The 54357-nt window shown below is 66.4% G+C and carries 57 protein-coding genes and 4 tRNA genes (2 of these 61 running past the window's edge); 41 read left to right on the top strand and 20 right to left on the bottom strand.

What is annotated here, in order from left to right; all coding sequences use genetic code 11:
• The 6 genes from AC5P65_RS17860 to AC5P65_RS17835 form a co-directional block, all read right to left on the bottom strand.
• Nucleotides 1-169, bottom strand: partial view of a CorC family transporter gene (locus AC5P65_RS17860; protein ID WP_019659043.1) — the beginning only. It extends 713 nt beyond the left edge of the window; the window shows 169 of its 882 coding nt (coding positions 1-169); it begins with the start codon at nucleotides 167-169; its stop codon lies beyond the left edge, outside the window.
• 64 nt (nucleotides 170-233) lie between these two features.
• Nucleotides 234-821, bottom strand: coding sequence for a hypothetical protein (locus AC5P65_RS17855; protein WP_021203565.1), 588 nt, complete (start codon nucleotides 819-821; stop codon nucleotides 234-236).
• The gene (locus tag AC5P65_RS17850) at nucleotides 821-1429 is read right to left on the bottom strand and encodes a hypothetical protein (protein ID WP_111102039.1); all 609 of its coding nucleotides are present in this window, start codon (nucleotides 1427-1429) and stop codon (nucleotides 821-823) included. Before AC5P65_RS17850 ends, AC5P65_RS17855 begins: the two co-directional genes overlap by 1 nt.
• Nucleotides 1430-1507: 78 nt before the next feature.
• Nucleotides 1508-1987, bottom strand: coding sequence for a hypothetical protein (locus AC5P65_RS17845; protein ID WP_495215782.1), 480 nt, complete (start codon nucleotides 1985-1987; stop codon nucleotides 1508-1510).
• 173 nt (nucleotides 1988-2160) lie between these two features.
• Nucleotides 2161-2646, bottom strand: a complete 486-nt coding sequence (ybeY, locus tag AC5P65_RS17840) for an rRNA maturation RNase YbeY (RefSeq protein WP_019659039.1) — start codon at nucleotides 2644-2646, stop codon at nucleotides 2161-2163.
• Nucleotides 2643-3629 carry a PhoH family protein gene (locus tag AC5P65_RS17835; RefSeq protein WP_019659038.1) on the bottom strand — a complete coding sequence of 329 codons (987 nt, stop codon included), beginning with the start codon at nucleotides 3627-3629 and terminating at the stop codon, nucleotides 2643-2645. Before AC5P65_RS17835 ends, ybeY begins: the two co-directional genes overlap by 4 nt.
• Nucleotides 3630-4070: 441 nt before the next feature.
• On the opposite strand from AC5P65_RS17835, the gene AC5P65_RS17830 reads away from it, so the two are divergent.
• From AC5P65_RS17830 to AC5P65_RS17820, 3 genes are read left to right on the top strand one after another with little or no spacing between them, the layout of a single operon-like run.
• Nucleotides 4071-5030, top strand: a complete 960-nt coding sequence (locus AC5P65_RS17830) for an HlyD family secretion protein (RefSeq protein WP_495215781.1) — start codon at nucleotides 4071-4073, stop codon at nucleotides 5028-5030.
• A gap of 20 nt (nucleotides 5031-5050) precedes the next feature.
• Nucleotides 5051-5974, top strand: a complete 924-nt coding sequence (locus AC5P65_RS17825) for an ABC transporter ATP-binding protein (protein ID WP_111097895.1) — start codon at nucleotides 5051-5053, stop codon at nucleotides 5972-5974.
• Nucleotides 5971-7083 (top strand): ABC transporter permease, encoded by a 1113-nt coding sequence (locus tag AC5P65_RS17820; protein ID WP_134734916.1) that lies wholly within the window; start codon nucleotides 5971-5973, stop codon nucleotides 7081-7083. Before AC5P65_RS17825 ends, AC5P65_RS17820 begins: the two co-directional genes overlap by 4 nt.
• Before the next feature lie 73 nt (nucleotides 7084-7156).
• On the opposite strand, the gene miaB is transcribed toward AC5P65_RS17820, so the two are convergent.
• Together miaB and AC5P65_RS17810 are read right to left on the bottom strand one after the other, a co-directional pair.
• Nucleotides 7157-8575, bottom strand: coding sequence for a tRNA (N6-isopentenyl adenosine(37)-C2)-methylthiotransferase MiaB (gene miaB, locus AC5P65_RS17815; protein WP_111097897.1), 1419 nt, complete (start codon nucleotides 8573-8575; stop codon nucleotides 7157-7159).
• Nucleotides 8576-8783: 208 nt separating this feature from the next.
• Nucleotides 8784-9404 (bottom strand): glutathione S-transferase family protein, encoded by a 621-nt coding sequence (locus tag AC5P65_RS17810; protein WP_457894519.1) that lies wholly within the window; start codon nucleotides 9402-9404, stop codon nucleotides 8784-8786.
• 80 nt (nucleotides 9405-9484) lie between these two features.
• Between AC5P65_RS17810 and AC5P65_RS17805 the strand changes: the two genes are divergently transcribed.
• The 7 genes from AC5P65_RS17805 (at nucleotide 9485) to AC5P65_RS17775 (ending at nucleotide 15531) form a co-directional block, all read left to right on the top strand.
• Nucleotides 9485-10453, top strand: a complete 969-nt coding sequence (locus AC5P65_RS17805) for a helix-turn-helix transcriptional regulator (RefSeq protein ID WP_111097899.1) — start codon at nucleotides 9485-9487, stop codon at nucleotides 10451-10453.
• 45 nt (nucleotides 10454-10498) lie between these two features.
• Nucleotides 10499-11419 carry a lytic transglycosylase domain-containing protein gene (locus AC5P65_RS17800; RefSeq protein ID WP_111102036.1) on the top strand — a complete coding sequence of 307 codons (921 nt, stop codon included), beginning with the start codon at nucleotides 10499-10501 and terminating at the stop codon, nucleotides 11417-11419.
• 184 nt (nucleotides 11420-11603) lie between these two features.
• Nucleotides 11604-12224 (top strand): ubiquinol-cytochrome c reductase iron-sulfur subunit, encoded by a 621-nt coding sequence (gene petA / locus AC5P65_RS17795; RefSeq protein WP_021203575.1) that lies wholly within the window; start codon nucleotides 11604-11606, stop codon nucleotides 12222-12224.
• Nucleotides 12224-13483 (top strand): cytochrome b, encoded by a 1260-nt coding sequence (locus AC5P65_RS17790; RefSeq protein ID WP_019659030.1) that lies wholly within the window; start codon nucleotides 12224-12226, stop codon nucleotides 13481-13483. Before petA ends, AC5P65_RS17790 begins: the two co-directional genes overlap by 1 nt.
• On the top strand, nucleotides 13476-14225 hold the full coding sequence (locus AC5P65_RS17785) for a cytochrome c1 (protein WP_058979545.1): 750 nt from the start codon (nucleotides 13476-13478) through the stop codon (nucleotides 14223-14225). Before AC5P65_RS17790 ends, AC5P65_RS17785 begins: the two co-directional genes overlap by 8 nt.
• A 134-nt stretch (nucleotides 14226-14359) precedes the next feature.
• Nucleotides 14360-14995: a glutathione S-transferase N-terminal domain-containing protein gene (locus AC5P65_RS17780; RefSeq protein WP_021203577.1), complete on the top strand. Its 636-nt coding sequence runs from the start codon at nucleotides 14360-14362 to the stop codon at nucleotides 14993-14995.
• A gap of 83 nt (nucleotides 14996-15078) precedes the next feature.
• Nucleotides 15079-15531: a ClpXP protease specificity-enhancing factor gene (locus AC5P65_RS17775; protein WP_019659028.1), complete on the top strand. Its 453-nt coding sequence runs from the start codon at nucleotides 15079-15081 to the stop codon at nucleotides 15529-15531.
• A gap of 46 nt (nucleotides 15532-15577) precedes the next feature.
• Here the strand turns inward: AC5P65_RS17775 and AC5P65_RS17770 are convergent, their stop codons facing one another.
• The 4 genes from AC5P65_RS17770 to AC5P65_RS17755 form a co-directional block, all read right to left on the bottom strand.
• The gene (locus AC5P65_RS17770) at nucleotides 15578-15919 is read right to left on the bottom strand and encodes a DUF3301 domain-containing protein (protein WP_031270284.1); all 342 of its coding nucleotides are present in this window, start codon (nucleotides 15917-15919) and stop codon (nucleotides 15578-15580) included.
• A 67-nt stretch (nucleotides 15920-15986) separates the two neighbouring features.
• On the bottom strand, nucleotides 15987-16988 hold the full coding sequence (locus AC5P65_RS17765; RefSeq protein WP_188250425.1) for a DUF2272 domain-containing protein: 1002 nt from the start codon (nucleotides 16986-16988) through the stop codon (nucleotides 15987-15989).
• A 175-nt stretch (nucleotides 16989-17163) separates the two neighbouring features.
• Entirely contained in the window at nucleotides 17164-18015 is an 852-nt protein-coding gene (gene nadC / locus AC5P65_RS17760) for a carboxylating nicotinate-nucleotide diphosphorylase (RefSeq protein WP_021203580.1), read from the bottom strand.
• The gene (locus tag AC5P65_RS17755; protein WP_019659024.1) at nucleotides 18012-18281 is read right to left on the bottom strand and encodes a Trm112 family protein; all 270 of its coding nucleotides are present in this window, start codon (nucleotides 18279-18281) and stop codon (nucleotides 18012-18014) included. The genes nadC and AC5P65_RS17755 overlap by 4 nt, the downstream gene beginning before the upstream one ends.
• 58 nt (nucleotides 18282-18339) lie before the next feature.
• On the opposite strand from AC5P65_RS17755, the gene purE reads away from it, so the two are divergent.
• From purE to AC5P65_RS17740, 3 genes are all read left to right on the top strand, one after another.
• Nucleotides 18340-18843, top strand: coding sequence for a 5-(carboxyamino)imidazole ribonucleotide mutase (gene purE / locus AC5P65_RS17750; protein WP_005412808.1), 504 nt, complete (start codon nucleotides 18340-18342; stop codon nucleotides 18841-18843).
• Complete coding sequence (locus tag AC5P65_RS17745; RefSeq protein WP_021203581.1) at nucleotides 18840-19988, top strand: 5-(carboxyamino)imidazole ribonucleotide synthase; 1149 nt, start codon at nucleotides 18840-18842, stop codon at nucleotides 19986-19988. Before purE ends, AC5P65_RS17745 begins: the two co-directional genes overlap by 4 nt.
• Nucleotides 19989-20113: 125 nt before the next feature.
• Nucleotides 20114-20455 (top strand): carboxymuconolactone decarboxylase family protein, encoded by a 342-nt coding sequence (locus tag AC5P65_RS17740; protein WP_019659022.1) that lies wholly within the window; start codon nucleotides 20114-20116, stop codon nucleotides 20453-20455.
• 74 nt (nucleotides 20456-20529) lie between these two features.
• Here the strand turns inward: AC5P65_RS17740 and AC5P65_RS17735 are convergent, their stop codons facing one another.
• Nucleotides 20530-21108: a superoxide dismutase gene (locus AC5P65_RS17735; protein WP_058979595.1), complete on the bottom strand. Its 579-nt coding sequence runs from the start codon at nucleotides 21106-21108 to the stop codon at nucleotides 20530-20532.
• Between the two features lie 121 nt (nucleotides 21109-21229).
• Between AC5P65_RS17735 and grxD the strand changes: the two genes are divergently transcribed.
• The 11 genes from grxD to AC5P65_RS17680 all read left to right on the top strand — a co-directional run bounded on the left by grxD (nucleotide 21230) and on the right by AC5P65_RS17680 (nucleotide 34626).
• Nucleotides 21230-21550, top strand: coding sequence for a Grx4 family monothiol glutaredoxin (grxD, locus tag AC5P65_RS17730; protein WP_005408852.1), 321 nt, complete (start codon nucleotides 21230-21232; stop codon nucleotides 21548-21550).
• Nucleotides 21547-22323, top strand: coding sequence for an SDR family NAD(P)-dependent oxidoreductase (locus AC5P65_RS17725; protein ID WP_111097902.1), 777 nt, complete (start codon nucleotides 21547-21549; stop codon nucleotides 22321-22323). The genes grxD and AC5P65_RS17725 overlap by 4 nt, the downstream gene beginning before the upstream one ends.
• 232 nt (nucleotides 22324-22555) lie before the next feature.
• The gene (locus tag AC5P65_RS17720) at nucleotides 22556-25777 is read left to right on the top strand and encodes a TonB-dependent receptor (RefSeq protein ID WP_021203584.1); all 3222 of its coding nucleotides are present in this window, start codon (nucleotides 22556-22558) and stop codon (nucleotides 25775-25777) included.
• A 252-nt stretch (nucleotides 25778-26029) separates the two neighbouring features.
• Nucleotides 26030-27418 (top strand): nucleotide 5'-monophosphate nucleosidase PpnN, encoded by a 1389-nt coding sequence (ppnN, locus tag AC5P65_RS17715; RefSeq protein ID WP_019659018.1) that lies wholly within the window; start codon nucleotides 26030-26032, stop codon nucleotides 27416-27418.
• A 161-nt stretch (nucleotides 27419-27579) separates the two neighbouring features.
• Nucleotides 27580-28095: a GspH/FimT family pseudopilin gene (locus AC5P65_RS17710; protein WP_021203585.1), complete on the top strand. Its 516-nt coding sequence runs from the start codon at nucleotides 27580-27582 to the stop codon at nucleotides 28093-28095.
• Nucleotides 28092-28565, top strand: coding sequence for a type IV pilus modification protein PilV (gene pilV, locus AC5P65_RS17705; protein ID WP_021203586.1), 474 nt, complete (start codon nucleotides 28092-28094; stop codon nucleotides 28563-28565). The genes AC5P65_RS17710 and pilV overlap by 4 nt, the downstream gene beginning before the upstream one ends.
• 2 nt (nucleotides 28566-28567) lie before the next feature.
• Nucleotides 28568-29728, top strand: a complete 1161-nt coding sequence (locus AC5P65_RS17700; RefSeq protein WP_233653026.1) for a PilW family protein — start codon at nucleotides 28568-28570, stop codon at nucleotides 29726-29728.
• 2 nt (nucleotides 29729-29730) lie between these two features.
• Entirely contained in the window at nucleotides 29731-30249 is a 519-nt protein-coding gene (locus tag AC5P65_RS17695; protein ID WP_021203588.1) for a PilX N-terminal domain-containing pilus assembly protein, read from the top strand.
• An 11-nt stretch (nucleotides 30250-30260) separates the two neighbouring features.
• Nucleotides 30261-34010 (top strand): pilus assembly protein, encoded by a 3750-nt coding sequence (locus AC5P65_RS17690; RefSeq protein WP_495215780.1) that lies wholly within the window; start codon nucleotides 30261-30263, stop codon nucleotides 34008-34010.
• A gap of 38 nt (nucleotides 34011-34048) precedes the next feature.
• Complete coding sequence (locus tag AC5P65_RS17685; RefSeq protein ID WP_019659012.1) at nucleotides 34049-34471, top strand: type IV pilin protein; 423 nt, start codon at nucleotides 34049-34051, stop codon at nucleotides 34469-34471.
• Between the two features lie 78 nt (nucleotides 34472-34549).
• Nucleotides 34550-34626: transfer RNA gene (locus AC5P65_RS17680), tRNA-Asn, on the top strand.
• Between the two features lie 48 nt (nucleotides 34627-34674).
• Here the strand turns inward: AC5P65_RS17680 and AC5P65_RS17675 are convergent.
• Nucleotides 34675-35211 (bottom strand): GspH/FimT family protein, encoded by a 537-nt coding sequence (locus AC5P65_RS17675; protein ID WP_111097906.1) that lies wholly within the window; start codon nucleotides 35209-35211, stop codon nucleotides 34675-34677.
• 129 nt (nucleotides 35212-35340) lie between these two features.
• Between AC5P65_RS17675 and uvrB the strand changes: the two genes are divergently transcribed.
• The 3 genes from uvrB (at nucleotide 35341) to AC5P65_RS17660 (ending at nucleotide 37720) form a co-directional block, all read left to right on the top strand.
• Nucleotides 35341-37365 carry an excinuclease ABC subunit UvrB gene (gene uvrB / locus AC5P65_RS17670; protein ID WP_021203591.1) on the top strand — a complete coding sequence of 675 codons (2025 nt, stop codon included), beginning with the start codon at nucleotides 35341-35343 and terminating at the stop codon, nucleotides 37363-37365.
• A gap of 107 nt (nucleotides 37366-37472) precedes the next feature.
• Nucleotides 37473-37547: transfer RNA gene (locus AC5P65_RS17665), tRNA-Val, on the top strand.
• 98 nt (nucleotides 37548-37645) lie between these two features.
• Nucleotides 37646-37720, top strand: a tRNA-Val gene (locus AC5P65_RS17660).
• Between the two features lie 96 nt (nucleotides 37721-37816).
• Here the strand turns inward: AC5P65_RS17660 and AC5P65_RS17655 are convergent.
• From AC5P65_RS17655 to AC5P65_RS17640, 4 genes are all read right to left on the bottom strand, one after another.
• Nucleotides 37817-38149 (bottom strand): hypothetical protein, encoded by a 333-nt coding sequence (locus tag AC5P65_RS17655; protein WP_021203592.1) that lies wholly within the window; start codon nucleotides 38147-38149, stop codon nucleotides 37817-37819.
• A gap of 232 nt (nucleotides 38150-38381) precedes the next feature.
• Nucleotides 38382-38573, bottom strand: coding sequence for a hypothetical protein (locus AC5P65_RS17650; protein ID WP_019659008.1), 192 nt, complete (start codon nucleotides 38571-38573; stop codon nucleotides 38382-38384).
• Nucleotides 38574-38636: 63 nt separating this feature from the next.
• Nucleotides 38637-38828, bottom strand: a complete 192-nt coding sequence (locus AC5P65_RS17645) for a hypothetical protein (RefSeq protein WP_019659007.1) — start codon at nucleotides 38826-38828, stop codon at nucleotides 38637-38639.
• A gap of 110 nt (nucleotides 38829-38938) precedes the next feature.
• The gene (locus AC5P65_RS17640) at nucleotides 38939-39508 is read right to left on the bottom strand and encodes a peroxiredoxin family protein (protein WP_019659006.1); all 570 of its coding nucleotides are present in this window, start codon (nucleotides 39506-39508) and stop codon (nucleotides 38939-38941) included.
• A 121-nt stretch (nucleotides 39509-39629) separates the two neighbouring features.
• On the opposite strand from AC5P65_RS17640, the gene AC5P65_RS17635 reads away from it, so the two are divergent.
• Nucleotides 39630-39770: a hypothetical protein gene (locus AC5P65_RS17635; RefSeq protein WP_021203593.1), complete on the top strand. Its 141-nt coding sequence runs from the start codon at nucleotides 39630-39632 to the stop codon at nucleotides 39768-39770.
• 18 nt (nucleotides 39771-39788) lie between these two features.
• Here the strand turns inward: AC5P65_RS17635 and AC5P65_RS17630 are convergent, their stop codons facing one another.
• Nucleotides 39789-40073: a hypothetical protein gene (locus AC5P65_RS17630; RefSeq protein ID WP_019659004.1), complete on the bottom strand. Its 285-nt coding sequence runs from the start codon at nucleotides 40071-40073 to the stop codon at nucleotides 39789-39791.
• 342 nt (nucleotides 40074-40415) lie between these two features.
• Here AC5P65_RS17630 and AC5P65_RS17625 point away from each other — a divergent pair, with 342 nt between their 5' ends.
• The 13 genes from AC5P65_RS17625 (at nucleotide 40416) to AC5P65_RS17565 (ending at nucleotide 54165) form a co-directional block, all read left to right on the top strand.
• Complete coding sequence (locus AC5P65_RS17625; RefSeq protein WP_019659002.1) at nucleotides 40416-41087, top strand: response regulator transcription factor; 672 nt, start codon at nucleotides 40416-40418, stop codon at nucleotides 41085-41087.
• Between the two features lies 1 nt (nucleotide 41088).
• On the top strand, nucleotides 41089-42432 hold the full coding sequence (locus tag AC5P65_RS17620; RefSeq protein ID WP_021203594.1) for a sensor histidine kinase: 1344 nt from the start codon (nucleotides 41089-41091) through the stop codon (nucleotides 42430-42432).
• 59 nt (nucleotides 42433-42491) lie between these two features.
• Nucleotides 42492-44891: a DNA internalization-related competence protein ComEC/Rec2 gene (locus AC5P65_RS17615; protein WP_021203595.1), complete on the top strand. Its 2400-nt coding sequence runs from the start codon at nucleotides 42492-42494 to the stop codon at nucleotides 44889-44891.
• Nucleotides 44892-44894: 3 nt separating this feature from the next.
• Nucleotides 44895-45557 (top strand): MotA/TolQ/ExbB proton channel family protein, encoded by a 663-nt coding sequence (locus AC5P65_RS17610; protein WP_021203596.1) that lies wholly within the window; start codon nucleotides 44895-44897, stop codon nucleotides 45555-45557.
• Between the two features lie 3 nt (nucleotides 45558-45560).
• A complete protein-coding gene (locus tag AC5P65_RS17605) occupies nucleotides 45561-45983 on the top strand; it encodes an ExbD/TolR family protein (protein ID WP_495215779.1) in 423 nt (140 codons plus the stop codon).
• Entirely contained in the window at nucleotides 45980-47728 is a 1749-nt protein-coding gene (gene msbA, locus AC5P65_RS17600; RefSeq protein WP_019658997.1) for a lipid A export permease/ATP-binding protein MsbA, read from the top strand. The genes AC5P65_RS17605 and msbA overlap by 4 nt, the downstream gene beginning before the upstream one ends.
• Nucleotides 47728-48747, top strand: coding sequence for a tetraacyldisaccharide 4'-kinase (gene lpxK / locus AC5P65_RS17595; RefSeq protein WP_021203597.1), 1020 nt, complete (start codon nucleotides 47728-47730; stop codon nucleotides 48745-48747). The genes msbA and lpxK overlap by 1 nt, the downstream gene beginning before the upstream one ends.
• A 74-nt stretch (nucleotides 48748-48821) precedes the next feature.
• Nucleotides 48822-49595 carry a 3-deoxy-manno-octulosonate cytidylyltransferase gene (kdsB, locus tag AC5P65_RS17590; RefSeq protein WP_021203598.1) on the top strand — a complete coding sequence of 258 codons (774 nt, stop codon included), beginning with the start codon at nucleotides 48822-48824 and terminating at the stop codon, nucleotides 49593-49595.
• Nucleotides 49592-50080, top strand: coding sequence for a low molecular weight protein-tyrosine-phosphatase (locus tag AC5P65_RS17585; RefSeq protein ID WP_021203599.1), 489 nt, complete (start codon nucleotides 49592-49594; stop codon nucleotides 50078-50080). The genes kdsB and AC5P65_RS17585 overlap by 4 nt, the downstream gene beginning before the upstream one ends.
• Nucleotides 50077-51489: a hypothetical protein gene (locus tag AC5P65_RS17580; RefSeq protein WP_019658993.1), complete on the top strand. Its 1413-nt coding sequence runs from the start codon at nucleotides 50077-50079 to the stop codon at nucleotides 51487-51489. Before AC5P65_RS17585 ends, AC5P65_RS17580 begins: the two co-directional genes overlap by 4 nt.
• Nucleotides 51486-53330 carry an excinuclease ABC subunit UvrC gene (gene uvrC / locus AC5P65_RS17575; RefSeq protein ID WP_021203600.1) on the top strand — a complete coding sequence of 615 codons (1845 nt, stop codon included), beginning with the start codon at nucleotides 51486-51488 and terminating at the stop codon, nucleotides 53328-53330. Before AC5P65_RS17580 ends, uvrC begins: the two co-directional genes overlap by 4 nt.
• Before the next feature lie 18 nt (nucleotides 53331-53348).
• The gene (gene pgsA, locus AC5P65_RS17570; RefSeq protein ID WP_021203601.1) at nucleotides 53349-53975 is read left to right on the top strand and encodes a CDP-diacylglycerol--glycerol-3-phosphate 3-phosphatidyltransferase; all 627 of its coding nucleotides are present in this window, start codon (nucleotides 53349-53351) and stop codon (nucleotides 53973-53975) included.
• Nucleotides 53976-54089: 114 nt separating this feature from the next.
• Nucleotides 54090-54165 (top strand) — tRNA-Gly (locus tag AC5P65_RS17565).
• Nucleotides 54166-54228: 63 nt separating this feature from the next.
• On the opposite strand, the gene AC5P65_RS17560 is transcribed toward AC5P65_RS17565, so the two are convergent.
• A protein-coding gene (locus AC5P65_RS17560) for a hypothetical protein (RefSeq protein WP_180832792.1) crosses the window boundary here: on the bottom strand, nucleotides 54229-54357 show its 3' portion. 72 nt of this gene lie beyond the right edge of the window; only the last 129 of its 201 coding nucleotides appear in the window; the start codon falls outside the window, past its right edge; the stop codon is at nucleotides 54229-54231.

Raw genomic sequence — 54357 nt, 5'->3', positions numbered from 1 at the left:
TCAGGGTATCGGCGGCGATCAGGCCTTCTTCCTGCGCGGTGTGCAGGACAGCGACCAGCTCGTCGCGGGTATGGGGTTCGCCGGAGAAGGCGGAGGTCAGGCGTTCAAGCCAGCCGCGCTTCTTTTCACTGTGCTCCGCAGGGGAGCTACTACTGTCGTCTTCTGACATCTCTGGAAAAAAGGCACCCGGCAGGCCGGGCGTTGACCCAAGTCTAGCAGGATGTGACGGCCTGTCAGTGACTGCCGGTGGCCGGGGCTGGGGCGGCCGCGGCCGGCTCCTCCTCGGGCAGGTCCAGGCTATAGGTGCAGCCGGCCAGGGTCTTGCCCGGGTGGGAGGCCACGGTGGAGACGCTGAGGATGATCGACTCGATCTGGGCCTCGCCGGTCTTCGGGTCGGTCACGTCGCGGCTGACCAGCTCGCGGCCGGCCATGAACTTGCCGTCCTGGTCGTAGCCGGTCTCCAATTCCAGCCGTTTGGCCAGCGGGCGTGGGTCGGCCTGGTCGAGGACGGCCATGACGCTGGCGCCGGCCACCGCCACCCGATCGGTCTGTTGGCCGAAGACGGTGATCGGGCTGGCCAGCCGGAACTCGCTCATGAACTGGTTGCCCTGCGGCAGCGGCTGCAGGCCCTGGGCCACGGCCTTCAGCGGATCGGCCAGCAGCGGCGCCAGCGCGGCCTGCTCGGCCACGCCCTGGCGGCATTCGATCAGGGCCGGCAGGTCGACGCTGGAAGCGAAGGCGGATGGGACCGCAAGGGCACACAGCAGGGGCAGGCAGCAGCGCAGTGACACGGGCGGTTTCCGCAGGCGAAGGGCACCCATCATAGCTCCGGTGAGCGCCTGAACAGCCCGATGAGAAGGCGCAGGAAACCGGTCATCGCCCGCCGCACGACCATCAGTGAGAGGGTAAACACGACCGCGAGCATGGTGATCTGCATCGATTGCCCCGCGATGCGCACCACCGCCGGCCACAGGCCCGGGCTGGTCAGCCAGGGCAACATTTCCGATGCGGCTGTCCTGGCCACTTTCACGTAGATCACGGCCAGCACGAACAGCACCAGCAACGAGGTGCGGCTGGCATGGAAGAACGGAAGCGCGTTGACCGGCCTGCCAAGCCGCTGCTGCAGCAGCGTTCGCCACAGCACCGGCAGGGTCAAGGCACCGACCAGTACCAGCACCATCGACGTTTCCCACAGCCCGGGCAGGTGGACGGGTTCTGCTCTACCCGTGAGGTGTGGGCCGATCATGCCGGTCGCCAGCCCGGCCAGCAGGCACAAGGGCGAGAGCAGGGCCAGGCTGCGCAGCAGCCACTGCCTGCCGCTGGGGTCGCGGGCGCTGATGCGGCGCACGGTGTACGCGCCCAGCACCAGCAGGCCTGCGAACAGGCCCGCACTCATTGCAATCGCCGTGAAGCTGTTTCCCGAGGTCATCCTTGGTTTCCTTGTGCCGCCATGCCAGGCGGCAAACAATTGCGCAGCGCGCGGACCGGCACCTGCAGCCCGGCTGGGTCAGGGCGATCGGCGCTGCGATGCCGCTGGGTACCAGCGCAGCCTGACCGGGTAGCCCAGCAGCGCCTGCAGGTGGTCGCGCACGGTCGCCGCCGTTGCGCGCGCGCCAGCGGTATCCCGGAGTTCCAGCTCCAGTTCACCGGTCATGACGTCCAGGCCATAGCCGGTCAGACCGGGCAGCTGCGGGATGAACCAGCCCTGCTGCGCCTGAAGACGGCGCTGCATCTCCGCTTCGGTCATTGAAGCGCCGATGATATAGCGCACGCGTTGCGGGCCGTCCGCCCCTGGATGGGTCTCATCCGCCTCGGAGGCTGGGCCAGTCAATCGCACGACGACGGTCCAACCCGTCGCATTGTCCACCCACATGCCGGCCAGGCGTGCCGCGTGGCGCGCCCTCAAGCGTTCCATCAATGCGTGCTGCTGCGCCTCGGCGACCGCCTGGCGGGCCGTCTGTTGGCTGACGTCAAAGAAGGCCTGCACCTCGGCGACTTTGGCGGCAATGTCGGCCGCGCTGTCGCTGGCCGGGAACGGCGACGGTCGTTCCCGGTCGGGGTCGATGCCCGGGGCAGTGGTTACCTGCAGAAGAGCGGCGATGAGTGCGGGTAACAGCGCGATGGGGTTGTCCTCCGTGATGAACCCGGTGTGTGTGGTCGTCAGCGCTCGCCGGCGTAGGGATCGGCGATGCCGAGCTCGGCCAGGATGTCGCGCTCCAGCTGTTCCATCGCCTCGGCTTCCTTGTCGTCCTCGTGGTCCCAGCCAAGCAGGTGCAGCACGCCGTGCACGGTCAGGTGCGCGTAATGGGCGTTGAGCGCCTTGCCCTGTTCGTCGGCTTCGCGGGCCACCACCGGTGCGCAGATCACCAGGTCGCCGAGCAGTGGAAACTTGACGCCCTTGGGCAGGCCTTCGGGCACTTCGGCCGGGAAGCTGAGCACGTTGGTGGCGTAGTCCTTGCCACGGTAATGGCGGTTCAGCGACTGGCCTTCCTTGGCATCGACCACGCGGATGGCCAGATCGGCCTCGCGGATGCGGCCCTTCAACGCAGCCGCCACCCACTTGCGAAAGCTCACGGCCGCCGGCAGGCCGGCACGCGGCAGGGCATAACTGACGGCGACGTCCAGTCGCACGGGACCACGGGTCATGGCGTCGCTCCAGGCTGGATCTGATGCAGGTCGCGGCGGTCGTAGGCGCTGACGATGCGCGCGACCAGCGGGTGGCGGACCACGTCGCGGGATTCGAAGAAGGTGAAGCTGACGCCCTCGACTTCACGCAGCACATCGATGGCGTCGCGCAGACCGGATTTCACGTGCTTGGGCAGGTCGGTCTGGGTCAGGTCACCGGTGACCACCGCGGTGGAGCCGTAGCCCAGGCGGGTCAGGAACATCTTCATCTGTTCGATGGTGGTGTTCTGTGCTTCGTCCAGGATCACGAATGCATCGTTGAGCGTGCGGCCGCGCATGTAGGCCAGCGGCGCGATCTCGATGACGTTCTTCTCCAGCAGCTTGACCACCTTCTCCACGCCCATCATCTCGTACAGGGCGTCGTACAACGGTCGCAGGTAGGGATCGACCTTCTGGCTCAGGTCGCCTGGAAGGAAGCCCAGCTTCTCGCCGGCTTCCACCGCGGGGCGCACCAGGATCAGGCGCTGCACCCGCGATTCGTTCAGTGCTTCGACCGCGCTGGCCACGGCCAGGAAGGTCTTGCCGGTACCGGCCGGGCCGATGCCGAAGTTGATGTCGTGGGTGGCGATCTGGTGCAGGTAGCGGGACTGATTGGCGCCACGGCCACGTACCGTACCGCGCTTGACCTTGATCGCGACCTCCTGCGCTTCGTAGGAGCGTTCGGCGATCTGCTCGACATTGGCCTGCGCCAGGCGCAGATGGATGGCGTGGTTGTCAAAGACGGTCTCGCCGGCTTCGGCGTACAGCGCTTCAACCAGCTTCTGCGCCTCCACGATGGCTTCATTGGGCCCGCTGATGCGGAACACGAAGCCACGGTTTGCGATCTCCACGCCGAGCTTCAGCTCGATCTGGCGCAGGTGCCCGTCGAAGGGGCCGCACAGGTTGGCCAATCGCTCGTTGTCTTCCGGCGACAGGGTGAAGTCTCGATGATCGATGCTTTTCATTGCTTGGGGTGGGGCGGGTTCGCCGTCCACCGCGATGGACTTGGGATGACAAGGTTACGCGCGTACCGGGCATGCGGCCAGCAGCGGGCCGATACGCGGTTTTCCACACCCGGTGTGGACGGGGGGCGCGAAAACCTGTGGATAGGCCTTCGCAGTGCTTGTGCCACAAGGCGTATGAGGCGGTGGTGAAAAAACCGTCACAGCCGGCCGGCTCCTGTGACGGCAGCGCATCTTCCGCTGCCAGGCACCCAGTACGGCCGCCCCCGTTCGGTTCTCCACACCAGCTGTGGAATGATGCTGAATCAAGCTGTGGATAGGTGGAGAGGAGCCTTGCAGCAAAAGGCTCGCCCGTACGTGGCGAAAAAACCGTCAGGGCTGATCGGAATCATTGAGGGTGCACGGGGCAGCTGGCACCGTGTCGCCGTCGCAGGAGGGGATGGTATGGGCATCGGCAACGGGATGCGTGGACTCGGGCTGGCGGCCATCGGCCTGCTGGCAGGCTGTGGGCAGTCAACGCCAACGGCGCTGGGCACACTGGAGTGGGACCGGATCACGGTGCCCGCGCCGGCGGCCGAGGTGATCGCCACGTTGGAGGTGCGCGAGGGCCAGCGGGTCAAGGCCGGGGCCGTGCTGATGCAGCTCGACCCCGCCCGCGGCGACGCGCAGTTCGCGGTGGCGCAGGCCGACACGGCGCGCGCGCAGGCCCAGCTGGAAGAGCTGAAGCTCGGCCCGCGGCAGGAACAGATCGCACAGGCCCAGGCACAACTGGCCGCGTTGCGCGCGCAGTCTGCTGAAGCCACTGCCTACTATCGGCGCGTGCAACCATTGGCACGCCAGCGCCTGATCGCCGCCGCCGAGCTGGACCGTGCACGGGCAGCCGCCGGCAATGCCGCGGCCAGCGTGCGTGCCGCCGAGCAGGCCTGGCTGGAACGGGTGCACGGCAGTCGCGCGCAGGACATCGCTCAGGGCCAGGCGGCCGCCGACGCCGCACAGGCGCAGCAGGTGGTGCAGGGCGTCAACCTGCAGAAGCTGCAGCTGCGCGCACCGCGCGATGGCGTGATCGATGCCTTGCCCTACCGGCAGGGTGACCAGGCACCGATCGGGGCGCCGCTGGCGGTGATGCTGGTCGGCGAGCGCCCCTATGCGCGCGTCTACCTGCCGCAGCCGCTGCGCCTGCAGGTCAAGGTCGGTCAGCCGGCACAGATACAGCTGGAGGGAGGGGGCACCACCGTACTGAAGGGCCATGTGCGCGCGATTCGCAGCGAGCCTTCTTTCACCCCGTACTACGCACTGACCGGCGATGACGTCGAGCGCCTGAGCTACCTCGCCGAGATCGAAGTGGATGCAGCCAGCGACATGCAGAAGCTTCCGGCCGGACTGCCGGTGCAGGTGCGCTTCTGAACACCGGTGCGGACATCGCAGTGCATGCGCAGGGCCTGACCCGCCGCTTCGGCGATCTGCTGGCCGTGGACAAGGTCGACCTGACCGTGCCCCGTGGCCAGGTCTATGGTTTCCTGGGCCCGAACGGGTCGGGCAAGTCGACCACCATCCGCATGCTGTGCGGCCTGCTGGAACCCAGTGCGGGGCAGATCGAGGTGCTGGGCCTGGCGGTTCCCGAGCAGGCCGAAGCACTGCGCCGGCGCATCGGCTACATGACCCAGCGCTTCTCGCTGTACGAAGACCTATCGGTACGCGAGAACCTGGAATTCCTCGCCGCCATCCAGGGCCTGCCGCGCAACCAGGCCCGGCAACGGGTCGATGCGCTGCTGCAGCAGTACCGGTTGCAGGACCGGCAGCCGCAGCTGGCCGGTACGCTCAGCGGCGGGCAGAAGCAGCGCCTGGCCCTGGCCGGCGCCGTGGTGCATTCGCCCGAACTGCTGTTCCTGGACGAGCCGACCAGCGCGGTCGACCCGGAGTCACGCCGCGACTTCTGGGAGGCCCTGTTTGAACTTGCCGACGCCGGTACCACCGTGCTGGTCTCGACCCACTACATGGACGAAGCCGAGCGCTGCCACCGGCTGGCTATTCTTGATCGTGGCGCGCTGGTCGCCGATGGCACGCCGGCCGAACTGTGTGCGCAGCTGGACGGCCGCACGCTGCAGGTCACGTCATCGCAGCCACGCCAGGCCAGCCGCGTGCTGGCCGAGCTGCCCGGCGTGCTGAGCGTGGCGCAGATCGGCACCCATCTGCGCGTGCTGTGCAATGAGGGCGTAGCGGATGTCGCAGTGCTGCGGCGCGCGCTGGCCAGCGCCGACCCGCAAGCGCATATCGAAACCGTAGCGCCGAACCTGGAAGACGTGTTCGTCGCCGCCACCCGCGGCCGTGGCCGGGAGCCGGCGGCATGAACCTGCGCCGGCTGTGGGCGATCGTGCTCAAGGAGCTGCGGCAGCTGCGCCGCGACCGCATCACGCTGGCGATGATCGTCGGCATTCCGGTGATGCAGCTGCTGCTGTTCGGGTATGCGATCAACCTCAACCTGCGCCACCTCGATGCGGGTATCGCCGACCAGGCCAACAGCGCCGCCTCTCGCGCGCTGGTGCAGGACATGGTCGCTACCGGGGTGATCACGCCGCGCAGCGAGGCCTACACGCCGGACCAGCTGATGCAGGCACTGCGCCGCGGCGAGATCAGCGTCGGCATCGTGGTGCCGGCCGACTTCGAGCGTCGCCGCTTCGATGGACGCGAAGCGGTACAGGTGCTGGTCGATGGCAGCGACACCGTGGTGCAGAGTGCGGCGATCCAGCTGGCGCAGGTGCCAATGGATACGCGCCCGACCAGCAATACGCGGCCGCTGCGCGAAGGCAGCATTGCCAGTGGCCAGGTCAGCGTGACCAGTTTCTACAACCCGCAACGGCGTTCGGCGGTGAACATCGTGCCCGGCCTTATCGGGGTGATCCTGACCATGACCCTGGTGATGTTCACGGCGGTGGCGGTGGTGCGCGAGCGCGAGCGCGGCAACATGGAACTGCTGATCGCCACGCCGGTATCGCGCAGCGAACTGATGGTCGGCAAGGTGCTGCCCTATGCAGCGATCGGCCTGCTGCAGACCACCCTGGTGCTGGCGCTGGGTACCTGGCTGTTCCAGGTGCCGATCCGCGGCAGCCTGCTGGACATCTACCTGGCCGCGGTGCTGCTGGTGCTGGCCAACCTGGCGCTGGGCCTGCTGATCTCCACGCGCGCGCGTTCGCAGTTCCAGGCGATGCAGATGACGCTGTTCCTGTTCCTGCCGTCGATCCTGCTGTCGGGTTTCATGTTCCCGTTCGCCGGCATGCCGCGGCCGGTGCAGTGGCTGGCCGAGGTGCTGCCGCTGACCCACTTCCTGCGCCTGGTGCGCGGCATCATGCTGCGCGGCGCCTCCCTATGGGAGCTGTGGCACGACGCGCTGGCGCTGCTGGCCTTCATCGTGGTGATGATGACGCTGGCGATCCTGCGTTTCCGCAAGCGCCTGGATTGAGGCCCGTCATTCGGTAGTGCCGGCCGCTGGCCGGCATCATTTCCGGTAGGTGCCGACCGTTGGTCGGCACACCTTATTCCGCCACCACGCGCCCACGCAGCGAGTTTGTAAGCGCTTCGGTGATCAGCACATCCACGAACTGGCCGATCAACCGCGCAGGCGCCGGGAAATTCACCGAACGCATGTTCTCGGTCTTGCCGGTCAGTTCGTTCGGATTCTTGCGCGACGGCCCTTCCACCAGCACGGTCTGCACGGTACCGACCATCTTCTCCGAGATGCTGGCGGCGTGCGCATTGATGCGCTCCTGCAGCCGCGACAGGCGAGCGTGCTTCTCGGCATCGCTGATCGTGTCCTCCAGATCGGCCGCTGGCGTGCCCGGGCGGCGCGAATAGATGAAGGAGAAGCTGTGGTCGAAGCCGATGTCCTCGATCAGCTTCATGGTCTTCTCGAAGTCGGCATCGGTCTCGCCGGGGAAGCCGACAATGAAGTCCGAGCTGATCGAGATGTCCGGGCGCACCGCGCGCAGCTTGCGGATCTTCGACTTGAATTCCAGTGCGGTGTAACCACGCTTCATCGCCGACAACACGCGGTCGCTGCCGGCCTGCACCGGCAGGTGCAGGAAGTTGGCCAGCTGCGGCACGTCGCGGAACGCATCGATCAGCGAATCGCTGAACTCCAGCGGATGCGAGGTGGTGAAGCGGATGCGGCCGACGCCGTCGATCTCGGCGATGGTACGGATCAGCAGGCCAAGGTCGGCGAATTCGCCGTCCCCATAAGGCCCTCGGTAGGCATTGACGTTCTGGCCGAGCAGGTTGATCTCGCGCACGCCCTGTGCGGCCAGCTGCGCCACTTCCACCACCACGTCCTCGAACGGGCGGCTGACTTCGGTGCCGCGGGTGTAGGGCACCACGCAGAACGAGCAGTATTTGGAACAGCCTTCCATGATCGACACGAATGCCGAGGGACCTTCGGCGCGCGGCTCGGGCAGGCGGTCGAACTTCTCGATCTCGGGGAAGCTGATGTCCACCTGCGGGCGCTTCTGCTCGCGGCGTGCGCGGATCAGTTCCGGCAGGCGGTGCAGGGTCTGCGGGCCGAACACCAGGTCAACGAACGGCGCGCGCTTGATGATCGCCTCGCCTTCCTGCGAGGCCACGCAGCCGCCCACGCCGATGATGACCTCGCGGCCCTTGTTCTTCAGGCCCTTCCACACGCCCAGCTGGCTGAACACCTTCTCCTGCGCCTTCTCGCGGATGGAGCAGGTGTTGACCAGGATGACGTCGGCGTCGTCCGGGCTGTCGGTCAGTTCCAGGCCATCGCTGGCGGCAAGTACGTCGGCCATCTTGGCCGAGTCGTACTCGTTCATCTGGCAACCGTGGGTCTTGATGTACAGCTTGCCCTTGACCTGGTCAGGCTTGCGCGGACCAGCGGGCAGGGCAACGAGCGGGGTACCGCCCGGCGTGACGGGCGGAAAGACGTCTGGCGTCCCGGTCATGGCGCTTAATCCATTCGGGTGGCGGGAAAGCGGGCAATTCTACCCGCATCCCGCGCCAGCCGCCGCGTTCATGCGGCCAAGCCCAAGCCCGGCGTGGTCATCACTGTAGAGCCGAGCCCACGCTCGGCTGCCTTGTGCAAGGCGGAGGAGCAGCCGAGCGTGGGCTCGGCTCTACAAGGAAAGCCGGCCGGCGCTGCTCCGGCGCTGCTTATGCCGCTGCCAGCTCCGCATCGATCTGCCGCGAACGGTCGAAGGCGGTCATCGCGCTCATCCGCGCAATGTAATCAGCCGTGGCCGGCGCAGGCTGCACCAGGCCGAAGGCCGTGGTCCAGGCCAGCGCATTGCCCCACAGCACATCGGCGGCACTCATCGTCCCGCCGAGCAGGTAGGGACCCTGTGCCAGCTGGGCCTCGACCACCTGCAGCACGGTGTCCGCATCGTTGTACGGTGACATCAGGCGCGGCGGTGGCTCGCGGCGCATCGCCTTGTCGATCATCGCTGGCTCGAAGCAGGCGCCGTAGAAGACCATCCAGCGAAGGTAGGGCCCGCGCAGGGCGTCGCCGATCGGCGGTGCCAGCCCGGCTTCCGGATACAGGTCGGCCAGGTACAGATAAATGGCGACCTGCTCGGTCACCAGTGCGCCGTTGTGGACGATGGCCGGCACCTTGCCCATCGGGTTGATGGCCAGATAGGCCGGAGCCAGGTTGGCGCCGGCTTTCAGGTCCAGCACCTGCATGCGGTAGTCGGCACCCAGCGCTTCGAGCAGAGCCACGGCGCCGCTCGAGCGGGATCGGGCGGCGTGGTACAGGGTGATCTGGCGTGAGGTCATGGCATTGCTCCTTGCGGTGGGTGGTGAACTGGAAGCCATCCTGGGGCACTATTGCGGACGACTTCTGTCCTCGATTCTTCATGCGCCATACCGCCCATCGACTGCTGCGCCTGATCGCCCTGCTGCAGGCCCGCCGCCAGTGGTCCGGGGCTGAGCTGGCAGAGCGCATGGGCGTGGACCGGCGCAGCATCCGCCGCGATATCGAGCGCCTGCGCGAGCTGGGCTACCCGGTCCACGCCTCGTCAGGGGTGGGCGGCGGCTACCAGCTCGGGGCGGGGGCGCCGGTATTGCCGATGCTGCTGGACGAGGAGGAGGCAACCACCCTGGCCATCGCCCTGCGTGCCGCGTCTGCGACCGTCGCCGGCATCGACGACACTGCGCGGGGCCTGTTGTCCAAGCTCGACCCGCTGGTGCCGACCCGCCGCCGCCGGCAGGCCGGGGAGGTGCATGCGGCGACGGCCACCCTGTCCGACCTTCCGTCCACCGACGCACGCCTGCTCGGACGGCTGGCCCAGCACTGTCGGCAGGCGTCGCGGCTGGCCTTCGAATACCGCAGTGCGCAGGACGCGGTCACCCAGCGCGAGGTCGAGGCCCAGCACCTGGTCAATTACGGGCGGCGCTGGTATCTGCTTGCCTGGGACCTGGGGCGGCAGGACTGGCGCACTCTGCGCGTGGACCGCATGGGGGCCGTACGTGAGTGCTCCGAGCCGGGCCTGCACCGGCGCACGCCAGCCCCTCCGGACGTGATGGTGCGGCAGGCGGTCAGCCAGGCGCCGTTCGCACTGCAGGCCATCGTCCGCCTGGCCGGCAGCCGCACCGAGCTGGAAGGTCGCATCCCACCGTGGTGTGGTGTGCTGGAGGCTGATGGTACCGGCCATTGCCTGTTGCGCATGGGCGCCGAGAGCCGCGGCATGATGCTGGCGCAGATCCTCAGCCTGGACCGGGTGCCGGTGGCGTTGTGGACCACACCGCCGGGCCTGCGCGATGAGCTGGCACAGCGTTTGGCCGGATTGGGCCAGGTGCTGGCTGTGCCGCCGGTCACAGGCTGAGCCACGTCGCTTGGCAAGCCCCGGCGAAGCTGGGACACTCGCGGCATGAAGGGGATACTGGGGACAACGGCGATCATCATCGCTGCGCTGACCGCTGCGCCGGCCAGCGCCGGCACCCTGTACAAGTGCCAGGGCGCCGACGGGGTCACCAGCTACGTGAGCAAGCGAGTGGCCGGCGCGCGCTGCAGCAGCATCAGTTACAGCCGCGATACCCGGCCGGCACCGCGCCCTGTGGTGGTCGCGCCGAAGCCTGCGCCGACCACGGTGGCCAGCATCGAACGCAATCCGGTCGCCGTGGCGGCCAGCGCCGCTGCGCCCACTGCGGTCGCGTCGACGCCTGCTGCCCCCGCGCCTGCTGCGGCACCGACGGCCTCGCGGGCCGGGCGGATTGTCAGCGGCCAGGTCTATTCCTTCATGAAGGATGGGGTGCGCCACTACACCAGTGCGCGGCCAACCCAGGTCGCCAACCTCGGCCCGGTGCGTACCATCCGCTACAGTTTCATGGAGCGCTGTTATGCCTGTGGCGTCAACCCACGCGTGGACTTCGGTTCGGTGCGCTTGAACACCACCGCGTTCCAGACCGAGATCACCTCGGCCGCACGCGAGTTCGGCGTCGAAGAAGCCGTGGTGCGCGCCATCATCCACGCCGAGTCGGCCTACAACCCGACCGCGCTCAGCCGCGCCGGCGCGCAGGGCCTGATGCAGCTGATGCCGCCGACCGCGGCCCGCTTCGGGGTCAGCGATTCCTATGATGCCGGGCAGAACATCCGCGGTGGCGTGCAGTATCTTGCGTGGTTGCTGAAGCGCTTCAATGGCGACCTGACCCTGGCTGCGGCCGGCTACAACGCCGGCGAGGGCGCGGTCGACCGCCACGGTGGCGTGCCGCCCTACAGCGAGACGCAGTACTACGTGCGCCGGGTCGGGCAGCTGGCCGAGCGTTACCGCACCGCCCTGAGTCACCAGTAGGTGCCGACCGTTGGTCGGCACTCCCTTGAACAGGTGGGTGCCGACTGTCAGTCGGCACTCCTTGCAAAGAGCGTTGTGTGGCGCGCGACGGTTCCGCTACACTCGACCGCGATTCAATGCGGCTCTGGCCCCCACCGGATCCGCTGGCAGCCTTAAAGCTACCTAATCAATATCGGAGTGCCGGATGGCCAACGATGGGGTACACGATCCAGTCAACACCGGACGTCGGCGTTTTCTTTCTGCCACCACAGCCGTGGTGGGCGCCGTCGGCGTCGGATTCACCGCCGTTCCTTTCATCAGATCCTGGAACCCCAGTGCCCGCGCCAAGCTTGCCGGCGCACCGGTGGTGGCCGATATCAGCGCCCTGCAGGAAGGCCAACGCCTGATCGTGGAATGGCGTGGCCAGCCGATCTGGATCGTCAAGCGGTCCAAGGCCATCCTCGATGCGCTGCATGGGCTGGACGGCCGTCTCAAGGACCCCGAGTCCGGCGAGAAGGACCAGCAGCCGGACTACGTGCTGAAGCAGAACCCCGAACTGCGCTCGATCAAGCCGGACATCTCCGTACTGGTCGGCCTGTGCACGCACCTGGGCTGCTCGCCGGAAATGGTCGCCGAAATCCGGCCTGAGCCCTACGACCCGCAGTGGAAGGGCGGCTACTTCTGCCCCTGCCACAAGTCGCGCTTCGACATGTCCGGACGCGTCTTCAAGGACGTGCCGGCGCCGATCAACCTGAAGGTGCCCGCGCACCATTACCAGGACGACAACACCATCATCATCGGTGTCGATCCGCAGGGGGCTGCCTGATGGCCAATATCCTCAGCCGTACCGCCAGCGGCGTGGCCGACTGGGTCAATGCCCGCGCGCCGGGCCTGATGCCGGTCTATCGCAAGCATGTGAGCGAGTACTACGCGCCGAAGAACTTCAACATCTGGTACTACTTCGGTTCGCTGGCGCTGCTGGTGCTGGTCAACCAGATCGTCACCGGCATCTTCCTGACGATGCACTACAAGACCAGCGCCGCCGAGGCGTTCGGCTCCATCGAGTACATCATGCGGGACGTGGAGTGGGGCTGGCTGATCCGCTACATGCACTCCACGGGTGCCTCGCTGTTCTTCATCGTGGTCTACCTGCACATGTTCCGTGGCCTGCTCTACGGCAGTTACCAGAAGCCACGAGAGCTGGTGTGGATCCTCGGCATGCTGATCTACCTGGTGTTGATGGCCGAAGCCTTCATGGGCTACGTGCTGCCGTGGGGCCAGATGTCGTTCTGGGGCGCCAAGGTGATCATCTCGCTGTTCGGTGCCATTCCGGTGATCGGCAACGGCCTGACCGAGTGGATCATGGGCGATTACCTGCCCAGTGACGCCACGCTCAACCGCTTCTTCGCGCTGCATGTCATCGCCTTGCCGCTGGTGCTGTTGCTGCTGGTGGTACTGCACCTGGGCGCGCTGCACGAAGTGGGTTCGAACAACCCCGATGGCGTGGAGATCAAGAAGGGGCCGAAGGGCAACCGCTGGTCGCCGAACGCTCCGGCCGACGGTATTCCGTTCCACCCGTACTACACGCTCAAGGATGGTGTAGGCGCCGGCTTCCTGCTGATCATCGCCGCCTTCATCATCTTCTTCGCGCCTGGTTTCGGCGGCCTGTTCCTGGAGCACGACAACTTCACCGAGGCCAACCGCCTGGTCACCCCGGAGCACATCAAGCCGGTCTGGTACTACACGCCGTACTACGCGATGTTGCGCGTGGTGCCGAACAAGCTCGGTGGCGTGCTGGTGATGTTCTCGGCCATCGCGATCCTGTTCCTGGTGCCGTGGCTGGACAAGGCGAAGGTGAAATCGGTGCGCTACCGCGGCTGGATCTCGAGGGTGATGCTGGGCGTGCTGGCGGTGTGCTTCGTGTGGCTGGGCGTGATCGGCTCCGGCCCGGGCACCGACGTGCATGAAACCTACATCGGGCGGGTGCTGACCTTCCTGTACTTCGCCTTCTTCATCACCATGCCGCTATGGACAAGGCTGGACAAGACCAAGCCGGTACCGGAGAGGGTGACCACGCATGACTGAGCGCTGGATGGTCCGGCTGGCCCTGGCGGCCACCCTGATGCTGGGCAGTTTCCTGGCCTCCGCCGCCGAGGGCGGCACCAAGCTGCTGCAGGCAGGCAACGATCTGGGTGACCGCGCCTCGCTGCAGCGCGGCGCACAGTTGTACATGAACTACTGCTCCGGCTGCCATGCGCTGAAGTACCTGCGCTATTCGCGGATGGCGCAGGACCTGGGCCTGACCGAGGAAGAGGTGATGAACAACCTCAACTTCACCGGCTCGGCGATCGGCGACCCGATCCCGGTGGCGATGCCCAAGGAGAACGCGGAGAAGTGGTTCGGCAAGATGCCGCCGGATCTCAGCCTGATCGCGCGCGTGCGCGGCAGCGACTGGGTCTACACCTACCTCAAGTCGTTCTATCTGGACAGCAGCCGGCCGCTGGGCTGGAACAACGCGCTGTTCGCCAACGCCTCCATGCCGAACCCGCTGTGGGAGATGCAGGGCCTGCAGCACGCCGTGCATGGCAAGGCCGAAGGCCCCGGCATGGACCCGCCGGTGACCGGCCTGAAGATTGAAACGCCGGGATCGGTGGATGCCGGACAGTACGACCAGGCCGTGCGGGACATCACCAATTTCCTCGAATACGCCGGCGAGCCGGCCGCGCTCAAGCGCCAGCAGCTGGGCGTGTGGGTGATCCTGTTCCTGGCCCTGCTGACCTTCCTGCTGTACCTGCTGAAGAAGGAATACTGGAAGGACGTCCACTGATTCGGCCGCCGGCCATCGCACGGGCCTATTGGCTTTTGTGATGGTCGGTTGCACACTCGGGGAGGAGTCGACCGTCGGCACGGTGCCGGCGGCGCCGATGCGGCAGGCGGTCTCCTGTCGTGGGAGAGCCTTTGATGGCGGCGAGCGTACGCATGCGCAATACACTGACGCTGTTTTCCTCGAACGACGATGTGCTGTGCCACCGGGTGCGCCTGGTCCTGGCGGCCAAGGGCGTCACCTTCGACTTCGTTCCGGTCGATCCGCAGAACCCGCCCGAAGACCTGATCGATCTCAATCCGTACCACTCGGTGCCGACCCTGGTGGAGCGCGAGCTGGTGCTCTACGCCGCGTCGGTGGTGAGCGAGTACCTGGACGAGCGCTACCCGCATCCGCCGCTGATGCCGGTCGATCCGCTGTCGCGTGCGCGCATCCGCCTGGCGATGCTGCGCATCGAGCACGACTGGGTGCCACAGGTGCAGGCCATCCAGCTGGGCAACAAGACCCAGGCCGAGGCCGGGCGCAAGCGCCTGAAGGAACTGCTGACCGCCTCGCTTCCGCTGTTCAAGGCCAGCAAGTTCTTCCTCAACCCGGAAATGAGCCTGGCCGACTGCGCCATGGCCCCGATCATCTGGCGGCTGCAATCGCTGGATGTGCCACTTCCGAAGGATGGCAAGGCGATTGAGGACTACGGTAACCGCATCTTCCGCCACCCCGGTTTCGTCCGCAGCCTGACCGAGCAGGAAAAGAAGCTGCGCGACCTGCCGGCCTGATCCGGCCCGCGTTACCCGTCTGCACGCCGACCGGCGTGCAGGCGATCCGCCCCGGCGGGGCGCCGGGCGCGTACACTTCACGCATGACCGAAGACTTCTTCCACATGACCAGCCACCGCCCGTACCTGCTGCGGGCGCTGGTGGAATGGATCAACGACAACCAGCTGACCCCGCACATCCTGGTCGACGCCGGCGTTCCCGGCGTGCAGGTGCCGCCTTCGGCGGTCAAGGATGGCCGGGTCGTGCTCAACATCGCCGAACGTGCCGTCGTACGGCTGATGATCGACAACGAGATGGTGAGCTTCTCGGCGCGCTTCTCCGGTACCAGCTACCCGGTGCAGGTGCCGATCAGCGCCGTGCTGGCGGTCTATGCCCGCGAGACCGGGCAGGGCATGGCGCTGCCGGATGATATCCCGGGCAGCGAAACCGCGCCGACCAGCGACGAACTGCTGCACGAGGAAGGCACGCCGCCGGACGATACGCCGCCAGCCAGCCCGCCGCCGAAGGGGCGGCCGAACCTGCGCGTGGTCAAGTAACCAGGTAACGGTGGGTGCCGACCGTTGGTCGGCACGCCTTCAGCCCTTACACATCCTCCGCATCCGGCCGGATCTGGCTGATCCGCGCCGCGCCGGGGCCGGTGAACGAGATCAACTGGTCGCCACGCAGCACCATGCGACCCACGTGGCGATCGATGCCATCGTAGGAATACTCGAACTTGAAGGTGCGCTCGAACCCAAGCCGGCCATCCTCGCCCCGCGACAGGCGCAGGCCGGTGGCGTGCACCGCCTGGTCCAGCCATTGCACATCAGCTGCGCGGCAGGCATTGCGGCCCAATTCAACGGCGCGCTCTGCGGCCGAGCGTGCCGCGTTCCAGAAGAAGTAGATGATTCCGCCGGCAATCAGCAACAGCAGCAGTGTAGGCATGGCGTCAGCCGTCAGAGGTCGATCCCGCAAAGATGGCGGCGAACGCGCGCTGGATCAAGCGCTGCACTCACCGCCGCGGCTGCGGTTCGCTGGACACCGGCTGCGCGGGCACGATGATCGGTTGCGGTGCCGGAGTGGGCTGCATCGGCGTCGCAGTGGGCGAGGGCATCACCAGCGGTGAGGTTGCAGTCAGCTGCAGCAGGGCTGCCCAGTCCTGGCGGTTGAAGCTGCATTCGTCCTCGCGCCCTGGCGTGCAGCTCGGGTCGATGCCGGTGCTGTTGCGTTCGCGCGCCGGTGGCAGCTTGATCAGCCCGGTGCGGTCCAGCGGCAGCAGCCGCATCGCTACGGTGTTCATCACGTTGCCACCGACCAGGTACAGGGTCTGGTCGCCCCCCAGGTTGGCGGCCACCACCACTTCGCAATGCGACTTCCAGTGGCCCACCGAGCCGTTGCCCAGCGCCTGCACCAGCCCGCTGTAGCTGAGCGTGGCGCTGCGGTCGCGCAGGAAGCACAGCAGGTCGCCCGGCGCGGGTTTGGCCGTGGCCGGGTCGACCAGCCGGTACGGCACGCCCGAGGGGCCGCCCTGGTATGCGGCACGGATGTAGTCGATGTGGCGAGGCGAGGTATTGAAGCCGGGAACGCCGGACTGCACCATTACCCAGGAGATGAACGCGGCCGACCACGGGTTGTCGATCAGGAACGCGCGGCAGTCACTGTCGGTGTAGCGCGTGCCCAGCGGTGCCAGGCAGCTGCTGGCGCCGGCGATGCTGCCCATCGCGTTGAGCGTGCCGCTGTTTCGCCAGTAGCCAGCCACGCGCTGCCAGGCGATCAGTCCGTTGTCGGCCAGGTGATCGCTTTCGGCCTCGGTGACGCTGAGGCTGGCGGCACGGCCTTCACGATCGATGAAGGGCCGGTACCAGAGCCGGTGCTCATTGCAGGCGGTGTTGCGGATGGCCACCGCCAACGGACTCAGGCCAAAGCGGGGCGGAACATCGCAGGCTTCGGCGGCCGCTGCGGACAACGGTGCCGCGGCCAGCAGCAGGCAGGCAGGCAAGAGCATCCGGCGCATGCACGGCTCCTGTGGGGGATGCCGGCAGCGTCGCAGAGGCGGCCGTAGCCGAGCCGTGAAGGCGTTCCGGTCGTGCAGAGCCGAGCCCACGCTCGGCTCATCGCGCAAAGCGGGTGCAGGGCGCGCCGCAGATCGAGAAGCAGCCGAGCGTAGGCTCGACAACGTCCCGCAGGCCTCAAGCCGGCGGCGGGCCCAGCTTCAGCGACAGATCGATGGCCTGCACATGCTTGGTCAGCCCGCCGATGGAGATGCAGTCCACGCCGTCTTCGGCGATCGAGCGCAGGCCGCCCAGGCCGACGCTGCCGGAGACTTCCAGTGGAATGCGGCCGGCCGTGATGCGTACGGCTTCGCGACGCAGGTCGGGGCTGAAGTCGTCCAGCAGGATGCGTTCGCACCCGGCTTCCAACGCCTGGCGCAGCTGCGCCAGGTCTTCGACCTCCACCACCAGCGGCAGCGCAGGCCACTGCCGGCGTGCGGCGGCCACCGCTGCGGCCAGCGAACCGGCGGCACGGATATGGTTCTCCTTCAGCATCACCGTGTCGTACAGGCCGAAGCGGTGGTTCTCGCCACCGCCGCAGCGCACCGCGTACTTCTGCGCCAGGCGCAGGCCGGGCAGGGTCTTGCGGGTGTCGAGGATGCGCGTGCCGGTACCGGCCACTGCCGCTACGTAGCGGGCGGTGGTGGTGGCGGTGCCGGACAGCGTCTGCAGGAAATTCAGAGAGGTGCGCTCGGCACTGACCAGACTGCGGCTGCGCCCGTGCAGCAGGGCCAGCACGGTGCCGGCAGTGACCGGGTCACCTTCGGAGACACGCCATTCGATGCGCACCTCCGGGTCGAGTGCGCGGTGGGTGGCGTCGAACCAGGGGCGACCGGCGATCACTCCGTCCTGCTTGCAGAGCAGGTAAGCGCTGTCGGCCTGGTCGGGCAGCAGCGCAGCGGTGACGTCGCCGCTGCCCAGGTCCTCGGCCAGCGCACGCGCGACATCGGCGGCGACAACGGCCGCGTCCGGCGTCGGCAGCGCGCTCATGCGGCCGGGAAGTCGGCGATCTGGGCGGTGGGAATGGCTTCCTCGGCCAGCAGCACCGGAATGCCATCGTCCACGCGGAAGACCTGCTTGCGGTCGCGGGTGACCAGTGCCTCGCGCAGCGGCTGCGCCAGCGGGTTGCCATCGGCCTTGGTCACCGCGCCGGCGGAAATGGCCTTGTTGAGGGCTTCCAGGCCCTTGCCATCCAGCAGGGACAGGGGCTGGCGGGTGTCCGGCGACACCAGCAGGTCGAGCAGCTTGCGATCCATGGTTCTTCGTCTTGCGTGGAAGATGGCTAGAATACGTCTTTAAGGCAGGTGACGGCCAATGACCCCCAACCCGATCGCGCCGCTTGTCGGCATCGTCATGGGTTCCCGTTCCGACTGGGAAACCATGCAGCACGCCGCCCAGAAGCTTGAAGCCCTGGGTGTTCCGTTCGAAGTGAAGGTGGTGTCCGCGCATCGGACGCCGGATGTGTTGTTCAGTTACGCCGAGCAGGCGGGCCCGCGTGGCCTGCGGGCCATCATCGCCGGTGCAGGCGGGGCCGCGCACCTGCCGGGCATGATCGCGGCCAAGACCGCCGTGCCGGTGCTGGGTGTGCCGGTGCAGTCCAAGGCCCTCAACGGCATGGATTCGCTGCTGTCGATCGTGCAGATGCCGGCCGGTATCCCGGTCGCCACCTTTGCCATCGGCAACGCCGGCGCCTCCAACGCCGCGCTGTTCGCCGCTGCGATGCTGGCCAGCGACCAGCCGGCGATCGGCCAGGCGCTCGATGCCTTCCGTGCACGCCAGACCGAAGACGTGATGGCCCACGACGATCCGCGCCAATGAGCCTGACCGTCGGCATCCTGGGCGGCGGCCAGCTCGCCCGCATGATGGTCCTGGCCGGTGCGCCGCTGGGGCTGCGCTTCGAACTGTATGACCCGGCCGCTGATGCCTGCAGCGGCCCGCTGGCGCCGCTCACCGTGGGCGCCTTCGATGACCGCCAGGCCCTGGCGGACTTCGCTGCCAAGGTCGATGTGGTCACCTTCGATTTCGAGAATGTGCCGGCCGACAGTGCGCAGTGGCTGGCCGACCGCGTGCCGGTCTACCCGCCGCCGTCGGCGCTGGCTGTCGCACAGGACCGTCTCAGCGAGAAGACCCTGTTCCAGCAGCTGGGCATTCCGCTGCCGGCCTTCGCCGATATCCGCAGCCGCGACGAACTGGCCGCCAAGGCCGCCGAATTCGGCCTGCCGTGCATCCTCAAGACCCGTCGCCTCGGCTATGACGGCAAGGGCCAGTTCCGCCTGCGCAGCGAGGCCGACATCGATGCCGCGTGGGATGCGCTGGGTGCACAGGTCGAGCGTACCGGCCTGATCCTGGAAGGCTTCGTGGCCTTCCAGCGCGAAGTCAGCGTGGTTGCCGTGCGTGGCCGCGATGGCAGCTTCGAGGCCTGGCCGGTCACCGGCAACTGGCATGTCGACGGCGTGCTGTCGGCCAGCGTGGCCCCGGCCGTGTTGTCCGACACCGAGCAGCAGGCCGCGATCGGCTATGCCCGCCGCGTTGCCGAGCACCTGCAGTACGTCGGCGTGTTCGCGCTGGAGCTGTTCTGCCGCGATGGCGAACTGCTGGCCAACGAGATGGCGCCGCGCGTGCACAACTCCGGCCACTGGACCATCGAAGGCAGCGAAACCTCGCAGTTCGAGAATCACCTGCGCGCCGTGCTGGGCCTGCCGCTGGGCAGCACCCGCATGCTGGGTCACGCCTGCATGCTGAACTGGCTGGGCGTGATGCCCGACCCGGCACCGGTACTGGCCCAGGCCAGCGGCCACTGGCACGACTACGGGAAGGAACCGCGCGAGGGCCGCAAGGTCGGCCACGCCACGTTGCGCGACGATGATGCCGCTGCATTGGCCGATGCGCTGGATCAGGTCGGCCTGGAACTGGACCGCCAGGCCCAGGTGGCGCCGGCGGTACACGCGCTGCGCAATCGCTGAGCCCGGGCGTGCCGGCCAATGGCCGGCACAACCTTGTATGCCTGCAACGGTGTGGCGCGCCGGTGCAGGCATCGGCGCACCATTGCCGGTGGTAGCGTGGAGCTCCTTTCACAGGAGTCACGACCATGCTCGACTGGAATGCCTACCGCAAGGAACTGAAGGGCCGTATCGGCGAGATCGGCAAGCTCTCGCCGGACACGGTCAAGGGCTACGCGACCCTGGCCAATGCCGGCGCCCAGACCAACCATCTGGATGCCAAGACCCGCGAACTGATCGCGCTGGCAGTGGCGGTGACCACCCGCTGCGATGGCTGCATCACCGTACATGTGGATGCAGCGCTGAAGCATGGCGCCAGCCGCGAGGAAATTGCCGAAGCACTGGGCGTGGCGGTGTCGCTCAATGCAGGCGCCGCGCTGGTGTATTCGGCACGGGTGATGGACGCGGTGGCCGCGCACGAGAACGCGTGAAGCGTGATCTGTAGAGCCGAGCCCATGCTCGGCTGGCCGGACAGCAGCCGAGCATGGGCTCGGCTCTACAGGGGTCAGCGCAGCTGGCTTTCGGCGAATTCCCAGTTGACCAGCTGCCAGAAGGCATCCAGGTAACGTGCCCGGTCATTCTGGTACTCGGTGTAGTAGGCGTGCTCCCAGACATCGCAGCACAGCAGCGGGGTGCTCTCACCGGTCAGGGGTGTGCCGGCGTTGCGGGTGGCCTGGATGCCCAGCTGCCCGCCCGGATGCTGCACCAGCCACACCCAGCCCGAGCCGAACAGGCCCAGCGCGGTGCGGTTGAACTCCTCGCGCAGGCGCTGCGCGTCACCGAACTGGCGCTTGACCAGCTCGCCCAATCGGCCCTGCGGCTCGCCGCCGCCGCGCGGCCGCAGGCACTGCCAATAGAAGCCGTGGTTCCAGGCCTGGGCGGCCGCATCGAACAGCCTGCCCTGGGCGTGGCGGACGATCTCATCCAGCGACGCTTCCTCCCACTCGGTGCCGAGGATGCCGGCGTTGACGGCATCCACATAGGCGCGATGGTGGCGGCCGTGGTGCAGTTCCACGGTCTGTGCGGACAGGTGCGGCTGCAGGGAGCCGGGAAGGTAGGGCAGGGCAGGCAATTCAACAGGCATGGACAGGTTCGTGGCCAGAGGGGCGGCGGCAGCCGGTTCCATCCGCTTACAATGGCGGCTACCGTGGGCAGTCTAGCCGACCACCGCGGTCGGTTTGTCCGGCGAAGCAAGGAGTGTGGTTGTGGCGGTAATGCAGCAAATCCAGGCCGAGGTCGATCGTTACCCGCTCGTGCTGTTCATGAAGGGCACCCCGCAATACCCGATGTGCGGCTTCTCCAGCCGCGCGGTACAGGCGTTGATGGCGGCCGGCGCCGTCACCCTGCGCACCGTCAACGTGCTGGAAGAACCCGAGATCCGCGCCAACCTGCCGCGCTTTTCCAACCTGCCGACCTTCCCGCAGCTGTTCATCAACGGTGAGTTGATTGGTGGCTGTGACATTGTCCTGGAGTTGTTCGAAGCCGGCGAGCTCAAGCGCATCGTCGAAGAGGCGACCCAGGGATGAGTGCCTGGCCATCGACGTCACCGGCCGACGGGGCGCTCGATGGCCGCCCGTTGCAGGATCGCGTAGTGCTGGTCGCCGGTGCCGGTGGCGGATTGGGTAGTGCGGCGGCAGTGGCTGCTGCGGCCGCCGGTGCCACCGTGGTCCTGCTGGGCCGCAAGCCGCGCCGCCTGGACCGTGTCTACGCCCAGGTGCAGGCGGTCGGCCCGGAGCCGCTGCTGTATCCACTGGACCTGGAAGGCGCGGGCCCCGACGACTATGCCGAGCTGGCCCAGGCCCTGCAGCGCGAGCTGGGGCGATTGGACGGCCTGCTGGTCTGTGCCGCTCACTTCCCTGGCCTGACCCCGTTTGAACTGGCCGACCCGGCCAGTTTCGCCCGCGCGGTGCACGTCACCCTGACCGCGCCGGCCTGGCTGGCCCAGGCCTGCCTGCCGCTGCTGCGGCAGCGTGAAGATGCTGCGCTGGTGTTTGCGGTCGATGCTCCCGAACGGGTGGGGCAGGCTTACTGGGGCGGTTATGGCGTGGCCCAGCATGGCCTGCGTGGCCTGATCGCCAGCCTGCACGACGAACTCGGCCGCAGCCCGGTAAGGGTCAGTGGCCTGTACCCCGGTCCGCTGCGCACAGCCCTGCGGGCCCGGGCCTATTCCGTTGATCAGGACCCGGCCGCCCAAGGCCCGGAAGCCGCAGCGGCAGCGGCGGTGACCCTGTTGTCCGGCGCTGGCGCCGCCTGGCGGGGCAAGATTCTCGATGCCAGCGAGGCGCCCCCTGCGGAGTGAGTGCCGGGGAAAGACAGAGTGAAGAACCCGTCACGATTGCGTTGCGAACCGGTGCCGTTTGTCGCACAACCGTCACATTGATGGCGTAGCGTGTTAATCTAGTGTTAACCGTTAGGGCTGCCTTCAGCCGAGCGGTAGGGAACCCCAGATAACTCTCCGATCAGCCACCCGCAGGGCTGCTTGGATGCGCTTTTTTTCCGCCATCGCCAACTCGCATCGAGGCTACCGAAAAATGACCCACCCACTCCGGATGTCCAAGCTTACCCTTGGTCTCGTGGCTGCACTTGCTGCCGCTCCCGCCTTCGCCCAGAGCAGCACCTCCGCCGGTGTCGGCGGCCAGGTGATGTCCGCCGCAGGCCAGCCTGTTGCCGGCGCTGAAGTCACCATCACGCACACCGAGTCGGGCACTGTTTCGCGTGCCACCACCGATGCGTCGGGTCGCTACAACGCGCGCGGCCTGCGCGTGGGTGGTCCGTACACCATCACCATCACCAAGCCCGGTGAAGGCACCAAGACCGAAGAAGGTGTCTACCTGAACCTGAACCAGGTCAACACCGTCAATGCCAACCTGGGCGGTGATCTGGCTGCGACCAACCTGGACGCGGTGAACGTTGTCGCCACTGCCGGCGGCCTGGATCTGTTCAGCGCCAACAAGATGGGCACCGGCACCAACGTGACCCGCGAAACGATGGATGCATTGCCGTCGGCCAGCCGCAACATCCAGGACTACGTCCGCCTGGATCCGCGCATCTCGCAGGTCAGCAAGGCTGACGGCGCGATCTCGGCCGGTGGCCAGAACACCCGTTACAACGCCATCCGCATCGACGGCATCAGCGCCTCCGATCCGTTCGGCCTGGGCTCCAACAACCTGCCGACCGAGCGTCAGCCGGTGTCGATGGACGCCATCCAGGAAATCAACATCGACCTGGCCAACTACGACACCACCATCGCCGGTGGTACCGGTGCGGTGATCAACGCCGTGACCAAGTCGGGCACCAATGAATTCCACGGCACCGTGTACGGCTCGTACCGCGACAAGGACATGGTCCGTTCGCGCCTGGAAGGTGACAAGCAGGACTTCAACGGCTTCGAGGACGAGAAGACCTACGGCATGACCTTCGGCGGCCCGATCGTCAAGGACAAGCTGTTCTTCTTCACCAACTATGAAAAGTACGAACGCTCGGCTGCCGGCGTCGCCCTGAGCGACACGCCGATCGGCCGTGGCACCATCACCCAGCAGCAGATCACCGACGTCCAGAACTTCCTGGGCAAGCTGGGCTACGATCCGGGCAGCCTGACGGCGCCGAACAGCAAGACCGAGATCGAGGAGTATGCGGTCAAGCTGGACTGGAACATCAACGAGAACCACCGTGCGGCCCTGCGCTACAACAAGATGGAGCAGAACGTCGTTCGCTTCCCGCAGGTCAGCAGCAGCGCCATCTCGCTGAGCAACTTCTGGTACCAGCAGCCCACCGAGTACGAAACCTGGATGGGCGAACTGTTCAGTGACTGGTCCGAGAACTTCTCGACCGAGTTCAAGGTCTCGCACAAGGATTACTCGGCCAACCGCGTCCCGCTGGTCGACATGCCGCAGATCCGCATCAAGTCGGGCAACGATTCGCTGTACGTCGGTACCGAACAGAACACCCACGTCAACATCGTCGAGTCGAAGGAACTGAGCGCCTTTGGTGCCGGTACCTGGTACATCGGTGACCACACCGTCAAGTTCGGCTTCGATTACTCGAAGAATGACCTGATGAACTTCTACGGCCGCAACCTCAACGGCGTGTACGAATTCAACAGCGTCAACGATTTCCTGGCGGGCAAGGCTTCGCGCTACCAGCTGCGTGCTCCTCGCGCCGATGGCAGCCGCAGCGACATCCCGGCCGACTTCACCCTGAAGAACACCGGCGTGTTCGTGCAGGACACCTGGGCGATCAACTACAACCTGAACCTGATGTTCGGCGTGCGCATCGACATGCCTGACTTCAGCACCCAGCGCCTGTACAACCCGCGCATCGAGCAGCTGTACGGCTTCAACAACACCAAGCTGGTCGACAAGAACCTGGTGCAGCCGCGCGTCGGCTTCAACTACACCTTCGACAGCGATCGCCCGACCCAGCTGCGCGGTGGCGTGGGCCTGTTCGGCGGCGCCGCCCCGAACGTGTGGCTGGCAGGTGCCTACCAGAACACCGGCCTGAACTACATCGAGTACGACGAGCGCAGCATCCCGGCCGGTGCCTTCACTCCGGACGGCAACAACCCGTACATCCCGGCCGGTGGCCCGGCTTCGGCCCGTCAGAACGTCGACATCATCGCGCCGGGCACCCGCCTGCCGTCGGTGTGGAAGGCCAACCTGGCGTTCGACCATGAGCTGCCGTGGTACGGCATCGTCGCGTCGGCCGAAGTGCTGTTCACCAAGGTCAAGGACGGCATCTACTTCGACCGTCTGGACGTGTCGGCGCCGACCGCCTTCGGTCAGGATGGCCGTGCGATCTACTGGAACGATGCTGGACGCAACTCGGCGAACACTCGCATCGATAAGGGTGTCGACTACGGCATCTCCACCGGTACCAAAAATGCAGTTGATCGTTTCAACCGTCCGAAGGACATCGGCGACGTTCTGGTCCTGCGCAATACCGACAAGGGTCGCGGCACCCAGGCCACCTTCTCGCTGGCCAAGCCGCTGACCGAGAACTGGGGCTGGTCGCTGGGTTACACCTACACCAAGTCGACCGAGGTCAGCCCGCTGTCCAGCTCGCAGAACACCTCGAACTGGAACAACACGCTCATCTTCAACGCCAATGAGAACGTGGCCTACAATTCGCGTTACGCGATGAAGGACCGCGTCACCGGCACCCTGGAGTGGAAGCACAACTTCTTCGGTGACAACGCCACCCGCGTGGGCCTGTTCTACGAAGGTCGCTCGGGCCGTCCGTACAGCTACATCTTCTACAACGATGCCAACGGCGACGGTGCCACCACCAACGACCTGTTCTACGTGCCGAAGGGTCCGGGCGACGTGCTGTTCACCGGTGGTGCCGCGATGGAGAAGCAGTTCTTCGATTGGCTGGCGCAGAATCCGGAACTCGATGCCTACCGCGGCAGCGTGGTCCCGGCCAACCGCCACCGCGCCTCGTGGGTCAACAGCTTCGATGTCCGCGTCAGCCAGGAATTCCCGGGCTTCATGAAGGGGCACAAGGGTGAAGTCGCCCTGGACATCATGAATGTCGGCAACCTGCTGAACAAGAAGTGGGGCCTGATCGACGACTACGGCTTCTACTCGACCCGTCGCGTTGCCAACTACGCAGGTATCGATCCGGCCACCGGCAAGTACGTGTACTCCTTCACCGGTTCGACCGACAACCCGTCGGTGCAGGAAAACAACAACGACAAGGGCAACACCGCCGTGTCGCGTTGGTCGATGCAGCTGACCCTGAAGTACAAGTTCTGATCCATCAGCGCTTGAAGTGGTAAGTGGAAACGGCTGGGGAAACCCGGCCGTTTTCCGTTCAGGCGAAAGTCCTTGCAGGGCGTGGGGCAACGGCGTAGCATCCAGAAATGTGCGCGGTGCCAACGCCGCCGATGCGGTCCCGGAATGGCGGACGCGGGCGGCACACATCCAACGGTCGGGCTTCCCGGCCGTTTTGCTTTTTAAGGGGGCGGCAGTACAGTCGGAAACCTTGAAGGAAGCGAAAAATTGGATATGACCACGAACGAAAAATCGGCCCGTGCACTGCCGGTGCAGGATGCCCGGATCTACCCGCGCGGTGGGCTGGATGTGCTGTCGCGGGCCGAGGTGGCCCGCCTGCGCGATGCCTCCGCCGGCGGCATGCATGAGCTGCTGCGCCGCTGCGCGCTGGCCGTGCTGACCAGCGGCAGCGCCTCCGACGATCCGCGCGCTGCGCGCGATCTCTACCCTGATTTCGACATCCAAGTAGCGCAGCAGGATCGCGGCGTGCGCATCGATCTGGTCAACGCACCGGCGATGGCCTTCGTCGACGGCGAGATCATCCGCGGTGTCGCCGAACTGCTGTTCGCCGTCGTGCGCGACCTGGCCTACATGGCCATCGAAATGGGCCCGGCCTACGCGGCCGAGCTGGAGTCATCCGAGGGCATCACCAACGCGGTGTTCGGCCTGCTGCGCAACGCGCGCATCCTCAATCCGGGTGATCCGAACCTGGTGGTGTGCTGGGGCGGACACTCGATCTCGCGCGACGAATACCTGTACACCAAGCAGGTGGGCTATGAACTGGGCCTGCGCGGCCTGGACATCTGCACCGGCTGTGGCCCGGGTGCGATGAAGGGCCCGATGAAGGGTGCCACCATCGCCCACGCCAAGCAGCGCCGTACCGTGACGCGTTACATCGGCCTGACCGAGCCGGGCATCATCGCCGCCGAGTCGCCGAACCCGATCGTCAACCACCTGGTGATCATGCCGGACATCGAGAAGCGCCTTGAGGCCTTCGTCCGCATCGGCCACGGCATCATCGTGTTCGCCGGTGGCGTCGGTACCGCCGAAGAGATCCTGTACCTGCTCGGCATCCTGCTGCGCGAGGAGAACAAGGACCTGCCGTTCCCGCTGATCCTGACCGGCCCGACGGTAGCGGCACCGTACTTCGAGCAGATTGATCGCTTCATCCGCCTGACCCTGGGCGATGCGGCTGCCGAGCGCTACGAGATCATCATCGGCGACCCGGTGGCGGTTGCGAAGAAGATGGCCACCGGCATCAAGCGCGTGCGCGAGCACCGCCTGGCGCAGAAAGACTCGTTCTTCTTCAACTGGTCGATCGAGATTCCGTGGGAGTACCAGCAGCCGTTCGTACCCACCCACGAAGCGATGGCGGCGCTGGACCTGCACCACGGGCGTGCCCCGCACGCGCTGGCGGCCGACCTGCGCCGCGCGTTCTCGGGCATCGTCGCCGGCAACGTGAAGGAAGACGGCATGCGCCGCATCGAGCAGTTCGGGCCGTTCCAGATCCACGGTGACCCGGACATGATGCAGGCGCTGGATGCGCTGCTGCGCGCTTTCGTCGAACAGCGCCGGATGAAGATCTCCGGCGAGTACCAGCCCTGCTACCAGGTGCTGGCCTGAACCCGCGCCGGCGCGATGGGGATCGCGCCGGCACTGGCAGGGGAGGACGGGTCGTCAAGGCTTTGACGCCCGTCGCCCCGGATTGACCGTTCATCCTGCCGCCGCTTGCCGGTGGCGGGGCGATGGCCCATCGTGGCCACCAACACGCTGGGGAGCGTCCAATGTCTTTGCGCCGGCAAAACGGCTTCACGCTGGTTGAGTTGATGGTCACGGTTGCCGTGCTGGCGATCGTGGCCGCGATCGCCTTTCCGAGCTTCCAGGGCACTCTCCGCTCCAATCGGGTTGCGTCGGCAAACAATGAAGTCCTGGGCCTGCTCAGCCTGGCGCGGAGCGAGGCAATTCGCAGCAACCGCGGCGGTGGCGTGTGTGGCAGCAGCGACGGCGCGAGCTGTGACGGTAACTGGTCTGCCGGCATGCTGGCCTTCACTGACACCGATGGTGATGGCACGATGTCCTCCGAGGAAACCGTACTGCGGTTCGTCAGCGGCAGCCCCAAGCTGCAGCTGAGTGGGCCGTCGGAAGAGATCGCCTTCGATGGGCGGGGGCGCCGCAGGGCCGCCAGCGATCAGTCGATCCAGCTGGAGCCGGATGTGTGCAGCAAGGGCGCACTGGACAAACGCACTCTTACGGTAAATGCCTCTGGGCAGATCCGCAGCAGCAAGGAAACCTGCTCATGAACCCGCGTTCCATCCGCGCACGCCAAGCGGGCGGCTTCACTCTGCTGGAAGTGCTGGTTGCAATTATCGTTCTGGCATTCGGCCTGCTGGGATTCGCCCTGCTGCAGACCATGAACGTCCGCTTCGTACAGAGCGCCAACTATCGTACCCAGGCAACCAATCTCGCCTACGACCTGACCGAGCAGATGCGCAGCAACCGCTATCAAGCGGCGTGGTACACCGCCGCGTCGTTTGAGGCAGGCAGCAAAACCGCAGAGAAGGCGTGCACGGCCGACACCGGCGACGTCGCTATTGCTGCAAAAATTGAACGTTGGCAATGCCAGGTTGTGAAGGCGCTGGGTGACGATGCCGGTGCCGAGGTGACCTACAAGGGGGGCGTGGTGAATGTCGCGATCACCTGGGGCGACCAGCGCTGGGATCCGGATGATCCGGACAAGGCCACTACCTTCGCGCTGGCGACGGAACTGTGAGCATGACCATGAAACATCGTACCTCCATGGCTGGTCTATCGCTGGTCGAACTGATGGTTGCGCTGGTGATCAGCTTGGTGTTGATGCTGGGCGTGGTCCAGGTGTTCATTGCCTCACAGACGGCTTCGCGCCTGTCTGAGGGGGCCTCCCGCGTCCAGGAAAATGCACGATTCGCGTTGGACTTCCTGGAGCGGGACATCCGGATGGCCGGGCACATGGGCTGCGTCAACGACCAGGCCCATGTAGTGAAGAATCAGGGAGACCCGGTATCGCATCTCGGTGCGACCTCCGGTGATGGCAGTCCGTTGGATTTCAGTGTTTCCATCCAGGGCTTCGACGCTCCCGACACGGCTCCCGGTGGCAGTCTGGCGCTGGGCGCGGACTGGTCGGCGCCCCAGGGCCTGCCGGCCGCGATCGCCGGATTGAGCCCGGCACCGGCCGGCGGCAGCGATGTGCTGCTGCTCCGGTTCTTCGCCCCGATGGGGGCGCCGGTCACGGCGATCTCTTCCAATGGCGGCGATGCACTCCTGGACGTGGATAGTGACCACGTCGCACGCCTGACCAGCGATGGCATCAGCACGCCCACTCTGTTCGGCATCGCTGACTGTGGGCATGCCGATGTGTTCGCAGGCACGTTGAGCGCTGCGCGGGTGACTGCGACCTCTCTGGACCTGTCGCGCTACGTGGCCCAGCCAACCGGGCAGACGATGCTCTATCGCGCCGAGTCGATGGTCTATTACGTGGGTATCAATCCGGAGACGAAACAGCCTGGCCTGCGGCGAGCGCGCGCCGACAGCGATGGGGAATACACGATCAATGAAGAGTTGGTGGAAGGCATCGAAAGCCTGCAGCTGATGTACGGCCTGGACAACACTGCCAACATCAGTATCAGCACTCCGCCGGCCGGCAACATCACCCAGCTCGACGCAGCCGGCGGGGTCAGCACGGATGCCAATGCCGAGGGTGCTGCACAGTGGTTGCGCGTGGGGCAGGTGCAGGTCGGATTGCTGGCGCGCAGCCCATCGCCGTCGTCCTCGGCCCAATCGGCCAATGCGCTATCGGTGCTCGGCGTTGAGTTCACCAACAGTGACAAGCCCGACGGTCGCTACCGGTCCAGTTATGAAGTGTCGATTGCCCTGCGAAATCGCTTGTTCGGAAACTGATCATGCCCCATTTCCAGCGTTCATTCAGACCCGTCACCGCCCCCCGCCAGCAACGCGGTGCGGTGTTGTATGTCGCGTTGATCATGCTCATCCTGCTGGCATTGCTGGGTATCGCTGGCATGCAGGTGGCGGGCATGCAGGAGAAGATGGCAGCCAACTACCGAGCCGCCAACCGGGCGTTCCAGAATTCAGAAGGTGTGGTGCGTGCAGCCGAGCGCACGGTGGAACAGATCGCCAATCGCCAGGATGTCGGCGACGAGAGCCTGGTACAGGCCAGCGATGTGTCGCGGGTCTGCGATGACGGATTTGACCCGGCCGATTGGGCCGTGGAGCGCCGCGACGATACTCGCCCTGCCGTCAACGTAAGGCAGATCGACAGTTGCGTCATTGGTGAATCGGCACTTGAGATGGGGCGGCCACTGGAAGACATCACACCGATCTACCAGATCACCGGATTTGCCACTGACGATGCGGATGCCAGCTCGTCCGCAGTGGTCATCGATACCGTATTCAAACTCTGAGGACGCAGGCCATGGCTTCGCGCAAATTCCGCTTCATGGCCGCAGGTGGCGCCGCACTGGCGCTGGGTGGGGGCTACTTCATCTATACCCTGATGGCGGCCCAGGGCCATGGCACGCTTGCACAGGCGCCGCTGAACATCCAGGTTCAGACGCCACCGGCATTCCTGATGGCGCTGGATGATTCCGGTTCGATGCTGTGGGAAACGCTGAACAATACTCGTGATGGTGTCTATCGCTGGGATGGCAGCAGCTTCTACAACCAGGGCGTTGCCAACGGCTACGGTGATTCCGTGCAGCGCTATCTGTATGTATTTCCGAGTTATGGGCGTGATAGCCAGGTGGCCATACCACCGCTGGACAATTTTGGATTCGCACGTTCCCCGGACGTCAACCCGTCGTATTACGATCCCCGCGAAACCTACCCCGGTTGGAAGACGGGCCTGTCGGGCGAGGCTGCCTCCAATTACATGGAGATCAAGCCGGCCAATGCGCCTCTTGATCCCCGACCAGCTGGTGCACCTGCCAAAATCGGCGGTTCACTGAATCTGACTGCGGATTCCTTGTTGACCAGCATGGCTACGGGGGCGAAGGATCCGGCGAACTGGCGCTTCCGCTTTCGTTCCGGCATGAAGCTGCCGGTAGGCGCCCGTATCGAGATCAATCGGTGCAGCTTGAGCGGTGGAGTTACCCAGAAGGAAGACAAATTCCTCAGGGTCACCCGTGAGGCCACCATCAGCAGCTCATTCTGCGATGCTGCTGTGGCCTTCTATCCGGCCACGTTCTTCCTGGCGGATCCTGCCACGTTGCCTGCGGAGTATGGTTACACCGCCGCTCCGGTGGCGATAACCAATCCGGCTGGTGGGCGGCCAGGCACCCTCTACAAGTATGAAATCAAGCTTGAGAATTTCAACAAGGACGAGGGCAAGTACAACGCTGCCATGCAGAGCTTTGCAAACTGGTTCAGCCTGTACCGGACGCGTCGTGAGGCGTTGATCGGTGCCGCTACCAATGCACTGTACGACACCACCAATCTCCGCGTGGGCTGGTTCCGTATCAATGGCCAACGTCCGGTGACCATGTTCAACATGACCACCGAATCGGAAAGAGCGCGGCTGCTGGGGGAGATCATCGGTGAGATGCGCGCCAGTAGCAGCACGCCGAACCGTTCGGCTGCGGACTACCTCGGTAAGCAGTTCCAGCGCACGGATGAAGGGGCGCCTGTGCTGCTGGCTTGTCAGAAGAATGCGGGCATGCTGTTCACTGACGGCTATATCAATGAAAGCGAAAACAAGACTCTGATGAAGGACCTGGTGGCGCCCTACTACAAGGGCCCGCTGGTCGAGGACCTTGATAACAGCTCTGTGCCGGTTCCTGCAGAGTGCAGCAGTTCGAGTCCGGACCCGTCATTGGACTGCAACAAGAAGCTGCACATGAATTTCTACGGCGTGACGCTGGGGACGCTGGGCAAGGAGTTCGGCGTCAAGTACCTTCCGGATCCCAAGCGCCCCTGGGTGCTCAGCCCAGATCCGTATGTTGTCAAGCCCAATTTCCCGACCACGACGCAGGATCTCAAGCCGGAAGCGGTCGACGAGCTGTGGAACGCGGTGTATGACACCCGCGGCGAGATGGTCAACGCCACGCGCCCGGGCGAAATCACCGCTGCCATGCGCCGGATCATCAGCAATGTTGCCCAGGGGGCCACGCCGTCCGGCTCGCGTTCGTTGACGGGGGCTCGTATCGGCGTGGGCTCGCTGTCGGTGGAGCCGTTCTACGAGGCGACCAACAACGGCACCGACTGGTACGGCAGGCTGCATGCCTACTCGCTGAAAGTGGACGAATCTACGCGCGGGATTGTCTCGGAGGAGGCATGGGAAGCGTCGGCGAAGATGCCAGCGGCCGCATCGCGCCGCATCCGCTTCTGGCGCAACGGTGAACTGGTTGATTTCACCGGCAGTAATGTCAGCCTGGCCAACCTGTGCGACAAGTCCAGTGTGATGTATCCGGGCATGCTGATCTGCAGTGCCTCGGAACTCGAAGGGCTCGCCACGAATTCGGCTACCGCCGTTGCGTACCTGCGTGGAGACACAACCAACGAAAAGCGCAGCGGCGGCAAGCTGCGCGACCGTACCACAGTGCTTGGGGACATCATCACCTCTACGCCGGCCCTGAGTTCGCCGCTCGATGACTACGGTTTCCGTCGCCTGCCAGGCGCGATGGGCACCAGTTATGCCGACTATATGGTCACCAAGCGCAATGACCGACGCTACATGGTCTACGCGGCTGCCAACGACGGGATGCTGCACGCCTTTGATGGCGGCATGGGCGCGGATGGCGAGATGGACAGCGATGGTGGCAAGGAGCTGTTTGCCTATATCCCATCCACGTCGTTGGGTCATATGGGCAATCTGTTGCTGCCCAACGATCCCACCAACCAGAACGTCCAGCGCTTCCAGCATCGCTACTATGTCGATGGCCCGGTGACGATCAGTGATACCTACAGCGGCGGAAGCTGGACGACCTCGCTGGTCGGCACGGCGGGTGCCGGTGGGCGCAGCGTGTTCGCGCTGGATGTGTCTGATCCGGCCAGCTTCGGCGGCACCGGTTCGCTGCTGTGGGAGATCAGTGATCTCAACGCCTCGCTGGATGAGGACGTAAGGAGCAATATCGGCTACGTGCTGGGCAAGCCGGTGATCGTGCCGATGAAGAACTCTGACGGCGCGGTGGGCTTCCGGGCGATCTTTGGCAATGGCTATGAAAGCAAGAGCGGAAAAGCCGTGTTGTTCGTGGTCGACATGGCGGCTGGCAATACGCCGACGATTCGCATGATCGAGGCGGTCGAGTCGGGTACGGATCTGCCTGCCGGCAGCAATGGGCTGGGCAACATTGTGGTGGTGGATCGTTGGGGTGGGGCTGGACAGAACGAACGGGTCCGCGATGGTCTTGCTGATACCGTCTATGGTGCTGACAAGCGCGGAGCGGTCTGGAAGTTCGACCTGCGTGCCGACGCGGCACCGACGGTTCCGCTGTTCACCACCGATACCCATGTCGATCGCAGTGACAAGCGAACCTATCGCCAACCCATCACCGGCGGCTTGACGGTAACCACAGGCCCATCCGGTGGCGTGATGCTGATCTTCGGCACCGGCAGCTTCTCGTACTACGGCGATGAGAACGACGCTGCGGTGCAGGCGCTGTATGGCATCAATGACGTTGAAACCGGGCAGCCCAGTGCTACGCTGACGTCGGCCAATCTGCGCCCGTTCGCGGCGCAATTTGAGAATGGCGTTCGCACCCTGCTTCCGGGCACTGTTCCGGCGCTGAGCCGCGGCTGGACCGTAACGCTGTCCAACAAGGAGCGTGCGGTCGGCAATCCGCGCATCGTTTCCGGAGTGGTGTTCATGCCCACCTATATCCCGTCCGAGGCCAAGGGCTGCTCGGTGGATGGCGCGAACTGGGTGTTTGGCCTGCAGGCCGGCAGTGGCGAAGCGGCAATGTCGCAGGTGCGCTTCGGTGCACCGGACGGCACGTCGCCGGGGGCAGGTACGGCCGGTGTACCCCTGGAAACGGGCGGCAACGCACCGGTCAGGGATGTCACGACCTCTGTTGTCCCTCGCCTTGCGCCGCCGGATCCGGGTGAACCAGGGACTCCTCCACCGACGCCGCCGGGCGAGGCCTGCCTGATGCAGATTTCGGTGGCAGGTGCAAAACCGATGTACTTGCCTTACCCGTGTGGTCGCCAGTCGTGGAGGCAGATCCAGTGAGTAGTGTCCGTGCTTCGTCGATCAATGGAGTTGCTGCAATGCACACGACGTTCGCCCCTGGCCGCCTGGCCCGCGGATTCACTCTCATTGAACTGATGATCGTGGTGGCAGTCGTGGCGATCCTCGCTGCGATCGCGTACCCGAACTACAGTGAGCATGTGCGAAAGTCGCGGCGTGCGCAGGCCAAGGCCGATCTGGTGGAGTATGCGCAGCTGGCCGAGCGCTACCACACCATCAACAACACCTATGTGGGCTTCACCTTCCCGGGCGGAGCTGATTCCATCAACTCGCCACGCGAGGGCGGTACTGCGGCCTACACCTTGTCCATGGAAACCGCGCAATCGACGTTTACGTTTACGGCGACGGCTGCCAATGCTCAGGCCGAAGACAAGTGTGGTGACCTGTCCCTCAACCAGGCCAATGTGAAGACATCCAAGGGCACGCTGTCCGAATGCTGGTGATGTGGAAAAGCACGCCGGCGGGCGTCGTGGGCAGGAGTGTTGCACTCTCTGATCGAGGTGATTACAATGCGCCTCCCCGCCCGAATAGCTCAGCCGGTTAGAGCACTTGACTGTTAATCAGGGGGTCGTTGGTTCGAGTCCAACTTCGGGCGCCAGGTTATACGCATCAAAGGCTTGCGGTCATCCGCAGGCCTTTTTTGTTATCAGCAGGGTCGATCGGTCCTGGTCCGTGTTGATCGGACGCGCCCGCTGTTGCTGACGATTATCCGGGAGTGCTCACGGCCGTCCGCGCAGATGCGCAGCGTCAGATTGGCTCCAGGGCTGCGGCCATCCGGTTGGAAGTAAAGCTGCGGCCGGCCACTGCTGGTGGTTCCCCGGATCCTGATGTTCGGAAAGCCTGCCTGGTGCATCAGAATAGCGTCGGCAGAAGAGGGTGGTTCGCGCCGGCCGCTTGTCCTGTAGATGACCCACCCCTGGCTCCAGTCGTCGCCGCAGTGGTGGCCATCGGTACTTGCGCAGATGCCGATCAAGTTTCGTCGCATGATCGCCTGGTAGCGCGCAGCAGCGAGTCCGGACTGCAGGTTGATACGGGTGGCGTCCGCACGCTGCCGCAACAGCATCGAATGCAGGGTGGGCCATCCGGCGGCCAGCAGCACGGCCAACACGGCCACCACCGCCATCAGTTCGACCAGGTGCATGCCTCGCGGCGCCGTAGGGCTGGGGATTGGGCAGTGGCGCATGAGTCCAGCCTCCCTCGTCCAGCGTCGCCGGCGCCATCAGGCACTGCCGCGCCCGCCTGCCCGGAAACCCCTCAGCTGGCCGTCACCGCTTGCCCCGTATACTCACTCTTCCCGGGAACTGGCAACACCATGAGCGACCGTTTTGAACTCGTCTCGCCGTATTCGCCGGCGGGCGACCAGCCTGATGCCATCGCAAAGCTGACCAGCAACTTCGAAGCGGGCATCGCCAAGCAGACCCTGCTGGGCGTCACCGGTTCGGGCAAGACCTACACCATCGCCAACGTCATCCAGAACGTGCAGAAGCCGACGCTGATCATGGCGCCGAACAAGACGCTGGCGGCGCAGCTGTACGGTGAGTTCAAGGCATTCTTCCCGCACAACGCGGTGGAGTACTTCGTCAGCTACTACGATTACTACCAGCCGGAAGCCTACGTGCCGTCGTCGGACACCTTCATCGAAAAGGACAGTTCGATCAACGAGCACATCGAGCAGATGCGGCTGGCGGCGACCAAGACCCTGCTGTCGCGCCCGGATGCGATCGTGGTGGCCACGGTGTCGGCGATCTATGGCCTGGGTGCACCCGAGGACTATCTGTCGCTGCGCCTGATCCTGTCCAAGGGCGAGCGCATCGACCAGCGCGACCTGATCAATCACCTCACCCAGCTGCAGTACACGCGCAACGAGTACGAGCTGCAGCGCGGTACGTTCCGCGTGCGTGGCGAAGTGATCGACGTGTTCCCGGCCGAGTCGGACAGCGAGGCGCTGCGCCTGGAACTTTTCGATGGCGAGGTCGAGAAGATCACCCTGTTCGACCCGCTGACCGGCGAGACGCTGCGCAACATGCAGCGTTTCACTGTTTATCCGAAGACACACTACGCGACCACGCGCGAGCGCGTGCTGGCAGCGATCGAGACGATCAAGGTGGAGCTGAAGGAGCGGCTGGAGCAGCTGTACGCGCAGAACAAGCTGGTGGAGGCGCAGCGCCTGGCCCAGCGCACCCAGTTTGACCTGGAAATGATGGCCGAGGTTGGCTACTGCAACGGCATCGAGAACTACTCCCGGCATCTGACCGGCAAGAATGCCGGCGAGCCGCCACCGACCCTGTTCGATTACCTGCCGCCGGATGCACTGCTGGTGATCGACGAATCGCACGTGACCATTCCGCAGATCGGCGCCATGTTCAAGGGCGACCGCTCGCGCAAGGAGACCCTGGTCGAATTCGGTTTCCGCCTGCCGTCGGCGCTGGACAACCGCCCGCTGCGCTTCGAGGAGTGGGAGGAGCGCTGCCCGCGCAGCATCTACGTGTCGGCCACGCCCGGGCCCTATGAACTGCGTGAAGCCGGTGACGAGATCACCGAACTGGTGGTGCGCCCGACCGGCCTGATCGACCCGGTGGTGGAGATCCGCCCGGTCGGTACCCAGGTCGACGACCTGATGAGCGAGGCCAACGCGCGCATCAAGGCGGGCGACCGCGTGCTGGTCACCACGCTGACCAAGCGCATGGCCGAGAATCTCACGGAATACCTCACCGAACATGGTATCCGCGTGCGCTACCTGCACTCGGACGTGGACACGGTCGAGCGCGTGGAGATCATCCGCGACCTGCGGCTGGGCAAGTTCGACGTGCTGGTCGGCATCAACCTGCTGCGCGAAGGCTTGGACATGCCCGAGGTATCGCTGGTGGCGATCCTTGATGCCGACAAGGAGGGCTTCCTGCGTTCCACCGGTTCGCTGATCCAGACCATCGGCCGTGCCGCGCGCAACGTGCGTGGCAAGGCGATCCTGTATGCGGACAAGATCACCCGTTCGATGCAGGCCGCGATCGATGAGACCGACCGCCGTCGTGCCAAACAGGTCGAGTACAACGAGGAACATGGCATCGTGCCGCGCTCGGTGGCGCGCCCGATCGTCGACGTGCTGGAAGGCGCGCGTTCGGATGCGGCAGAGAAGGAAGCGAAGAAGGGCAAGGGCAAGGGCAGGCCTGGCGTGGCCGAGGACGGGGGCGACTATCGCTCGCTCAGCCCGGCCCAGCTGGCGTCCCGTCTCAAGGCGCTGGAACAGCAGATGTACCAGCATGCGAAGGACCTCGAATTCGAGGACGCGGCCCGCGTGCGCGACCAGATCAGGCAGCTGAAGGAGGCGAGTCTGGGCTGAACGCGGCAGTGCAGCATCTTCTTCACGAAAGTATTGCACTTCGCGGCGGGCATACGTAATATACGCGGCCTGCACCGACGCAATCGCGAACGTTCAGAAGCAAAAACGGGCGGTTAGCTCAGCGGTAGAGCACTACCTTGACATGGTAGGGGTCACAGGTTCGAACCCTGTACCGCCCACCACGAAGTCCTCGGAAGAGGGCTGTCGTGAAATGCAAAGCCCGGCCTTGGCGCCGGGTTTTTACGTAGCAAGGCCAGCTTTCGGGCGGCAAGAACAAGATGGGCGGTTAGCTCAGCGGTAGAGCACTACCTTGACATGGTAGGGGTCACAGGTTCGAACCCTGTACCGCCCACCACCTGGCTCCCGGCACTGCCGGTGCAACGGTGGATCAGAATGAAAGCCGGCCCCGGGCCGGCTTTTTTCGTTTGCGCCAGTGGGCTGCAGCCAGCGGTCAGCGTTGGGCCACCCATTCGTCGATGCTGATCATGCGCTGCAGCCGCCAATGCCCGTCCACGCGTTCCCAGACCTGCGCAACGCGTGCCGAGCCGGTGCGCTGCTGCGGGGTGTCCGCCCGCAGGGGCTGGTTGCCCACGCGCAGCACGCGATCCTGGCGCAGCCGGTAAAGCTGAAGGGTGGCCGGGTCTGCTTTCTCATCCGGCATTGGAGATGCTCCTGCCTGCCCAGCCTCGGCCTGCAGGATCTGGCTGCGCAGGGAAGCATCCCCGGCGTCGGTATCGCGGCCGAACAGGCCAGCGCACAACAGCAGCAGGGCAAGCATCGGCATGGCACGGTGCTCCGGAGAAGGGAGTCCAGCGTGGCACTGCCCCCTGCGGTGTGAAACCGGTATGCGACGAAAGCCGGTAAAGCGCGCGCCAAGGCGTCCGGGGAAGGATGAATCCGGGGCCGGAAGTGCCGGGCCGCCCCAAGAGACGGCCCGGCGCGATGCCCAATGCGGGTGGGCGCCGATCAACACCGCTGCGCTGGGTCAGCGCTGGCGACCCGCAGCTTGGCTTCGATTACAGCGGATCACAGCACAGCACCTGGCCAGGCTTGCCGGAGTTGCCGAACGGGCAGCTCGGATGCGGCTCGCAACCGGGCGCATAGCCGGTCTTGGGCGCAACGGCAAAGGCCTGGCTGGTGCCGAAGGCCATGGCCGCGACAACGACGATACCGGCGACAGACGAGAACAGCTTCTTCTTACCGATCATGCGTGGCTCCTTCAGGTGTGGAAATGCACGGTGTAGGCCGTTTGCGGGACGGCCTTGCACAGGTCAGTTCGGCTGGCAGCAGATGCGGGTACCACCGATTGTCCCGTTGCCGCCGAAAACGCAGCCCGGCGTGTAGGTGCAGCCCGGCGCGAAGCCAGCCTTGGTTGGCTTCGCAAAGGCCTGGGACGCGCCGAACGACAGCGCGGCGACAACGACGATACCGGCGACGGACGAAAGGACCTTCTTTCCGATCATGTGTATCTCCTTGGTTGGCGTTGGTGTTGCAGTTGCCGAAGGCACCGGAGTGCCGGTTGTGGCGCGAATCTGGTGGCGAGGGCGGGCGCGCGGATCGGGCGCGTGGCGCCTCAGTGCAATGCAAGGCGAGGCGCCAGCGACTTCATGGCGGCCTGCACGACCTGCTCATCGAGCTGGCCGACGTGTTTGTAGGCCACGCTGCCATCTGCAGCCAGCACCACCAGCATCGGTGTGACCGTGGCGCGGTAGCGTCTGGCGGCATCGCCGTCGCTGTCGATGGCAATCGGGAAGCGCAGATCGTGCTTGCCGGCGTAGTCGGCCAGTTCATCGTAGGGAGGAAGCCCCACGCCGACCAGCTCGCTGGTGCCACGTCCGCCAGCAATCTGCTGCAGCTGCGGCATCGAGGCCAGGCAATAGCGGCAGGCGGTGGAAAAGAAGTACAGGATCTGGGCAGTGCTGCGTTCGCCGCCGATCATCACCCGGGTGCGCTGGGTGGTTTTCAATGCCAACGTATCGGCACGCGTGCCCAGCGCCAGGCCATGCGCCTCATGCTGCATGGCCTGCAGCTGGGCGGCCATCTGCTCGTTGATCTGCCGCAACTGGCGGTTCTGCCATCCCAGCGCGATGATCAACGCCGACAGCAGCAGGGCAGCAACAGGAACCAGGGCGCGCTTGAGCATTGATCATCCTTGAACGCAGCGTTGTCCGGAACATACCCGAACTGCGGCGCGAGTTGTTAAGCAGACGTTCCGCGCGTCGCCGTGGCGTGCGCGTCCCTACCACTCTCAGGATCCGTCTCAGATGAGCGAGCATGTTCCGGCTCCCCGGACCAATCCATTCGTCGAGCTGCTGTTCGGCGGCAACATGCTGGAAGGCACCTTCAAGGCCGTGGTCTGGGTAGCCCTGCTGGCTGCGGTGCTGGCCTGGGCCACCTTCCGCTGAGCCATCGTGCCCCTGCGCTCAGGCGTTGAAGACCTGCCGCAGGCTGTGCAGCGTAGCCTGGCGGTGCTCCTTTGCGGTCGCTTCGCTCATCTCAAGTTCCTGCAGGCGCAGCCCGACCAGGGTCATCGACAGCGCGTAGGTGCGTGCCGCATCGGCGACGCGCGAAAGCCCGAGTGCGCGGCGGGCCAGCGCATCCACATGCTCCAGATCGGGCATAAGGCCCAGATACGCACGTTCTGCGCTGTCCAGGTCGGGAGCACACAGGATCGCATGGGCTTCGAGGGGGGCGGAGACGCAGGCCATGAGGGGTGTCCTTGTCTGTAACGGGCGCTCGCTCAGAACGAGCGCATCAGGGAAACGAAGGCCGACGTCTGTGTCCCACGCCGCGCCATCGGGCTGTCCTTTACTGCATCGCGAACCGCTGGTTGGCGGCCAACGGAAAGCTGATGGCAGCGGAGAACAGCAACAGGCGCAGCAGGGTCGGGGGCAGCAACGGCATCGATCAGCCACTTTGCGGAGGATGGCTGTGCATGGTGCGGGCGCAACATTGTCAGAACATTGCGCGTCGGCAATCGGCACGCGAAGGCGCCCAAACCCGGCGCAAGGCACTATGATCGGCAGCGTTTCCGGTAGCCGAACCCCCTGATGCGCATCCTCCTGGTCGAAGACGATCCCGATCTGTCCCGAGCCCTGCAATCGGGCCTGGAGCGGCAGGGCGTGGTCGCCGACGTGGTCGGAAGCCTGGCCGAAGCTACGATCGCGCTGCGCGAACCGGTACACCAGTTGATGTTGCTCGACCGCCAGCTGCCCGATGGCGATGGCGCGGCGTTCGTCGCCACCGCGCGTGCACTGCGGCCTAACCTGGCGGTGATCATGCTGACCGCCAAGGGCACGTTGTCAGACAAGGTCGAGGGCCTGGATGTGGGGGCCGATGACTACCTGGTGAAGCCAGTGGCGATCGAGGAACTGATGGCGCGGATCCGTGCAGTCTCACGGCGGCCCTCGGCGATGGTGACGCCGCGCCTGCACCTGGGGCGGCTGGAATTCGACTTCGAATCGCTGCAGGCGCAGGTGGGAGGCCAGCCGCTGGCACTGCCCCGGCGCCAGGTGCTGGTGCTGCAGGCGCTGGCGATGCGCCAGGGGCGCACGGTCACACGCAGCGCGCTGGAAGCGGCGGTGTACGGGTTTGATGACGAGATCCAGTCCAATGCACTCGACGCGCACATTTCCAAGCTGCGCAAGGCGCTGCAGCAGGCCGGGGCTGGTGTGGAGATCCATGTGATCCGCGGCGTCGGCTATCTGCTGGCGGAGGCGTGAGATGACCCGACCGATCCGCTCCATCACGCTCGGCCTGGCCTGGCGGCTGTTCCTGGCGCAGGCCTTCACTGTGTTGTTCGCGGTGGTCGCGTTGATCCTGACCTGGGGCGACAAGGACACTTGGGGAATGGACATGTTCACGGCCGAGGCGGTGGCCAAAGCCGTGCACAGCGAAGGCGGCCGGCTGGTACTGGACCAGGCGCGCTGGGACAGGCTCAATGCCGGGGCGGGGGGCAACCTCTGGTTCGCGGCGGTTGATGACAGGGGCACGTGGCTGGAGCGCGGCACGATTCCTGCGGTCCACGCCCCGTTGCTGGCACGCTTGCCGACGGTGGGCGCCACCGAACTGGGTTCACTGGTGCCGCCCTATCTGGACGTTGCGCGGGTGATGATCCGCAACGAGGATGGGCGGCGCATCACGGTGATGGTGGGCGGGGCGCCGAAGGGCGGGCTGCTGGACGGCGCACTGATGGTGCTGCGCCTGATCGGCCTGTGGTTCTTCCTGCCGCTGATCGTGATCACGCTGCTGGTGATGCCGACCGTGATCCACCGTGCGATGCGCGGCGTGCGTCGGTCCGCACAGCAGGCCAAGGAGCTGGATATCGGCCAGCCGGGTGCGCGGCTGGATGCGCAGCTGGTGTCGACCGAGGTCGCGCCGCTGGTGGAAGCTTTCAACGACGCGATCGACAAGGTGCAGCAGGGCTATGCAGCACGTGACAAGTTCCTCGCCGATGCCGCGCACGAGCTGCGGGTGCCGATTGCAGTGGTACAGGCGCGCTTGTCGCAGCTGCCGCAGGGTGAGCTGAAATCGCAGCTGCTGACCGACGTGGCGCGGCTCGGCAACGTCGCCGAGCACCTGCTTGACCTGCAGCGGCTCGACCGCAATGTCGGCGCACTGCAGCGGCTGGATCTGGCGCTGCTGGTGCGTGAAGCGGCCGCCGATCTGGCGCCACTGGTGGTCGGCGCCGGCTATGGCTTCGAGGTGGATGCGCCGGAGTCGCCCGTGTGGATCCATGGCGACAGCCTGGCGCTGGGGCGGGTGATCGCCAACCTGGTGCACAACGCCATCGTCCACGGCGGCGGGCGCGGCACCATCTGCGTGCGCCTGGATGCACGTGGCCTTCTGGAAGTCAGCGATCAGGGCGCCGGTATTCCGGTGAGTGACCGTGAAGCGATCTTCGAGCCGTTCCATCGCCTGCGCGCGGCGGGCAGCGGCAGTGGCCTCGGCCTGCATCTGGTGAAGGAAATCGTGCAGCATCACGGCGGCTCGGTCAGTGTCGGCGAGGCCACCGGCGGTGGTGCCAGCTTCCGGGTCAACTTCCATCGCGGCACCGTCCGGCGCTGACAGCCGCGCGGGGGAAACCCCGATAGGCAGCCTGTAGCGCCTGGCGGCAGGCTGATGGAATGGCTTCCGAACGTTCCGCGCCGGCCCTGTTCGGCCCCGGCTGCGCTGCCGGCCTGGTGCTGGGCGCGCTGGCCTGCGTGCAGATGCCGGCGCTGCTGCCGCTGTGGCTGAGCGCGCCGATGGCGGTTGCCGGCGGCGCGGGCTGGCTGCTGCGCTGGCGCGGCCGCCCCTGGGCTGCAATCGTGCTCGGCCTGGCATGGGCAACATTGCACGGGCATCGGGCGCTGCACGGCCAGCTGCCACCCGGCGCGCCGCCGCAGGATGTGCGGGTGAGCGGACGAGTCGCCGATCTTCCGCAGCGGGGGCCCGGCTACACCCGTTTCGTGTTGCACGTGGATGAGGCCGATGCGCTGCCAGCGCTGCGCGGCAAGCGCCTGCAGGTCACCTGGAACGATCCGTGGCGCGGGTCGTCAGCGCACGAGGCCGAGGGTGGGCGGCATGCGGTTCGTGCGGGATCGCATTGGCAGTTGCCGCTGCGGGTGCGTGCGCCACGTTCGCGGATCAATCCCGGCGGCTTCGATGGCGAACGCCATGCCTTGCTGCGCGACATCTCCGGCAATGGCACGGTACGCGACCCGGGGGCTGCGCGTGAGCGCGCGCCTGCGCAGGGCCTGCCAGCCTGGCGCGAGCGCAGCAGTGACGCCATCGCTACGCAGGTGGCACATCCTGCCGCGCGGTTCGTGCAGGCCTTGGCGCTGGGCGATACCCGCGGGCTGTCCGATGCCGACTGGGAACACCTGCGCGCGCTGGGCTTGACCCATCTGGTCGCCATTTCCGGTTTTCACGTGGGCGTGGTGGCGGGCTTCGGGGTACTGCTGTGCCGCTTGTCGTGGTGGCTGTGCCCGGTGCTGGGACGTTGCTGGCCACGGCCGCAGGCGGCGGCATGGGGTGCAGCGCTGGCCGCAGCCGCCTATGCCGTGGCCGCCGGCGGCGCGCTGCCAACGGTGCGCGCGGCGCTGATGATCGGGCTGGTGGCACTGGCCCGTGCCGGACGTCGCCCGGTGGGTGCGGGGCAGGGGTTGGCCCTGGCCGCGATGGTGATGCTGCTGCCGGCGCCGCTGTCGGTGTTGTCGGCCGGCTTCTGGCTCAGCTTTGGCGGGGTGCTGTGGCTGCTGTGGTGCCTGCCGCGAACCGGGCCGGAGGGCGCCGGTGGGGGCCTGCGTGGCTTCCTGGCCGCCCAGGGCGTGGCCAGCCTCGGCCTGTTGCCGCTGTGCGTGGCCCTGTTCGGCGGCACCGCGCGGTTGGGGCCGCTGGTCAACCTGCCGATCATTCCGTGGTGGACGTTGCTGGTGGTGCCGTTGTCGTTGCTGGGTACGGGGCTGCATGCGCTGCACGAGGGAGCCGGCCGCTGGTCCTGGCGTGCTGCGGCCTGGCTGTTCGAGCTGAGCTGGCAGGCGCTGCAGCCACTGGCGCTGCACCCGCAGGCCATGTGGTGGTTGGCCGAGGCGCCGCGCTGGGCCGTACCGGCGGCATTGGCGGGGGTGTTCTGGTGGCTGCTGCCACGCGGCGCCGGCGGTGGCCTGGCGGGCCTGCTGCTGTGCCTGCCGCTGTTGTGGCCGGCGCGGCATGCACCGGCCGAGGGGGAACTGGAGCTGCTGGTGCACGATGTGGGGCAGGGCACAGCGGTGCTGGTGCGTACAGCGCGGCACGCACTCTGGTACGACGTAGGGCCTCCGACCGGCGGCGAGGGCAACGAGCGCATTCTGGTCCCGGCCCTGCGCGCGCTCGGCCAGGCGCCGCCCCGGCAGGTGATGCTCAGCCATGACCATCTTGATCACACCGGCAGCCTGTCCAGCCTGCGACGGCAGCTGCCCGGACTGCAGCTGCTGGCGCCACCGGGCAGCACCATCGCCGGCGCGACGCCCTGCCAGCAGGGGCTGCGCTGGCAGTGGGACGGGGTAGATTTCCAGGTCCTGCACCCGGCGCCGGGCAGCCGTGAGGCCGAGAACGAAGACAGCTGCGTGCTGCGCATCGCCAGCCACCACGGCGTGGTCCTGCTGCCGGGTGACATCGGCCGACCGGCCGAGCGGACGCTGCTGCAGTCGTCTCCGGCCGCGCTGAAGGCGGATGTGGTGCTGGTGCCGCATCATGGCAGCGGTGGCAGCTCCAGCGCGCCGTGGGTGGCCGCCGTGGCGCCACGGTTGGCGGTGGTTTCGGCCGGCCACCGCAACCGTTTCGGCCATCCACGCCAGGACGTGGTCCAACGCTGGCAGGCGCAGGGGGCGGAAGTGCTGGCCACGGCCGACTCCGGCGCGATCCGCGTATGGCTTGGTGCACAAGGGCTGCAGCTGCGTGAACAGCGTATCCACGCATCCCGGTGGTGGGATGCCGCTGGGCGGGCGCGGTCGGCTGCTATCCTATCGCCGAACGAACAAGCGGCCGTTGGGCCGGAGGGTTGAAACGTGTGGGAACTGGTCAAGGCCGGTGGCTGGCCAATGGTGCCGCTGCTGCTGTTGGGCGTACTGGCTTTGGCGATCATCCTGGAGCGTTTCTGGTCCCTGCGGCGGACTGAAGTGCTGCCGCCCGGGCTTGGCCAGGAAGTGCGCAACTGGGCCGCACGCGGCAAGCTTGACCCGGCGCACCTGCAGACCCTGCGCGCCAACTCGCCGCTGGGCACGCTGCTGGCCGCTGCGCTGGAAGCGCGCAACCGCCCGCGCGACCAGATCCGTGAGCGGATCGAGGACACCGGGCGCCACCTGGTGCACCGCATGGAGCGCTTCCTCAACGCGCTGGGCACCATCGCCTCGGCCGGCCCGCTGCTGGGCCTGCTCGGCACCGTGATCGGCATGATCCAGATGTTCCTGGGCATCCTCGACCATGGCGTGGGCGACGTGAACCAGCTGGCCGGCGGCATCGGCAAGGCGCTGGTGTGCACCGCCACCGGCATGATCGTGGCCATCCCGGCGCTGATGTTCCATCGCTATTTCAAGGGCCGGATCCACGGCTATGTGGTGGAAATGGAACAGGAAGCCAGTGCCCTGCTGGATACGCTCGACGGCCGCCCCGGGGTGATGAACCCGGCCGCGCCGGCGCGGCCAGCCCACGCTGCCACGGCGAAGGCCTGATCGATGCGTATCGGCAATGACCGATCCCAGGATGAGCCGCATATCGATCTGGTGCCGCTGATCGACGTCATCCTGGTGCTGATCATCTTCTTCGTGGTCACCACCACCTTCGATGCGCGCTCGACGCTGCAGGTGCAGCTGCCGACCGCCAGCCAGCAGCCCAGCAACGAGCCGCCGCGCTCGCTCAGCCTGCTGATCAACGCCGAAGGCCGCTATTTCATCAATGACCAGGAAGTGCTGCGCAGCGATGTCGAGTCGGTCAAGCAGACCATCGCATCGGTCGCCGGCAGCGATCGCAGCCAGCCGGTGCTGCTGCGCGCCGACGCACGCACCCCCTACCAGGCCGTGGTGACTGCGCAGGACGCGCTCGGTCAGCTCGGTTTCCGTCGTATCGCCATTGCAACTGCGCCAGAGGTGCGTCCATGAGTTCCCATCACGCGCCGGTGTGGCCGATCTACAAACGTCTGCTGGGCTACACCCGCACCTACTGGGTGTTCATGGTGGGCGCGGTCATCGCCATGGTGGTCGAAGCCCTGGCCGGCTATCACTTCACCAAGCTGATGGAGCCGCTGGTCAACGAGGGGTTTGTCGATCCGCAGCCGCGCGCGGCCGTGGTCCTGCCGCTGACCATCCTCGGCCTGTTCCTGATGCGCAGCGTGGCCACCTGGGTCAGCGACTATACGCTGGCCAAGACCGGCCGCAGCGTGGTCCGCGACCTGCGTGAGCAGGTGCTGCAGAAGTACCTGCACCTGCCGTCGTCGCACTTCGACACCGAAGCAACGCCGGTGATGGTCAGCCGCCTGAACTTCGATACCGAGCAGGTCACCCAGGCCAGCGCCGACGCGCTGAAGACCGTGGTGGCCGATACCCTCACCATCATCGCGATGCTGGCGGTGATGCTGCAGATGAGCGTCAAGGTAACCCTGGCGATGCTGCTGGTGGTGCCGCTGATCGGTGCCATCGTGTCCTACGTGGGCAAGCGCTATCGTCGCATCAGCCGCGGCATCCAGGACGGCATGGGCACGATGGCGCAGACCGCCGAGCAGTCCTTGGCGGCGCAGCAGGAAGTGAAGGTGCACGGCACCCAGCAGCATGAGATCTCGCGCTACTCACGCCTGGCCAACCGCATGCTGGCGCTGAACATGAAGGTCGAGGTGACCCGCGCAGCGGCGTCCAGCGTGGTGCAGTTCCTGGCCGCACTGGCGCTGGCGGTGATCGTCTGGGTGTCGACCCGCGAAGCCCTGGCCGGCCGGCTCAATGCCGGCCAGTTCATGGGCCTGATGACCTCGATGATGGCGATCATTCCTTCGCTGCGGCGCCTGACCAGCGTGCAGACCTCGATTTCGCGCGGCGTGTCCGCCGCCGAGCGCCTGTTCGGCATCCTCGACATGCCGGTGGAGCGCGACGAAGGCCAGCACCGCGTGCAACGCGTGCGTGGCGAACTGGCGTTCGACCACGTCATGCTGCGCTACCGCGAAGACAGTGGCATCGCCCTGGACGACATCAGTTTCGTTGCCAGGCCGGGTACGGTGACGGCCATTGTCGGCCGTTCCGGCAGCGGCAAGACCAGCCTGATCCGGCTGGTGCCACGCTTCTACGAGCCCAGTGGCGGGGTCATCACCCTCGATGGCGTGGCGCTGGATCACTATCCGCTGGCTGACCTGCGCCGGCAGGTGGCGATCGTCGGGCAGAAGGTGATGCTGTTCGATGACACCATCGCCGCCAACATCGCCTATGGCATGGAAGCGACCGACGAGCAGATCCGCGCGGCGGCCGAAGCCGCCAACGCGTGGGAGTTCATCGCACGCATGCCGCAGCAGCTGCAGACGCCGGTAGGCGAGAACGGCGCGCTGCTGTCCGGTGGCCAGCGCCAGCGCCTGGCGATCGCCCGCGCGATCCTGCGCGACGCCCCGATCCTGATCCTCGACGAAGCCACTGCGGCGCTGGACAACGAATCCGAGCGCCTGGTGCAGGACGCGCTGCAGCGCCTGATGCCCGAACGCACCACGCTGGTCATCGCGCACCGGCTGTCGACCATCGAGCATGCCGACCAGGTGCTGGTGATGGACCATGGCCGCATCGTTGAACGCGGCACCCACAAGGAGCTGCTCGAGCTGGGCGGCCTGTACCAGCATCTGCACAGCATGCAGTTCCGCGAAAGGCAGGACTGATGGCCGGCAAGGGTACCCAGACCCCGGCGTACTGGTACGACGGCAGCCCGGTTCCGTGGGCGATGCGCCTGCTGGCACCGCTGTACGCCGGCGTCACCGCGCTGCGCCGGCGCGCCTATCGGCGTGGCTGGCGCAAGCGTTACACGCTGCCGGTGCCGGTCATCGTGGTTGGCAACATCACCGCCGGTGGCACTGGCAAGACGCCGCTGACCATCGCACTGGTGGAGCGCCTGCGTGCCGCCGGCTGGAAGCCGGGCGTGGCCAGCCGCGGTTACGGGCGCGAGGATGCCGACACGCCGCTGTGGGTAAAGGCCGATACGCCGACCGCCAAGGGCGGTGACGAGCCAGTGCTGATCGCCTGGAAGACCGGCGTGCCGGTACGCGTGGACAGTGATCGTGTTGCTGCCGGCAGGGCGCTGATCGAGGCTGGCTGCGATGTGATCGTCTGCGATGACGGCCTGCAGCATTACCGGCTGGCACGCGACATCGAGATCGAGGTGGTCGATGCGCAGCGTCGCTATGGCAATGGCCGGATGATTCCGGCCGGGCCGCTGCGCGAGCCGGTCAGCCGCGCCAGCGAATGCGATTTCCGCGTGGTCAATCTCGGTCAGGCCGATGAGGAGACTGCGGCACAGGCCTGTGGCTTCGGCCAGTGGCCGATGGCCCTGCACATCGACAGTGCGCAGCCGCTGGCCGGTGGCCGCGCACGCCCGCTGGCGTACTTCAAGGGCCAGCGCGTGCATGCGGTGGCCGGCATCGCCCATCCGCAGCGCTTCTTCGACATGCTGCGCGCGCGTGGCATCGGCGTCGTGCCGCATGCGTTCGCCGACCACCAGGCCTATCAGCCGCAGGACCTGTCCTTCGGCAGCCAGCTGCCGGTACTGATGACCGAAAAGGATGCGGTGAAATGCCGGGCGTTCGGCAACGACTGGCACTACGCGGTTCCGCTGCGCGCCGAGTTGCCCGCCGCGTTCTGGGTGGCGCTGACTGACCGCCTGGACAAGCTGCGACCGAACTGAGCGACGCAGCGGCGCTTGCATTCACGCGCCGCCGGCCGCATTCCCCTTGTAACGAGCCTGCCGAGTACCGCCCCATGACCGAATTCGTCGTCGCCATCCCGGCCCGCTATGCCGCCTCGCGGCTGCCCGGCAAGCCGTTGCGCCTGCTGGGTGGTGAACCGCTGGTACTGCACGTGGCGCGCCGCGCGCTGCAGGCCGGCGCCCGGGAGGTCTGGGTAGCGACCGACGATCAGCGCATTGCCGATGCGCTGTCCGGGCTGGCCGAGGTGAGGGTGGCCATGACCGCCACCTCGCATGCCTCCGGTACCGACCGCCTGGCCGAGTGCGCACGCATCGCCGGCTGGGCCGACGACACGGTGGTGGTCAACCTGCAGGGCGACGAACCGTTCGCACCGGCGACCGGCATCCGCGCCCTGGCCGAGGTACTGGCCAACGGCACTGCACCGATGTCGACCCTGGCCACCGCCGTCGAGGACGCGCCTACGCTGTTCGACCCGAACGTGGTCAAGCTGGTGCGCAACGTGCGCAACGAGGCGATGTACTTCAGCCGCGCGCCGATCGCCTGGCACCGCGATGGCTTTGCACGCAGCCGCGACGCGCTGCCGGCCGGTCACAACTGGCTGCGCCACATCGGCATCTACGGCTACCGCGCCGGTTTCCTGCAGCGGTTCGCGGCAATGCCGCCGGGCCAGCTGGAGCAGGTCGAATCGCTGGAGCAGCTGCGTGTGCTGGAGGCGGGCTACCCGATCAGTGTGGCGATCTCGCCCGAACCATTCCCGCCGGGCATCGACACGCCCGAGGACCTGGAGCGCGCCGAAGCGCTTCTTCAGGCGCTGGCTGCCCGATGAAACTGCTGGTCGTCTGCCTCGGCAACATCTGCCGTTCGCCGATGGCCGAAGGTGCGCTGCGTGCACGCCTGGAGGCCTCGCCGCTGGCCGGGCGGGTGCAGGTGGATTCGGCCGGCACCGGCGACTGGCACGTGGGCGAGCCACCGGACCGGCGTGCGATCGCCTGCGCGGCCGGGCACGGTGTGGACATCGGCGGCCTGCGCGCACGCCAGCTGCAGGCCGCGGATTTCGACCGTTTCGACTGGATCCTGTGTGCCGACGAGGCCAACCTGCGTGACGCCGGTCGCCTGGCGTCGGTGGCGCAGCGCGAACGGCTGGCGCTGTACCTGCCCTGGTCCGGCGCGCAGGGGCGGATCGCGATCCCCGATCCGTACACCGGCGGGAGCGATCATTTCGAACAGGTCTGGTCGCTGGTCGACGATGCTGCAAAACGTGCAGTGGCACGACTGTTGCATGACGCCGACTCCGGCATAATCGGATCATGAACGTCCAGCCCGTCCCGGACCTGCCCGAGTTCGCCACCTGGCTCAACGCCACCCCCTGCACCCTGACCGAACTGCGCGGCCGGCCGGTCGCACTGCTGTTCGTCAATGCGGCCTCCGCCTGGAGCGCGCAACGCCTGGCCGAGTTCGGCCAATGGCTGTCGCGCCATCCGGGCAAGCTGCAGCCGCTGGTGCTGCAGGTGCCGCGCTTCGATTTCGAACGTGACGCCAGCGCTGCACTGAAACTGCTGCGTCGCCAGGGCCTGACCATGCCTGTGCTGCTGGATGCCGACTGGGATGGCTGGCGCCGCTTCGGCGTCAGCGCCTGGCCGACCCTGGTGCTGCTGGATGCACAGGGCAGGGAGCAGCAACGGCTGATCGGGCTGGGGGCCCCCGGTGAACTGGAACGCGCCTTGAACGCGCTGTGCCAGGGAGCCCCTTCGGCGCCGTCGCGCGGGGGCAGCGAACTGCATCCGGAACCGCGCCAGGCCCTGCGCTTCCCGTTGGGGCTGGCAGTCAGCACCGAGCGCCTGTACATCGCCGACAGTGGCCACCACCGCATCCTTGAATGCAGCCACGGTGGCCGCATCCTGCGCCAGTTCGGCCTCGGTACCGCCGATTTCATGGATGGCAACCTTGCCGAAGCGGCATTCCATCGCCCGCAGGCGCTGGTGCTGGAGCGCGATTCGCTGTACGTGGCCGATACCGGCAACCATGCCGTGCGCCGCATCAACCTGTTGACCGGCATCGTCGACACCCTGTGTGGCAACGGGCGCCCCGGTGCGCCGGTGGAAGGTCCGGTTGCGCAGCCGCGGCAGGTCTCGCTGGACCACCCGGTCGGCTTGGCCATTGCCGACAACCAGCTGCACATCGCGATGGCCGGCGACAACCGCATCTGGAGCTACCACCTGGGCCAGCGCAGCCTGCAATGGCGCGCCGGCAGCGGCTCCATTGACGAGCGTGATGGCAGCGGCCATCTGGCGGCCTTCGCCCAGCCCACCGCGCTCGCCGTGGTGCAGCAGGTGCTGTACGTGGCCGATGCGCTGGGTTCCTCGATCCGCGCGCTTCAGCTGCGTGGCGACCTGGTGCAGACCCTGGTCGGGCAGGGGCCCTGGCGCTTCGGCAGTGAAGACGGTCCCCGCGCCCAAGCCAGCCTGCAGTTCCCGCAGGCCATCGCGCTGAGCCCGGATGCGCCGCTGCTGTGGATTGCCGATACCGGCAACGGCCGCCTGCGCACGCTGCGCCTGGGCGGAGGCGAACTGACGACCCAACCGCTGCCGCGTCGCCTGCATGGCCCGGCCGGCCTGGCGGTGGGGGCCGGGGCGGTGTGGATTGCCGAGACCGACGCCCATGCCGTGCTGCGATTCGATCCCGACAGCGGCGTGCTCAGCGAAGTGCCGATCAGCGAATGACCGACGTTCCCGTCCCGGCCTTCGACGGCAAGGCCTTCGCGGCCCAGCTCAGCACCGCGCCCGGCGTGTACCGCATGTACGCCGCCGACGACACCCTGCTGTATGTGGGCAAGGCCCGTGCACTGCGCAATCGCGTTGGCAGCTACTTCAACGGCAGTCCGAAGAACGCGCGGATCATGTCGATGATCTCGCAGATCGCGCGCATGGACGTGACCGTCACGCGCTCGGAAGCCGAGGCGCTGCTGCTGGAAAACCAGCTGATCAAATCCCTATCGCCGCGTTACAACGTTTCGCTGCGCGACGACAAGACCTACCCGCATGTACTGCTGACCCGCGAGGACTGGCCGCGCATCGCGCTGCATCGCGGCCCGCGCGCCATTCCCGGCCGCTATTTCGGGCCGTACCCGGGCGTGACCGCGGTACGCGAAACGCTGAACCTGATGCACAAGCTGTTCAAGCTGCGCAGCTGCGAGGACAGCGTGTTCCGCAACCGTTCGCGGCCGTGCCTGCAGTACCAGATCGGGCGCTGCAGCGCGCCGTGCGTGGAGCTGGTGCCGGCAGCGGAGTACGCCGAGTCGGTGCGCCGCGCCGCCCTGTTCCTTGAAGGCAAGAGCGACGAGCTCACCCGCGAGCTGGGCGAGCAGATGCAGGCCGCAAGCGAGGCGCTGGAGTTCGAGCAGGCCGCGCGCCTGCGCGATCTGATTTCCTCGCTGCGCAGCATGCAGACCCGGCAGTACGTGGACGGTCGCGCCGCGGACCTGGACGTGCTGGCGGTGGCCATGCAGGGGTCGCAGGCCTGCGTGCTGCTGCTGGCGTTCCGCGATGGCCGCAACCTCGGTACCCGCCCGTTCTTCCCCCGCACCAACGGCGAGGAAAGCCCGGAGGAAGTGCTGGCCGCGTTCGTCTCGCAGTACTACATCGAATTCGAGCCGCCGCGCGAGATCCTGCTGGACCGCGAGATTCCCGATGCCGACCTGCTGGTTGCCGCGCTCTCGGCCTCGGCCGAGCGCAAGGTGCAGCTGAAGTGGAACGTGCGCGGCGAGCGCGCCGGCTACGTGGAACTGGCCAGCCGCAACGCGCAGCTGACCCTGGCCACCGAACTCAACAGCCGCAACGCGCAGCACGCGCGCAGCGACGCACTGCGCGAGATGCTGGGCCTGGCCGAGCCGGTCAAGCGGGTCGAATGTTTCGACATCAGCCACACCCTGGGCGAGGCTACCGTGGCCTCGTGCGTGGTGTTCGATGCGGCCGGCCCGGTGCGTGCGCAGTACCGCCGTTTCAACATCAGCGGCATCGAGCCGGGCGACGACTATGCGGCCATGCGCCAGGCCATCGATCGCCGTTTCCGCCGTGCGGTGGAAGAGCAGGGCGTGCTGCCGGACGTCCTGCTGATCGACGGTGGCGCCGGCCAGCTGGCGCAGGCGCAGGCCGCACTGGCCGACCTGGGCGTGGAAGGGGTGCTGCTGGTGGGCGTGGCCAAGGGCGTGGAGCGCCGCGCAGGCCATGAAGCGCTGGTGATGCCGGATGGACGCGAGCTGCGCCCGGGCGCGGCCAACCCGGCGCTGCAGTTCATCCAGCAGGTTCGCGATGAAGCCCACCGCTTCGCCATCACCGGTCATCGCGGCCGCCGCCAGAAGGCGCGGATGACCAGCAAGCTGGAGGATATCCCCGGCATCGGCCCGCGCCGTCGTGCCAGCCTGCTCAAGCATTTCGGCGGCCTGGTCGGCCTGAAAGCGGCTGGCGAAGCCGAAATCGCCAAGGTGGAAGGCATCAATGACGCCCTCGCGGCACGTATCTACGCTAACCTGCACGGGTTGGCCACGCCCGATGCGGCCGAGTAGAGAGAGAAGCACGCAAGCATGAAGTTGACCCTGCCCACCTGGCTGACGTTGTTGCGGATCGTGATGATCCCGGTGCTGGTGCTGGTGTTCTACCTGCCCTACACCTGGACCAACTTCGCTTCGGCGGCGATCTTCGGCCTGGCCGCGATCACCGACTGGCTCGATGGCTGGATCGCCCGCCGTTACCAGCTGGAGTCGGCCTTCGGCGCCTTCCTCGATCCGGTCGCGGACAAGCTGATGGTGGCAGTGGCGCTGTTCCTGATCGTGCAGGGCCATCCGACGCCGTGGATGGCATTCTGGGCGGCGGTCATCGTCGGCCGCGAGATTGCAGTATCGGCGCTGCGCGAGTGGATGGCCGAGCTGGGCCAGCGCGCCAAGGTGCGCGTGGCGATGATCGGCAAGATCAAGACCACCGCGCAGATGGTCGCGCTGCTGTGCCTGCTGTATTCGGTGGCCCCCAACGTGCCGGTGGAAGACATCTGGATGGGCTGGCCGGTGTTCCATATCGGCGACTGGACCTTGGCGATTGCCGCGGTGCTGACCCTGTGGTCGGGCCTGCAGTACCTGCATGCCGCCTGGCCGAGCCTGCGCGAAGACGAGCGCGCCGCACGCGAGCGCTCGCGGCAGAAGAAGCTGGGCAACTGAGCCCATCGATGCGCGTATTCACGCATGGCGCGGATACGCGACGCCGGGCACCTCGCAGACCCTGAAAAAAGCGCTTGACGGCATCCTTGGAATAGGTAAAATTTCGCCTCCCAAGCGGGAATAGCTCAGTTGGTAGAGCGCAACCTTGCCAAGGTTGAGGTCGCGAGTTCGAGTCTCGTTTCCCGCTCCAGATTCAAGAAAAACGCTCCCGCAAGGGGGCGTTTTTCGTTATGCGCGGCGGTACCCGCGCAGATCAATCATTGTCCTGCGCCGTCGCGCGCCAACGCATGCCGGTGATGCGCGCTTCCTCGCGTGCCACCTGGCGGTCCGCGAACCACTCCTGCACATCACCGGCGAAACTCGCCGGGCGTCCCTTGCCCTG

The organism is Stenotrophomonas sp. YJH_SMC_48-3, from assembly GCF_059369375.1.
This window is presented reverse-complemented; position numbering and strand designations above follow the sequence as displayed.

Bases quoted from the DNA above. Each gene is read 5' to 3' on its own strand.
- AC5P65_RS17855 (WP_021203565.1), bottom strand. From the start codon at position 821: ATGGGTGCCCTTCGCCTGCGGAAACCGCCCGTGTCACTGCGCTGCTGC.
- AC5P65_RS17850 (WP_111102039.1), bottom strand. From the start codon at position 1,429: ATGACCTCGGGAAACAGCTTCACGGCGATTGCAATGAGTGCGGGCCTG.
- ybeY (WP_019659039.1), bottom strand. From the start codon at position 2,646: ATGACCCGTGGTCCCGTGCGACTGGACGTCGCCGTCAGTTATGCCCTG.
- AC5P65_RS17835 (WP_019659038.1), bottom strand. From the start codon at position 3,629: ATGAAAAGCATCGATCATCGAGACTTCACCCTGTCGCCGGAAGACAAC.
- AC5P65_RS17830 (WP_495215781.1), top strand. From the start codon at position 4,071: ATGGGCATCGGCAACGGGATGCGTGGACTCGGGCTGGCGGCCATCGGC.
- AC5P65_RS17820 (WP_134734916.1), top strand. From the start codon at position 5,971: ATGAACCTGCGCCGGCTGTGGGCGATCGTGCTCAAGGAGCTGCGGCAG.
- miaB (WP_111097897.1), bottom strand. From the start codon at position 8,575: ATGACCGGGACGCCAGACGTCTTTCCGCCCGTCACGCCGGGCGGTACC.
- AC5P65_RS17810 (WP_457894519.1), bottom strand. From the start codon at position 9,404: ATGACCTCACGCCAGATCACCCTGTACCACGCCGCCCGATCCCGCTCG.
- AC5P65_RS17805 (WP_111097899.1), top strand. From the start codon at position 9,485: ATGCGCCATACCGCCCATCGACTGCTGCGCCTGATCGCCCTGCTGCAG.
- AC5P65_RS17800 (WP_111102036.1), top strand. From the start codon at position 10,499: ATGAAGGGGATACTGGGGACAACGGCGATCATCATCGCTGCGCTGACC.
- petA (WP_021203575.1), top strand. From the start codon at position 11,604: ATGGCCAACGATGGGGTACACGATCCAGTCAACACCGGACGTCGGCGT.
- AC5P65_RS17790 (WP_019659030.1), top strand. From the start codon at position 12,224: ATGGCCAATATCCTCAGCCGTACCGCCAGCGGCGTGGCCGACTGGGTC.
- AC5P65_RS17785 (WP_058979545.1), top strand. From the start codon at position 13,476: ATGACTGAGCGCTGGATGGTCCGGCTGGCCCTGGCGGCCACCCTGATG.
- AC5P65_RS17780 (WP_021203577.1), top strand. From the start codon at position 14,360: ATGGCGGCGAGCGTACGCATGCGCAATACACTGACGCTGTTTTCCTCG.
- AC5P65_RS17775 (WP_019659028.1), top strand. From the start codon at position 15,079: ATGACCGAAGACTTCTTCCACATGACCAGCCACCGCCCGTACCTGCTG.
- AC5P65_RS17770 (WP_031270284.1), bottom strand. From the start codon at position 15,919: ATGCCTACACTGCTGCTGTTGCTGATTGCCGGCGGAATCATCTACTTC.
- AC5P65_RS17765 (WP_188250425.1), bottom strand. From the start codon at position 16,988: ATGCGCCGGATGCTCTTGCCTGCCTGCCTGCTGCTGGCCGCGGCACCG.
- nadC (WP_021203580.1), bottom strand. From the start codon at position 18,015: ATGAGCGCGCTGCCGACGCCGGACGCGGCCGTTGTCGCCGCCGATGTC.
- AC5P65_RS17755 (WP_019659024.1), bottom strand. From the start codon at position 18,281: ATGGATCGCAAGCTGCTCGACCTGCTGGTGTCGCCGGACACCCGCCAG.
- purE (WP_005412808.1), top strand. From the start codon at position 18,340: ATGACCCCCAACCCGATCGCGCCGCTTGTCGGCATCGTCATGGGTTCC.
- AC5P65_RS17745 (WP_021203581.1), top strand. From the start codon at position 18,840: ATGAGCCTGACCGTCGGCATCCTGGGCGGCGGCCAGCTCGCCCGCATG.
- AC5P65_RS17740 (WP_019659022.1), top strand. From the start codon at position 20,114: ATGCTCGACTGGAATGCCTACCGCAAGGAACTGAAGGGCCGTATCGGC.
- AC5P65_RS17735 (WP_058979595.1), bottom strand. From the start codon at position 21,108: ATGCCTGTTGAATTGCCTGCCCTGCCCTACCTTCCCGGCTCCCTGCAG.
- AC5P65_RS17725 (WP_111097902.1), top strand. From the start codon at position 21,547: ATGAGTGCCTGGCCATCGACGTCACCGGCCGACGGGGCGCTCGATGGC.
- AC5P65_RS17720 (WP_021203584.1), top strand. From the start codon at position 22,556: ATGACCCACCCACTCCGGATGTCCAAGCTTACCCTTGGTCTCGTGGCT.
- ppnN (WP_019659018.1), top strand. From the start codon at position 26,030: ATGACCACGAACGAAAAATCGGCCCGTGCACTGCCGGTGCAGGATGCC.
- AC5P65_RS17710 (WP_021203585.1), top strand. From the start codon at position 27,580: ATGTCTTTGCGCCGGCAAAACGGCTTCACGCTGGTTGAGTTGATGGTC.
- pilV (WP_021203586.1), top strand. From the start codon at position 28,092: ATGAACCCGCGTTCCATCCGCGCACGCCAAGCGGGCGGCTTCACTCTG.
- AC5P65_RS17700 (WP_233653026.1), top strand. From the start codon at position 28,568: ATGACCATGAAACATCGTACCTCCATGGCTGGTCTATCGCTGGTCGAA.
- AC5P65_RS17695 (WP_021203588.1), top strand. From the start codon at position 29,731: ATGCCCCATTTCCAGCGTTCATTCAGACCCGTCACCGCCCCCCGCCAG.
- AC5P65_RS17690 (WP_495215780.1), top strand. From the start codon at position 30,261: ATGGCTTCGCGCAAATTCCGCTTCATGGCCGCAGGTGGCGCCGCACTG.
- AC5P65_RS17685 (WP_019659012.1), top strand. From the start codon at position 34,049: ATGCACACGACGTTCGCCCCTGGCCGCCTGGCCCGCGGATTCACTCTC.
- AC5P65_RS17675 (WP_111097906.1), bottom strand. From the start codon at position 35,211: ATGCGCCACTGCCCAATCCCCAGCCCTACGGCGCCGCGAGGCATGCAC.
- uvrB (WP_021203591.1), top strand. From the start codon at position 35,341: ATGAGCGACCGTTTTGAACTCGTCTCGCCGTATTCGCCGGCGGGCGAC.
- AC5P65_RS17655 (WP_021203592.1), bottom strand. From the start codon at position 38,149: ATGCCGATGCTTGCCCTGCTGCTGTTGTGCGCTGGCCTGTTCGGCCGC.
- AC5P65_RS17650 (WP_019659008.1), bottom strand. From the start codon at position 38,573: ATGATCGGTAAGAAGAAGCTGTTCTCGTCTGTCGCCGGTATCGTCGTT.
- AC5P65_RS17645 (WP_019659007.1), bottom strand. From the start codon at position 38,828: ATGATCGGAAAGAAGGTCCTTTCGTCCGTCGCCGGTATCGTCGTTGTC.
- AC5P65_RS17640 (WP_019659006.1), bottom strand. From the start codon at position 39,508: ATGCTCAAGCGCGCCCTGGTTCCTGTTGCTGCCCTGCTGCTGTCGGCG.
- AC5P65_RS17635 (WP_021203593.1), top strand. From the start codon at position 39,630: ATGAGCGAGCATGTTCCGGCTCCCCGGACCAATCCATTCGTCGAGCTG.
- AC5P65_RS17630 (WP_019659004.1), bottom strand. From the start codon at position 40,073: ATGGCCTGCGTCTCCGCCCCCCTCGAAGCCCATGCGATCCTGTGTGCT.
- AC5P65_RS17625 (WP_019659002.1), top strand. From the start codon at position 40,416: ATGCGCATCCTCCTGGTCGAAGACGATCCCGATCTGTCCCGAGCCCTG.
- AC5P65_RS17620 (WP_021203594.1), top strand. From the start codon at position 41,089: ATGACCCGACCGATCCGCTCCATCACGCTCGGCCTGGCCTGGCGGCTG.
- AC5P65_RS17615 (WP_021203595.1), top strand. From the start codon at position 42,492: ATGGCTTCCGAACGTTCCGCGCCGGCCCTGTTCGGCCCCGGCTGCGCT.
- AC5P65_RS17605 (WP_495215779.1), top strand. From the start codon at position 45,561: ATGCGTATCGGCAATGACCGATCCCAGGATGAGCCGCATATCGATCTG.
- msbA (WP_019658997.1), top strand. From the start codon at position 45,980: ATGAGTTCCCATCACGCGCCGGTGTGGCCGATCTACAAACGTCTGCTG.
- lpxK (WP_021203597.1), top strand. From the start codon at position 47,728: ATGGCCGGCAAGGGTACCCAGACCCCGGCGTACTGGTACGACGGCAGC.
- kdsB (WP_021203598.1), top strand. From the start codon at position 48,822: ATGACCGAATTCGTCGTCGCCATCCCGGCCCGCTATGCCGCCTCGCGG.
- AC5P65_RS17585 (WP_021203599.1), top strand. From the start codon at position 49,592: ATGAAACTGCTGGTCGTCTGCCTCGGCAACATCTGCCGTTCGCCGATG.
- AC5P65_RS17580 (WP_019658993.1), top strand. From the start codon at position 50,077: ATGAACGTCCAGCCCGTCCCGGACCTGCCCGAGTTCGCCACCTGGCTC.
- uvrC (WP_021203600.1), top strand. From the start codon at position 51,486: ATGACCGACGTTCCCGTCCCGGCCTTCGACGGCAAGGCCTTCGCGGCC.
- pgsA (WP_021203601.1), top strand. From the start codon at position 53,349: ATGAAGTTGACCCTGCCCACCTGGCTGACGTTGTTGCGGATCGTGATG.